This is a genomic window from Pseudoalteromonas sp. SWYJZ12 (assembly GCF_015864395.1).
In the GTDB taxonomy this organism is placed as follows: domain Bacteria; phylum Pseudomonadota; class Gammaproteobacteria; order Enterobacterales; family Alteromonadaceae; genus Pseudoalteromonas; species Pseudoalteromonas arctica.
In genome coordinates this window covers 57,672-115,342 of the sequence record NZ_JADYXH010000009.1, presented here as the reverse complement: position 1 = coordinate 115,342, position 57,671 = coordinate 57,672, and the positions used below count along the sequence as shown (strand labels likewise).

Here is a 57,671-nt window from a genome sequence, read left to right as displayed (position 1 = left end):
AAAGTAGGTACTTAATTTATTTTTAGCTTAAGTTAACCAATACAGTGCCTCTTATTTTAAAATCTCTTTTGCTTTTAAGTGCCTTAATATGTTTTAAATTAAGCGCAAATACCCCTTATTCAATACCCCGAAGTAACGTGGTTGAGCTCATTGAGCCCGTTAGCGAGCGGGCGTATCCTGTGTATATTCAGCTTCCTAAATCATACCAAAAGCAGCCTAATAAAACGTATCCAGTTATTTATGTAACCGATGCACCGTATACCTTTCCCATCGTTGCTGGGGCTACACGATTCCCTATGAATAGTGGCAAAATGCAACAGGCTATTATTGTAGCAATTGGCTATGAAAAAGGGTCCGCTGGCTCTAACAGCCGAATTAGAGATTACACGCCTACCTTTGCAAAAGATTGGAAAAAGCAAACAGGTAATGCCAAAGGGCATATTCAGTTTTTACAAAGTACAGTTTTCCCTTTTATTGAAAAAAACTATCGGGCCAGTAACTTACAAAGAACCTACATGGGGCATTCGTTAGGCGGTTTATTTGGCGCGACTATTTTATTAACGACACCCGATTTATTTAGCAATTATATTATTGGCAGCCCATCGGTTTGGTTTGATAACAATGCACTATTAGCGTTAAAAGTGAATAAGCCAAAATTGCCTATAAGGGTATATATATCAGTTGGATCTATGGAAACGCCAGCTTTCGGCGAAGGGCAAAATATGGTTGAAGGTGCTAAGCAGCTAACGCAAAAAATTAATGCGCTTAAAAGTGACAATATAGAATTAAAAAGTGTTGTTATTGACGGCGCTAATCATGCAACCGCATTTCCAACAACAGCAATCCAAGGCCTAGATTGGGTGCTGGCTGCAGAATAATGAAGTATGATTTTTATATCGGTTCGTACTAATATGTTGCTTTAGTAAAATTAATAAGGAAATTATATGTCGGTTGAATTATGGTCAGATGATAGGTTGAATCGAAAACAAGAAGGACAATGGCTTGTTCAGTTTTTAACGAGTAAATACGCAATATTAGAGGCTGAGCATAGTAAAAACTATGTATTAAATGTCAATGCAGAATGGGGCTTTGGTAAAACATATTTTATTAATAACCTCGCAGAAGAGCTAAAAGAAAAGAAGCATGTAGTTGTATGTTTTGATGCATGGAAAAATGATTTTTCTGAAAATGCTTTACTTAGTTTTATTGCTGAAATAAATGAAGAATTGACTAATCAAGGCTTACTTAGTGCGACCGATGGTAAATTAGCTGGTATTGCAAGATCAATGAAAAACGCAGCACTTCCTTTACTCGGTGGTTTTTTTACTAAACAGCTTTTTGGTATGTCTCTTCAAGGGGTTGAGGCTTTACTTGAAGATGAGCAAGAGAGTGAAGGGGCTTCTGTCAAGGGGGCTGAACAGTCTGGTTTGTCAAAAGATATTACTACTGTTGCTTCTTCAATCTCTACAAAGGCAGCTGAATTAGCACTAAAAGAGTATCAAACAACAAAAAATGCTATAGGCCATTTTAGGGAAAACCTAAGGCTATTAGTAGAAGGTTTAGAAGGTAGCGCTTCATTCAAAGCTCCTCTATTTATCTTGATTGATGAGTTAGATCGTTGCAAGCCTTCTTATAGTATCCAATTGTTAGAGACGATTAAGCATTTATTTAATGTCGAAGGCGTCTACTTTATTGTCGCTACTGCATCAGAGCAGCTAAGCCATTCGATTAATGCTGTCTACGGTGAAAAATTCGAATCTAAACGTTATTTAAATCGATTTTTTGATCAAGAATATTCACTTAAAAGCCCAGATAAAGAAAAGTACTGTAACTTTATTTGGTCAAAGTATTTGCCTAATGAAACTGTGTTCGTTCCGGTTTTCCAAGCGGATAATAAATCAGAAGATATAATAAATATTGGCATACTCAGTAAGGTTGCGGAGTATATGCGGGCTGGTTTAAGGGATATTGAACAAGCAGTTAAGCTTTTATATGCAATTCAATTAACACAAGAAAAGACTGATTATCTATTTTCATTACCTTTGTTTTATATCATTGTGTTAAAAATCAGACACCCCGAAATTTATCCGTATTTCAAAAATAAATGGGGGCCGAATATCTTCAATCAAACACACGGTAGTAAATTTGCTGAGTTTCAACAAGATAACTTTGATTTAGCGACTACTTACAAAGGTATAATCGATTATAAAATAAGTGAATCAGTAAAGCTGTTTTGTGATCCAAATACTAAACTTTATACTCCTGATTTAACTCCTCCTCAAGGACGAGGTGTACCTGTAAAAAGCTTAAAAGATCATATAGAAAAAGGACTTTATGATGCGAATAGAAATCGAGGGTTTAAGTTAATTAAAGATTTATCGAATTACATACATATAGTTGAGCAAGCGGGTCAGCTATCTTAAACAGCAGTCTATATGAGTAAAGGTTATCAGCTAGGTTATTCAGTTTTGTTTTTAACAAGCACAAAAAAAGCGACTACCCAATATGGTGTCGCTTTTTTAGTAAGTAGTATTAACTACTTATAAAAGGCTTCAACAGTGCCTTTTCTTGTAAGTAAAAGTGGTTGTCCGCGACGATCAAGGCCTTTTGGAGATGCAAACTTTATCCAACCTTCGCTGATGCAGTATTCTTCAACATCAAAACGCTCTTTGCCGTTGAACGTGATACCAATATCGTGTTCAAAAACTTCTTCCACATGATGTGGGCTGCGTGGATTAATAGAAAGGCGATCTGGTAAAGCAGGTTTTGCGGTAGTGTCGTTCATGGTCATATTCTATATTGAATGAAGTATGCGCTATTGTAGGCAATACAAAGCTTTCGCTCAAGAGAGATAGTAGTAAATGTGTTTAAAAATGTACTAATTAATAAGTTGTGTATACAAATGAGATTGCGCTTGGAAAATATTTACAGAGGAGGTTTTGAAGATATTTGACTAAATAATTATAAAGGTAAATATATTAATGGGTTATTTCTAACCCACTAAATTGTATAGCAATTAGATGCTAACAATATTCTCGGCTTGTGGGCCTTTTTGACCTTGAGTAACAGTAAACTGTACACGTTGGCCTTCAGCTAAAGTTTTGAAACCGTCGCCAGAGATTGCGCTGAAATGTGCGAAAACATCAGGACCAGATTCTTGCTCGATGAAACCAAAACCTTTTGCTTCGTTAAACCATTTTACTGAACCAGTAGTTGTAGTAGACATAATATGTATCCTAAAAAATTAATATAAGTGTGCCTGAAAAGAGGCGATTGAGCCGGAAAAAATAGTTAACTTGAGGATATCGCGTAGGATTATTACTAAAACAACTCGGTACTAACAAATAAAACAAAACTTCTTTCAAACTAGTATTCAAAATGGGTTATTACTAACCCATTAAATTGTGTAGCAATTAGATGCTAACAATGTTCTCAGCTTGTGGGCCTTTTTGACCTTGAGTAACAGTAAACTGTACACGTTGGCCTTCAGCTAAAGTTTTAAAACCGTCGCCAGAGATTGCGCTAAAATGTGCGAACACGTCTGCGCCAGATTCTTGCTCGATAAAACCAAAACCTTTTGCTTCGTTAAACCATTTTACTGAACCAGTAGTTGTAGTAGACATAATATGTATCCTAAAAAATTAATATAAGTGTGCCTGAAAAGAGGCGATTGAGCCGGAAAAAATAGTTAACTTGAGGATATCGCGTAGGATTATTACTAAAACAACGGGGTACTAACAAATAAAACAAAACTTCTTTCAAACTAGTATTCAAAATGGGTTATTGCTAACCCATTTTAACGAAAGCAATTAGATGCTAACGATGTTTTCAGCTTGTGGACCTTTTTGACCTTGAGTAACAGTAAACTGTACACGTTGGCCTTCAGCTAGAGTTTTGAAACCGTCGCCAGAGATTGCGCTGAAATGTGCGAAAACGTCAGGACCAGATTCTTGCTCGATGAAACCAAAACCTTTTGCTTCGTTGAAAAATTTAACTGTACCAGTTGTAGTATTAGACATAATAGTATCCTAAGAATTAATAAAAGTGCGCCTTAAATTAGGCAATTTAACAGGAAGAAAACATACATTTAACTGAGGATAACGCGAAGGATTATTACTAAAACAACGTGGTACTTACAAATAAATAGGGTTTTCTGTCAACCCGATGCCAAGCAGGATAACAGTAAATTGAGCTATATACCAAGCCCTATTGTAAATTTATTTTAGAGTAAGTGCTTTATTAGTTTGTTTGTTTTTTAACTAACCAGTCATGATTAAGGTGATCTTTTTTGCGTCTTAATTTGAGTTAATTTCAATTTAATCAATGCTTTATGTTTGTATTAGAACGCGGTTCTAGAGTAGGTAAAATGCAAGTTTTAAGTGGTTAAAACATGACCTAATTACCTACTGATTTTTTGATATATATCTTAAATAACTTGATTCATTAGCTCCAAATTACAAATCCAAGTATTAATAATGCAATCCAAAGTGTTTCAGCCACAATTAAAATAATGGGTTTCATACCTACTTCGGTAAGCTTTCCTAAATTAGTTTTCATTCCTATGGCTGAAATAGCCGCAATTAAAAAGAACTGCGAAAGTTCGTTAGCGGTTTCAAGTACTATTGTAGGAAGTGAAAAGCAGCTATTTATTATCATGAGTATTACAAAGCCAATTAAAAAGCCAGGTACTTTAGGTAATTCTCCGTGTTTTTCTTTGTTTGAGCGATTAATAACGACCATCATAATAAGTACAACAGGTAGTAGCATGGCAACACGTACAAGTTTAGTTAGAGTTGCTATATCGCCTGTCTCTGGTGATACCGAATAACCTGCACCCACTACCTGGGCTACATCATGTATTGTGCCACCTAAGAATACGCCTGCATTATGGGCGTCAAACTCAAGATAATTAACCACAATAGGGTAGAGGATCATAGCGAGGGTCGACATAGCTGTTACGCCAATAACGGTTAATAAGGTGTCGCGCTCTTTATGTTCGCTGTTTGGCATAATAGACGAGATAGCCAGCGCAGCAGACGCTCCACAAATAGCAACCGAGCCACCTGTTAGTGCACCAAAGCGTTTTTGTAAGCCAAATGCGCGCGCTAGCACTACACCTAAAATAATAGTGGTAAATATGGCGCCCGCTAACATAAGTGCTGTTTGCCAACCCAGTGTTACTAAATCTCCCAGCGCAATGCGTGTGCCTAGCAGTACTATACCTACACGCAAAATCGTGGTGCCAGTAAAATCGATACCTTTGGCGCAAGGGCTATCGCTTTGATACAAAAATGAGACTGCCATACCCAGTAACAAAGCAAACAACATGGCTGGCGCACCATAATGTTCGCTTAAAAATAAGGCGGCAAGGCCAGTCATTGCAGCAATGCTGGCACCTTGCCATAAAGGTGATATTTTACAGCTTAATTTACTACTTAAGCGCTGCATTACGCTTTAGCTGCGGTAAGTGCTACTAACACTTGGCGCTTACGTTCACCTGTAAAAGGGCGACGACCATGCATAGCCATTTCGTTATCAACTAAAGCAACGTCACCGTCTTGCCATGCAAGATCAAAGGTAAATACTTTAGAAAGCTCCACAATTTTATTAAGTCCAACTTTAGGAATCGCACTACCATCACCAAAGGTAATGGCAATTGATGGATTATCGCGTACACCTTTCCAGCCCATGTAAGCGGCAATCAGTTGGTTATAAAAAACCTGTACGTTGTTTTCAAGAGTTACTACAGCAGGCAGTACTGGTGTAACGGCTTTTAGTGAGCCGTCTTCAAGCCATTCCCACTGGTAACCAAGTTCGGTTAATTTATTATGTGCTTCGTCTTTGGTTTCTACACTTAGCGTACTTTTCCAGCTTCGGCCTTGGCCTGATGTTGCGTCGTCAGCGGCTGGCATATAGGTGGTATATTTTAGGCCTTTGTGTTCAAAGTCATGGGCAAGCTTGCTGTCGTATTCTTTTAATGCACTAAATAATTTATCTGATCGGCAAAGAGGTGTTGCACCGCCTTCTTCTGCGGCCGATTTACAAAAGAAGAATAATTTACTTGGCGAAATAGGCGTTTGCGCCATTTCGTGATGTAAGTATATTTCTACATCTTTTGGCGCTTCGTTAGCTGTAAATACACGTTCGGTAAAATTAATACGTACCGCGTTAGACAGTGACTCTTTATAAGTAAAATTGTCATAATCAAACCCGGCTGAAAAAGTATCAAATGTTTCGGCGCTATTTACAGGAAAGCCACGAAACAACACAGCACCTGAGCTGCGAAGTTTTGTAGCCAATTCACTTTTATTTGCGCGAATGAAAGCTACCGCTTCTTCAACGGTGCTGGCGTTATTGTTATTAACAACAATGCACGGAAAAACCGAATCATCGAATGTTAATTGAGTTGGCACTGAGGCGTAGTTAATTTCGGTAGCTGACATTGTATGTTCCTAATCGTAAATTGGGTGAAAACGGTTAAAGGCAGCTTCACAAAAGTGCCCAGGGTCGTTGAATCGGCGATTACTGTTAAGCGCAGAAATTTGCGCCATTTCTTGCTCTGTTAATTCAAAATCAAACAGTGCGATATTTTCTTTCATGCGTTCAAGTTTTGAGGTTTTAGGAATAATGGCAGTGCCGCGTTGCACGCCCCAGCGAAGAACTACTTGTGCTGGCGTTTTGCCATGATTGTGTGCGGCCGCTTTAACAACGCTTTGCTCAAGAACTGATTCAGTTTTATCAGCCATTTCTAGCTCAAGGTATGAAAGCGCACCCAGTGGTGAAAACGCAGTAACCGGAATATCGTACTGCTTTGCGAGTCTTACTAATCGCTCTTGCGTTAAATAAGGGTGCGACTCAATTTGCAACATAGCGGGTTTGATATTTGCGTAGGTCATTAAATCGTGAAGCAGTGCGCTTGAGTAATTACATACCCCAATGCGTTTTGCTTTGTTGTTGTGTACTTGTTCTTCCATTGCTTGCCACGTTAAATACAGAGGTACTTTTGCAAGCTCCATTTGTGGGTTTTGCGCCGTAGGGTCAACAAACCACTCTGGAGGATAGCGGGTTTCTATTGGCACAAATGTTTGCGCAATCGGAAAATGAATTAGGTATAAGTCTAGGTAATCTAGCTTTAAATCACTCAGTGTTTTATCAATCGCGAGGCCAACATGCTCTGGTGCATGAAAGGTATTCCACAGTTTTGATGTTACCCATAATTCTTCACGGGTACATAAGCCATCGTTTATTGCTTGGGCGATGCCATCGCCTACTTGTTCTTCGTTACCGTAGTCTGATGCGCAATCAAGATGGCGGTAACCTGCCTTAATGGCTTGGTATACCGTTTGTGCACAATCTTCTTGCGCGACTTTCCATAAACCGAACCCTACTGGAGGGATATTATTTAATGAACTCATTGGGAATTCCTGTTAAAAATGCATAATGACTTAGGTCTTGTATAAGACATAAGTTATTATACGAATCAAACAGTGTCAATACTGTGTTAACAGCAAAGCAGTAAATGGTTCAGTTAAAAAACCTACAGGCAGCAAAAAGGCAGCGTTTGCTGCCTTTAAAAAATATTTAATTATTATGCGCTAAAGTGGGTTTTTAGCACTAAACACGCTTTTAATTAATCAAGTTCAATTTGATAGTGGTAATGATCGCTACGGCATTTACTTTGGCGGTATTCAATACGTTTACCTTCGATTGATTCGGTAATGCGTGATACCAACAGCAGTGGATCGCCAGCTTTTATAGCAAGCATTTTGGCATCATCCATTGTAGCAAGTACGGCTTTAATACTGTCTTGGGTTTTGTGTACAGTTTGGTTAAATTTGGTCTGATAGTAATGGTACAATGTATGCGGAATATCACTACTTTGATGTATATCAGGAAAGTAGCTTTGTGGTAGGTATATAGTTTCGCTCATGCAAAATTCGTTATCAAGAATACGCCTACGAACAAGCTTGGTAACTTTGTCTTTTTTATTGAGTTGTAACGCTTCTATTACTTCAACTGGCGCTGCACAAAGCTCAACCGATAGCAGTTCAGCCTTTGGCAAATCGGCACCTTTACCGTCTGCTTGTAACGGAAAAAACCTAAATAAGGCATCTTGCGCAGTATGTTGCGATACAAACGTACCAACGCCTTGGCGACGAGTTACTATTTTATTGTCGGTTAATAAGTTTAGTGCTTTACGAACTGTACCTTGGCTTACGTTAAATTCTTCAGCAAGGCGAAATTCGCTTGGTAGTGCTTCGCCAGGTACCCAACGTCTTTCAACAATGAGCTGTTTAATATAATCAGCCACTTGTAAGTAAAGTGGTTGAAAAGCCAAGCTTGGGCCACTTAATTTGTGATCAAACATAGAGTTACTCATTATTATTTACCATTAAATTTAATCCACCTGTAGTTATAGCATAGGTGAAACCTTTTACGCATATTTGCGCTAGCTCAATTAAACGTGAACTACTGCTGTAATGTTTAATAGGCGCAAAATATACATTATGCCTAAAAACAAATCGTTACACTACAATAGCTCACCCTTAGGAAATTAAAAGTGCTCAGTATTTCTTTTGAACTCATTTTGCTTATGGCGCTGTGCCTAAGCCTTGCCACTGTAATGCAAACTCTTAGCGGGTTTGGCTTTGGGTTGCTGGTGGTTGCAAGCTTTACGTTACTTGATGTATTGCCACTCACGGCAACTACATTTTTAGTGAGTTTGCTGGGGTTAGTTAATTCAACAACCGTGGTCGTTAAAAACCGCAGTTCGGTAAAAGTACCCGAGCTAAAACTTATGTTGTATACCGGTATTCCGCTAATGCTGTTAGGTTTTGTACTACTTGAATATATGTCGTCACATTTAACACACTATTTAAACTTTGCTTTAGGTGTAAGCATTTTGCTTTGCTGCGCTTTAATGCTGATTGGCCGCGAGCGTACAAATAAACAAAGTCGTCCTCGTTCATTTTTAATAGCCGGTGGAGTAAGTGGGTTACTTGGTGGGTTGTTTTCAACCTCAGGGCCGCCGCTTGTGTTTCAATGTTATAAGCAAAGTTGGTCTATTGAAGCTATTCGCAGTACGTTATTAGCGGTATTTACTATTGGTGGACTAGTACGTGTAGGTATCGCTTTATTTGGTACTTTGCCTGGGCTCGACATTATGTTTTTAATTGCAGCGGCTATTCCTTTAGTGTTGCTAGTTACGCATTTTGCTCGTAAATTAACGCCCTACGTTGACGCTAAATGGGTACGTATTATAGCAATTGCATTGCTTGGCCTAAGTGGTATATCGCTGGTGGCAACATCGGCGCCGGGGATATTTTAAAAATCGCGATGTAAATAATTCATCTTGAGTTTATTTACGTTGACATGGGGATTACAATTATTTAACTTGTGTCTTATACAAGACTAATAATTGGTTAAGGAACTCCCATGAATGCATTTGAATTACGTGAGCCAGACTGGAACGCAATAGAGCCAGCACGCTTAACCGCACAGCCAAAGTTACAAGGTAATGTGCTGGTTTTGCCCACTCAGTTTGGTGATATTAGCGTAACGATTAGCCAGTTTGGCTTACGTTTAAATGCAGGCACCACGCATGACGAGCAATTTAAAATATTAACCACAACCCCATCAGAATACCCCCTCACACTTAGCAAAAACAATAATGATTACAGCGTAAGTGGTGGCGAATACCGCCTAGAATTTTACAGCGACCCTTTTCATTTCAAACTTTATAAAAACGATGAGCTAGTACAGCAATCAGCAACTGATGGTCACTTTGTACGCCAGCACCGTTTACCGCCACTAGCTAAAACCGATAACGGCTGGATATTAAGCCTAGAGCTTAACTACGACGAAGCCGTGTATGGTCTTGGCGAAAAATGGGGCAAGCTTGATAAACGCGGCCAACTTATTCGTTCATACAACCACGATGCGCTAGGTGTTAACGCCGAAAAGTCTTATAAAAATACCCCGTATGCATGGAGCCCAGAAGGCTGGAATTTATTTGTACATACACCCGCACCGGTAACTCATGGCGTAGGTTATGCACTTTGGTCGCAACGTGCATATGTATGTTTAGTTGAAGATGACGCGCTAGATGTATTTTTATATCAAGAACAAACACCTGCCCAAAGCATCAACCGTTACTGCGAGCTAACAGGTTTTGCACCGGTACCACCGCAGTGGAGCTTTGGTGTTATTTTATCAAAAGCGTATTACAAAGATGCTGACGAATTACTTAGTGTTGCCCGCGAAGTACGCGCTAAAAATATGCCGTGCGACGTAATTACTCTTGATGGCCGTGCATGGCAAGACACCGACACCCGCTTTGCATTTGAATGGGACCCAACACGCTACGCCGACCCAAAACCGGTGCTTGATGAATTAAAAGCGATGGATTTTAAAATTTGTGTGTGGGAATACCCGATGATCTCGGTAAATAACCCATTATTTGCTAAAGCGGCCGAAAACGGTTGGCTAATAAAAGACAAACGCACAGGCAAAGCGTATCAGTACGAGTGGGATTTAAGCCCATTTGGCGAAGTACTTACGCCACTGCCAGAATCGGGTATTTTAGATTTTACGCACCCTGATGCTTACGAATATTGGCTCGAATCGCATAAGCCTTTGTTTGAGCTTGGCGTAGATATGATAAAAGCGGATTTTGGCGAGCAGCTAGAAGACGACAATATGATATCTCACAGTGGTGATAGCGGTATTAGGCTACACAACGTTTACAGCATGTTGTACAACCGCTGCGTTTTTGAGGCCGCCGAAAAATACTGTAAAACTGGGCCATTTTTGTTTAGCCGTTCAGCATGGACGGGCAGTCAACGTTTTCCTGCACAGTGGGGCGGCGACCCGCAAGCCGATTGGCAGGGTTTAGCGGCAAGCATTCGTGGCAGTTTAGCGTGGGGTATGTCGGGTGGGCCATTTTTTGCAACTGACATTGGTGGTTTTTACAAAGACACCCGCGACGCAGAACTTTACGTGCGCTGGGCACAAGCGTCGGTATTTAGCGCACATATGCGCTTACACGGTATTGGTCCTCGCGAACCGTGGTCTTACACCGAGCAAGCAAGTGATGCGGTATTTGCAGCACTTAAATTACGCTACCAGTTAATTCCGTACTTACAAACATGTGCAGAGCAAGCGCAGCAAACAGGCTTGCCGATTCAGCGTGCCATGGTATTGGCATTTCCTGATGATGTACTGGCACATAGTTTTGATCAGCAATTTATGTGCGGTGAAAAATTACTGGTTGTGCCGTGTGTAGTACCAAACGGTAAAGTTAAGTTTTATTTACCGCAAGGCAATTGGATTCGCTTCCCCGATAAACAAGTTTACGAAGGGAGTAAGTACTACGAGCACACACTCGCACTTGAAGAAATGGCAGTATTTGTACGCGAAGGCGACAGCCTAATACTTGGCCCAGAGGTTCAACACACAGAACAAGACATGAGCCAATTAACAGCATGGCCTAAATAAAACTCGGCTTAATAAAAAACACACACAACACATATACAACACACAATAATAAAGATATTAGCTTACTTTTTACCGAGTAAAGTAAGCTAAAAGGGGCGCAAGATGGAAGGTATGAACATTACCATGACACTGCTATCGTGCTTGGCGTTTATGGCGCTGGTGGGATATATCTCGTACCAAAAAACCAAAGGGGAAGTTAACACCCAAGATGGCTACTTTTTAGCAGGTCGTGGGTTAACAGGTACATTTATAGCAGGGTCGATGATCCTCACTAACTTATCGGCCGAGCAACTAATTGGCCTTAATGGCTCAGCTTATGGTTACAACCTAAGCTCAATGGCGTGGGAAGTAACCGCAGGGATCTCAACCATTATTATGGCGTTGATCTTTTTGCCTCGTTATTTAGCGGGCGCGTTTTCTACCTTACCTGAATTTTTACGGGATCGTTTTGACGATACCGTACGACGCATGACGGTGATCTTATTTATGGTAGGGTATTGTTTTATAACGATCCCTTCTGTTTTGTACTCAGGATCAATTGCCGTACTTAGACTTTTTGATGTACCCACCTTATTAAATATGAGCTACCAAGCAAGCCTAATTGTGACCATTATTACAGTGGGTTCAGTTGGGGCTATTTATGCTGTATTTGGTGGTTTAAAGGCGGTTGCGGTATCAGATACCATTAACGGTGTTGGGTTATTAATTATTGGTATTTTAGTGCCAACACTGGGCTTAATTGCATTGGGTGATGGTAGTTTTTCAGAAGGATTAGGCACCCTAGTAAACACCGACACAGAAAAGCTCAATGCTATTGGTAGTAGCGATGATCCCGTGCCATTTGGCACTATTTTTACAGGGATGATCTTAGCTAATTTGTTTTATTGGGGCACTAATCAGTATGTGATCCAGCGTACATTGGGCGCTAAAAACTTAGTTGAAGGTCAAAAAGGGGTGTTGTTTTCAGGGTACTTTAAAGTGCTAGTACCGTTTATGATGATGATCCCAGGCGTTATTGCTTACCATCTTTATAAACACGAAAGCCTGCCAACTATCGATTTAGCTTACCCACATTTGGTAAAAGAAGTACTTCCACAGTATTTATCTGGCTTCTTTTTGGCCGTATTGCTAGGTGCTGTATTTAGCTCATTTAATTCATTGCTCAACAGCGCGGCGACCTTATTTTGCTTAGATGTTTATAAGCCAATAAAAAAAAATAAGGTAACAGACAGCCAACTTATAAAAGTAGCCAAAATTACCAGTATTGTTATTGCCATATTGTCGTTTATAACTGCGCCATTATTGATGTTTGCACCTGAAGGTTTATGGCACATTATTCGTGTGTTTACAGGTTTCTACAACATTCCGGTCATCACAATTGTATTGGTTGGTTTGTTTACTCGAAAAGTGCCTGCACTGGGCGCTAAAGTCGCGATTATATTCCATATTATTGCCTACACCTTGCTTAAATTTGTATGGGATGTAGACATTAACTTTATTCATATTTACGCCATTTTGTTCATAATTGAATTGGCAATAATGCTGGGTATTGGTTACTACAAACCACTTAAAACACCATGGCAATTTACACGCAAAGCTGAGGTAGACCTTAATCCTTGGAAATACGCATTACCTTGCGCAATTGTATTAGTAGGCTTGATTGTTAGCTTGTATATATTGTTTTCGCCGCTCGGATTAGTGGGTGGAACCAGTGTGTACTTTGTACCAAGTTTAGTTGCTGTTTGGTCTACTGTTTTAGTGCTTAGCTGGTGGAGTGTACGTCGTTGGCAGGTTCGTTACGAAAATAGCTTAGCGCGTATTGGTGCTAAAAACGCCGCATAACGTGCGGCTATATTCTATACACCAAACTTAAATCACATTTAATTCACATAATGTTTGCATTAGTAAGATAGTTTGTTTAAATTTAAAGCTCTTATATAAGATATAAGAGCTTTAAGGAAAGATCACACACACTGACACCGCTTTTTAGCAACTCACACAATTGCTAGCGCGGTACCACACAGCACACGCACAATATGGAGAATGACATGAGAGCTAAAAAGTCCGTCTTAAGCTTGGCAGTCACGTTAGCAATGACAACCGGTTTAGCGCTTAGCGCGCAGGTACATGCACAGCAAGAGCAAACCGAACAAGAACAACAAAAAACAGAAACAGCTAAAAACGATACATTTGAAAAAATAGTCGTTACTTCACAAAAAAGAACGCAAAGTTTAAACGAAGTACCTGTTGCGGTATCGGTACTTAATAGCGATCAAATTAATTCAGCTTTTGCTAATAACATGGAAGGCTTACAGTCACTTGTTCCTTCGGTTAGCTTTAGAAAAGGCACCACAACACGTAACTCAGCGCTAACAGTGCGCGGTATTGGTACTATTTCATTTAGTATTGCTGCCGAACCAAGTGTGGCAACTGTTGTTGATGGCGTGGTACTTGGCCGCTCGGGTCAAGCATTTGCCGATTTATACGACGTAGACCGCATTGAAGTATTACGCGGGCCACAAGGTACGTTATTTGGCAAAAACGCCTCAGCAGGTGTGGTAAATATTACCACTAAAGATCCGTCGTACGACACAACCGGCAGCGTAGAAACCTCGTTTTATCAAGATAACGAATACCGTTTTAAAGGTGTTATAAGCGGCGGTTTAACCGACGATTTAGCCGCTAGCTTAACAGTATTTAAAGGCAAGTTTGACGGTTACATTGATAACGTTTACAACAACGAAAAAGTAAACGGTTATGACCGCGAAGGTGCACGTGCTGTATTTAAATACGAGCCAGAGGACGACTTAAGCGTAAAATTTATAGCTGAGTTTTATAACGCAGATGACGACTGTTGTGCCGACTTAGAAGCCCTGCCAAGTGGTCGTAATCCTGATTCAAAAGCAGCGCCAAACAGTAACGGCATTGTGGATGGTGTAGCCGATATTGACCTAGACCAGCGCAAAGTTGACCATGACTACGAGTCGCGCACAATTGACGAACATAGCGCATTTTCGGTGCAAGTTGATAAAACAATTGGCGACTATACGTATACTTCAATTACTGCACAGCGTTCATGGGATAACACAGAATACCGCGAAGGCGACTTTACCTCTATTGCTGGCGACAGCAGTGAGCCGGTATTTGGCGCGCCGTTTCAGTTACATGATATTGGTGCACAGCAATGGGATCAGTTTTCACAAGAGTTTAGAGTTACATCAAACCTAGCTGGGCCATTTAATTATGTTGCCGGCTTATTTTATTGGAACATGGATTCACAACGTAACTTTACTCGCGATGCAAGTTGCCAAAATAATGGTGGCCAGCTTGATAGCGCAATGGCTTTTTACGCGCAAAATAACTTATCGGGCGCTGAGCTTGATACAGCACTTGCTGATTTAGAAGGTTACACACAAGGCCTAGGCGTTAGCTGTAACGCAAACGATATTGTATCGGCCACTGCTTTTATGAGTACAGAATTTAATAACTGGGCAGCCTTTGCCGATGGTACCTACGATTTATCTGAAGATTTACGCGTTTTATTTGGTATTCGTTACACCGACGATGAAGTGTCTTACACGCATCGCCGTGTAAGTAATGATGTATATGGCCGCACCGGTGTAGGCGTGCGCCCAGCAACACTTAATACAGATGATGAAGGCAAAGCCGAAGAAACCAACGTATCGGGTCGTCTAGGTATGCAATACGATTTAGGCGATGGCCAAATGGTATACGGTACTTACTCGCAAGGTTACAAAGGCCCAGGTTTTAATATTTATTATAACTTTAATCCAGATAACGACAGCCGCGAAATAGCACCTGAAGAGTCAGACGCTTATGAAATAGGCTACAAATACGCAAGCCGCGAATTTGTATTTAACATGGCTCTTTTCAGAACCGAAATTGAAGGCTTTCAAGCTAACAACTTTGACTGTTCAGACGGCACCTGTATTACCCGCTTAACCAATGCGGGCGATGTAAGTACACAAGGTGTTGAAGTTGACTTTATGTGGGCTGCAACAGAGTCGCTAACGCTTACCGGTGGTGTTGCTTACATTAAAGCCGAAATTGACGAGTTTAATTGTCCGGCAGAAGTAGCTGCGGGTTCGTGTACTGACCGCTCAGGTTTAGATGTACCATTTTCGCCAGATCTTAAATACTCACTAACGGCTGATTACTTTATTGAAACCGACCATGGTTTTAACGTACACATAAACAGCTCATACATTTACACCGATGAGCAATACTCAGACCTACCAGACAACGTAGGCGAATTTAATCCAGCTGCTTTATTACCAGATTACGGTATTTTAAATGCAAGTGTGGGTTTGTCGTTTAAAGATGACGCGTTTAGGGTATCGCTTATTGCTAAAAACTTAACCGACGAAAGCTACGTAACTACCTACAGTGGCGATAACTTCCGTTACCAAATACCGCGCGATGCAGAACGCTACTTTGGGGTATCGTTTAAAGCACGTTTTTAATATTTAAATAATTCCCTCAATAATTTCCCTTAAAAGCGCAACGTTTAACGCGTTGCGCTTTTTTTGTGACTTATTTTTGTAATAGTTTAGTCATCTTACTTTCATCAAAATTACCTTTATCAGTCACATCTGTTTTCTATAGTGCAGCGGTTGATCTTTTTTGTGTTTACACATTTCAAAAAATAACCACTAAACAATGGGAATTACGGATGAAAATTAAAAAAGTCGCTGCGGCAATCGCGCTAACATTTGCGTTTAGCGCAGTTAGCCATGCTGATGTACTACCGCAAAGCCAAAAAGACAGCAGCTGGTATAGCGCTGCGCAAACTAAACTAACAACAAAAACAGCACAAGCGCAGGCTACACAAGCCACTAAAGCTAAAAACGTTATTTTATTTGTGGGCGATGGCATGGGTATTTCTACACTTACCGCCGCGCGCATTTTACAAGGGCAGCGTAATAACCAATCTGGCGAAGAAGGTTATTTAAGCTTTGAAGAGTTCCCATACTCTGCACAAGTTAAAACGTATAACGTAGATGCTCAAACTCCCGACTCAGCAGGCACGATGACGGCTATTATTTCCGGTGTAAAAACCGATGTGGGCGTTATTGGTGTAGACGAAGATATTGAACGCGGCGTGTGTTCAACAGTGGCAGGTAACGAGCTAATTACCGCAACTGAATTGGCTGAAATTAAAGGGCTATCTACCGGTATTATTTCTACAGCACGCATTACTCATGCAACCCCTGCTGCCACATATGCTAAATCGGCTGACCGTAACTGGGAAGACGTATCAGATATGCCAGAAGATGCCGTAACGGGTGGCTGTGAAGACATTGCATCGCAACTGGTTAACTTTGAAAAAAACCTAGAAGCACGATTTGTAGGGACCGACGTAGACGGTCTTGATTTTGTAATGGGTGGCGGTCGTCGTCACTTTTTACCAAAAGACGAAACAGCTAACTCAATAGATGCAGTAAGTGCTATAGAAGGCGACCGCACTGACGAGCGCAACTTAGTAACTGAGTGGCAAACACAATACCCAGATGCCACATACGTAATGGATCAAACGGGCTTTGATGCAATAGCAGATGACGCCACTAAAGTATTTGGTTTATTTAACGAATCCCACATGCAGTACGAAGCTGACCGCGAAAATGACGTAGCGGGCGAGCCTTCACTTACCGATATGACCACTAAAGCAATTGAAGTGCTTGGTAAAAACGATAACGGATTTTTCTTAACGGTTGAGTCGGGTCGAATTGACCATGCGCACCACGCGGGTAATGCATACAATGCGCTTAACGACACCATTGAGTTTGCTAAAGCCGTACAAGCAGCGGTAGATAACACCAACCCAGAAGAAACCCTTATTTTAGTAACCGCCGATCACAGCCATGTATTTACTATTGCAGGCTACCCTAAGCGTGGTAATCCAATTTTAGGTCAAGTAGTTGCAGTAGGTGCAACAACACCAAGCCTAGCCGCCGACAATATGCCGTACACCACAGTAGGTTACGCAAATGGCTTAGGTTTTAGAAATCTAGGCGACGAGACTGATGCTGATGCAAGTTACACAAGTGCTGCTGTAGCAGGGCGTGTTGAGCTAAATGGCGTAGATACAACAACCCCAGGTTTTCACCAAGAAGCAACCGTACCAATGGGGTCAGAAACACACGCAGGTGAAGACATATCTTTGCATGCTAAAGGTCCTGGTGCTCAGCTAGCACAAGGCGTAATTGAACAAAACGTTGTATTTCATTTAATTAATCAAGCTCTTGAACTAACTCAGCAATAATGGCGGCTAACATGAACAAATTAACGGTACTTTCTTTGGCAGTAATGGTCGCGCTAGCAGGTTGCTCGAGTGACGATAACAAAAATGAAAACAATATTATCGCAGTAGATAACGCTATTGCAGTGGGCTCTGAGCCGTGTATTAATGGCGGTGTAGAGACGCAAGTAGGCGCAGATACCAATAATAACGACGTGCTAGATAGCGACGAAGTTAACTCAACTAATTTAATGTGTAATGCACCTGCAACGTCGTTAACAAGCGAGCAGTTAGCCTCGCTCACTAGTAATACGTGGTTTAGTGAAGCACAAACAAAATTAGGTGCTGCACAAACAGCCAGTAGTAACATTGTTACTGAATCAGGTAAGGCTAAAAACGTAATTTTATTTGTGGGCGATGGTATGGGTATTTCTACCATAACCGCAGCACGTATTTTAGCGGGTCAGTTAGAGGGCGAAATGGGTGAAGATCACCAGTTAAGCTTTGAAACTATGCCTTTTTCGGGCTTTGTAAAAACATACAACGTAGATGCGCAAACGCCAGATTCGGCAGGCACTATGACCGCAATGGCATCGGGTGTTAAAACCGACGCAGGCGTTATTGGTATTGATGAAGCGGTTGAACGTGGTAATTGTGCATCAGGCAAAGGGCACGAACTTGTTACCTCGTTAGAGCTTGCTGAAATTGCAGGTAAAGCAACAGGGATTATTTCTACAGCGCGTATTACTCACGCAACACCCGCTGCAACGTATGCTAAATCGGCAGAGCGTAACTGGGAAGATATCTCCGATATGCCAGAAAGTGCCGCAACGTGTGAAGACATTGCATCGCAACTGGTTAACTTTGAAGCCAACCTAGAAGCACGCTTTAGTGGTGTTGATGTAGACGGTATTGACGTAGTAATGGGCGGCGGTCGTCGTCACTTTTTACCAAAAGATGCCGCGTTTAATTCAGCCGATGCAGTAAGTGCTGTTGAAGGGGATCGTACAGATAACCGCGACTTAACCGCAGAGTGGAAAACGCAATATCCAAATGGCACGTACGTAATGGATCAAACCGGTTTTGATGCAATAAGTGACGACGCCACTAAAGTGTTTGGCTTATTTAACGAATCCCACATGCAGTACGAAGCTGACCGCGCAAACGATGTTGCAGGCGAACCTTCGCTTTCGCAAATGACCGAAAAAGCAATAAACGTACTTGATAACAACGAGCAAGGTTTTTTCTTAACGGTTGAGTCGGGTCGAATTGACCACGCGCATCATGCGGGTAACGCTTATAACGCGTTAAACGACACTATTGAGCTTGCCAAAGCCGTTAAAGTGGCGATGGAAAACACCAACCCAGAAGAAACATTAATAGTTGTAACTGCCGATCACAGCCATGTATTTACCATTGCCGGTTACCCTAAACGCGGTAACCCAATTTTAGGTAAAGTGGTTGCAGTGGGCGCTACTGAGCCAAGCTTAGCCGCCGACGATATGCCTTATACAACGGTTGGTTACACCAATGGTGGTGGCTTTAGAAACCTAGGTAGCGAGACTGATGCCGATGCAGGTTACGCCTTTGCACCAGTTACAGGGCGTGTTGATTTAACAGATGTTGATACAACCACACCTGGTTTTCATCAAGAAGCACTGGTACCAATGGGCTCAGAAACACATGCCGGTGAAGACGTAGGCGTTTATGCAATGGGACCAGGTGCACACTTGGTAACAGGCACAAACGAGCAAAGCTTTTTATTCCATGTAATGGACTTTGCAGCTGATTTTGTAAAAACTGCAGACGAAAAACTAGCGCAATAAATACCGGCTAGTTATAAATTTAGTTAAATATATCTAAATAAAAAACCCCGCCTACTTTGCGGGGTTTTTGTCATTAAACTGACATTTATAATCGTTATGTTATTGCCATAAACTTGAAATATAAATAAGAGATAGCTAAATGAAAAAAGCGTTATTAATAATTGCCACGCTTGTAAGTACAAGTAGCTTTGCCTCGCAGTGCGATATTGATGCCAAGCATTTAAAAGCCGATTATAAAATTACCAACAGCCATAAAGCACAGCAAAGTAATGAGTCACTTACCCTTTGGCGAAACGATCAGCAAGTAGCGCATCAACGCCAAGTAATTACCGAGCTTTGGCAACATTTAGCTAATAAGCAAATTCGCCCTATTCGTTATTTTAATGCCCAGCAACGCGGTATTGAATATCAGCCATCTGAGGTACGCGGCGTACAAAATTGGAGTGCTAAAAACCAGCTGGTGGATGCGCACTTAATAGAAAAAATGACGCTTTTAAACACCCAAGGCACAGGCTGCGATGAAGTAAAAAACTACGAACTTACTGAAGGTGACAACCAATTTAAACTCGCTTTATTTACGCAATCAAATTTGGTTAAAAGCTTTAGCGTAACCAATAAAAAAGCCCAAACGAACACCGTGCTTAGCCTTAATAATGTAAACAGTAATAAAGCAGAAATAACCGCGCAGTTTGCCAAATGGGATCGCTTTCAAACCACCGACTACGCCGACATTGGCGATAACGAAAACGACCCGTTTTTAGCTAAAATGATCAACCTTGGTTTTATAGAGCACAGCGCAACAGGATTTTATAACCAGCAGGGTGAAGCTATTGAAGGTGGACATCACCACTAGGTTTTAGATGTGTAGCTCATAGCTAAAAAATGACAAGGCTATGAGCTAAAAGTAGGTATTTAATAAGTTAGGTAATGGAAGCTACAACCATCAAAGTCCTATCATCAAGCTACTTTTCTCTTATTTCCCAAGCAGATCATCGTTTGTATAACATTTATAGTTGGTAAAAATTTATACTATTTGTTATTAATAGAAGTTCACACTATCGGGACGTTTTAGTGAAAATAAGGAAATGTCCTTTGGTAGAGCTGTTATATGCACAAGGAGTATTAGCATTGTTTAATAAATTAATTCCAATTTCACTAATCGTTTTATTATCAGCATGTGGTGCAACTCACCCACCCTCATACCAAAAAGACAGAGCACCCGAAAATAGAGATCAATATAGCGGTGCGGAAGGTATGACTCAGTATCAAAAAGACCAAAGTCACCTTATGAGTAAAGAATTATCTGATAAATGCAAAAAAGCTAAAATTGATCTGGTTATCGCAAAAACTAATGAAGACTCTAAAGAAATTCATAAACAAAATTCATTAATTAAGAGTACATGCGTATAACGGTTTTATTCCGAGTAGGGCAAAGTCATTCAAGAAAACTAAGTCTAACAAATAATAGGCGGCTACCTTGTAGCCGCCTATTATTTGGATCTTACCACTAAGAATTCAAACTCAACCGCCTAACACTACTCAAGATGAGCATCATCAGGCTTTTTAGGTTTACTCGCTACTTCTGTTAAGCCGTCTTCGCAATCGCCGCTGTCGCAGGTATTTAAATCGCTTTGTGCTTGTTTATCTTGTTGCAGTACTTGTTTTAAATCTTCCATGCGTTGGCGAACTGCTACGCCGTAGCTGGCGTCGTCTCCCCACAATGCAGCCAGTTGCAGTACTGCAGCGCGGTCGTGGTCTCTAAATAGCTTACCGGCGCGCTCTGCATCTTGTTTAGTGTTACCTAGTAACTCAAGTGCCTCTACGGCAAGGTTAATAGCTGAGTCGACTGTTTCGCGGTTAAACGCATCTACTTTTAAATTAAGTAACTGATACGCATGACGGCGGTCGATTGCGCGAGCAACTATTTTAAGCTGCGGGTAATTTTTATGCGCGAGCTTAATTATCTCAATGGTTTTATCGGGGTTATCGATTGCAATTACCAGCATTTGCGCAGTGTGCGCGCCTGCGGCTTCAAGGAGTTCTTGGCGTGCGGCATCGCCATAAAATACGGTATTGCCAAAACGGCGTAGTAATTCTATTTGGCTAGGGCTGTGATCAAGTACGGTAATTTCGTAGCCTTGCGCGTGCAGTAAACGCCCCATAATTTGGCCAAAACGTCCGTAGCCCGCAATAATTACGTGTTTAGCGGTGCTAATTTGCTCTGGCTTATCAAACTCAGGCAGAGCACTGCTGCTGCGTTTTTGTATTTGCTCATAAACCATAAGTAATAACGGCGCTATTAGCATTGATACCGCCACAACTAAGGTAACAAGGCTGGTTTGCTCGGGCGTTAAAATACTTAAGGTAGTGGTTACGCTTAAAAGTACAAAGGCAAACTCACCCCCTTGGGCAAGCGCTAAGGCAAATAATAACTGCTGTTTACTGTTAATTTTAAAGGTAACGGCAAGGGCAAATAAAATGCAGGCTTTAACTACAATAAGTAAAACCACTAAGCCTATAACGGTACTAAACTCGTTAAATAGCAGTTCAAAGTTAATTGATGCGCCAACAGTTATAAAAAACAATCCTAACAGTAAGCCTTTAAAGGGTTCTATATCGGCTTCTAATTCGTGTCTAAATTCGCTCTCGGCAAGTACAACGCCGGCTAAAAAAGTTCCCAAGGCAGGCGATAAACCAATACTTTGCATAACTAGCGCAATAGCGACCACTAAAAACAGTGCAAAAATAGTAAATATTTCACGCATGTGTGTTTGAGCAATGTATCTAAATAACGGCGCCGATACATATTTACCGCCGGCAATAATAGCGGCAATAACCGCAACCGATACACATACTTGTTGCCATACAGGCCAACTTGCAATAATCGAATCGCTGATTTCTTTTGTGCTAGTTTGCGGGGCAAATGCGAGCAGTGGCAATAGGGCTAAAATAGGAATAATTGCGATGTCTTGAAACAGCAATACCGAAAAAGCGTTTTGTCCGGCTTCTTGTTTTAGCCAGCCTTTTTCTTCAAGGCTTTGCAACACAATAGCCGTAGAGGAGAGCGCGAGCATTAAACCAATGGCGAGTGCGGTTTGCCAATGCATGGCAAAAAACCAATAACAAAATGCAAATATAGCCGCTGCCGATAACACAACCTGTAAGCCGCCAAGCCCTAAAATAGAGTGGCGTAATGTCCATAAACGCGAAGGTTGTAGTTCAAGGCCCACTAAAAACAGCATCATTACTACGCCAAATTCAGCGAAGTGCATTACATCGGTTTGATCGCCCACAACACCCAGCGCATAAGGGCCAATGAGTATGCCGGCAATTAAATAACCTAACACAGAGCCAAGTCCGACTCGTTTTGCAATAGGGACAGCTACAATGGCTGCTGCTAAGTAAATTAAAGCAATTTCTAACACGCGTTTATCCTAATAACATCAAGGCTTTTAGAATGGCTTAGCTGCTTATAAAATACAATGGATTATATGGCTCAAAGTTGCTTATTTATCAGTAGCTATAACACTAATAGTTATAACTACTGGGCTAAAAATAGCACTTTATGTTGAAGGGCTTGTTGGGGACTAAATATTACAAATACTTATAATTGCTGAGCTTGGTTGGCCTGAATCAGAATGGTAAATAGTAATGTTTGAGCTGATTGTATTTTCAACGCTTGTTTCAATTACTGTTACTTCAAATTCGGCTGATGCAGGTAGGTCGATATCCAATTCGCTATCGAGGTAAGTACTTCCGCTTTTTTGCAAAGTAAGTGGTTTGGTTTGATCAAAGCTAAATTGAAAGCTATCTGACGCTAAAAGTGTATCTACCATGTTAAAGCGTAGGTTAATGGTGTCGGGGCCTGAAAACTCAGCACACACAAATACCGAAACCTCAACAGCTTGTAAAACGGGCATGCTATTTTGGCCTATATCCACAGTAAAGTTGCTTTGCGTAATCGCTACAGAGTTGTATTCCCCAGCTGCAAGCCTTTGATCTGCTGTTGTTATCGTTATTTTTTCACCTTGCGCTAAATTAACCTCTTCATCAAAAAAGCCGTTTGTGTTGGTGCTGTACTGCTGTCCATTAATTGTTAGCTGTGCATTGCTTATAGCCGCTTTTTGCACATTAGTGAGTTGCCCTTTAATGCGACCGGTAAGTAGGGCAGAGCTGGTTACTGTAATTGAAAATTGCACACTTTTTGAAAAGCCATCAGCATCAGTTGCTATAAGGGTTAGCGTATAACTACCTGTCATATCGGCGATAAATTCGGTAATACTTTGGTTTGTATTGCTTAAGCTGGTGCTCGAGCCTGAAGGCGCTGATAGCGTCCAAGCGTAATCGAGAGAGGTTCCTTCTGGGTCGTAACTTTGGCTTACATCAAATTTAACTGCATTGCCCACTACATCGTAGCGTGATTGCTCCCCCGTGAAGCTAATTACTGGCAATGCGTTTTGTATTACATCAATTGTTAGGGTTTTTGTGTCAGAGAACTGCACGCCATCGTTAGTGCGTAACGAAATAACAACTTGCCCCTCTACTGATGCACTAAACGTTGGTTTTGATATTGTATTACTGCTAAGCGTTGCTTGGCTTTGCGACGAAATGATTTCCCATTGGTAGCTTAGTGGCTGGCCCTCTGGATCGTAACTAGTTGAGGCATCAAGTAAAACCTGTTCATCAACCGTTATGGAGGTTTCATAAGTTACCAAAGTAATAGGCTTTTTATTGCTACTGGCGTGCAGTACTGAGGTTGCTTGGTTTGAGCTTAATTGCCCATCAGACACTGTAAGCACCACAACGTAGTCGCCTTCTTTATCGGCAATAATAGAGGGCGTTGCTGATGTGTTGTTAGTGAGTTGCGATGCGCTATTTACAGGCTTGGCTTGTAACTGCCAGTTATAACTCAGCGTATCTCCGTCTGGGTCGCTACATTGTTGGCACTGCAAAGTGGTTGATTCGTTTAACGTAATATCACGTTCGGATTCAAGAGTTGCTATTGGGGCTTTATTGCTTGTGGTAACAGTTAAAGTAACTGATGCGGTATCGCTTTTGTTTTGTTGGTCGGTAACAGTGAGTGAAAGCGCGTAATCTCCAGCTGTTGACGCTGAAAACCCAGCGGTATGATTTTGCATGTTTGAAAGAGCTGGTGTGCTGCCCTGGGGTTTTGATGTAATTGCCCAGACATAACTAAGCGTATCGTTTTTATCGGGATCAGTACTTTGGTTACCATAAAGTGTAACAACTTCATTTGGGGCAATTGTTTTATTTTCTACGGTTATAACCGCTTGTGGCGATGAGTTAGAATTAAGTGATTCACTCTTTATGAGTACGACAGTGTTTGCTGTATCACCTTGTGAATTAGTAACGGTAAGCTCAATTTTAAACTCGCCTATTTCGTCGGCAACAAACTGGCTTTTTACTTGAGTCGCATTTTCAAGCGTTGCATTACTTGCTACAGGCTTGGTAATAAACTGCCATTTGTATTGATTAATGGCGCCGCTGGTTGTGCTACTTTGCGCGCCATTTAAAAGGACAACATCACCTTGCTTAACGGTTTGTGTGCTACCTGCGTTAGCAATTAGTTGGGTATTTGCAGTAACGGTGAATTGTTTTTGTGCCGGTGTGCTTGAAAGCTTGCCGTCACTCACGGTTAATACTAATTGGTACTCTTGTGCTTCAGATACTGAAAACTCAACGGTACTTTCATTATTAACCGTAATCGGTATTTCTACTTGTTCGTTTTTGCTGGTTAATTGCCATTGATAGGTGAGTGCATCGCCATCGGGGTCACTACTTTGTGCTGCGCTAAAAACGAGGGTGGTATTTACTTTAAATCCCGATTGCTCGGTGGTAATAACTGCAATAGGCTTTGTGTTAGTACTGACTGGTTTAGTTACTGTTTTGGAGTCTGAACCTCCAGAGCCACAAGCTACGAGGGTGAATAAAGCAGTAATTAAAATTAATAACTTCCATTTCATAATATTAATATCCTTTTAATAAGTTGAATATTAATATGTACCCAAATTAGCTATAAAGCAAAAAAATAAATCAAAATAGGTACTTTTTATATTATTTTAGGAAATAGTTAACGTGAAGCAGTGCTGCTTTTAAATAACTTATACTTTGAGAGGAGTGCTTTATGCCCAGATTGATAGGGCATAAAGTATATTAAATGGCAGTTGAATAACGCTTAAATAAAGTTAGTCAGCTACTTTTACTGAACCGCTAATATTATCGATACTTACATCGCCCGAGCCCGACTCAGTAATAGTCAGCCCTTTGGCATGGTTAACGCGAATATCACCCGAACCGTCTTCAATTGTTACGCTTGAACCAATATGCTCAATGACCATGTCGCCAGAGTTATCATCAACATTAACAGCACCGCTTATATGGCTTATCACTAAATCACCCGATCCATCTTCAACGTTTAGCGAACCGGTTATGTTGCTCACGTGCATTTCGCCAGAACCATCGTCAATAGTTGCATTGCCGCTTACGTTGTTTATATGAATACTGCCAGAGCCGTCGGTTAATTCTAAATTACCTGCGATGTTTTCAAGGGTTACTTCACCTGATCCATCGTCAACAGTTAGGTTTTTAGCACCGCTTATCGTTAAATCTCCTGAGCCGTCTTTTACATCAATATTGCTTTGCATAGCACTTATTAAAATGTCGCCAGAGCCATCATCAATATCTAAATTTAGATTACTTGGCACAGTAACCACTAAATTAATACTTGGAGATTGGCCACTGTAAAAGCTAATACCATTACGACTTTTATTTTGGGCAACAAGCTTTGCCTGTTTACCGTCTTGCTCGAGCGTTAGCTCGTATTCGTCTTCAATGTCGGCTGTGTAAATAGTGGCATCAACACTGATGCTGGTGGCCGTTTTTGAGCCTTTTATTTCAAGGCTACCTGCGCCGCTTAACACATTTAAATATTCTAAATTATTGCTTGGCAGTGATAGCTGTTTTGTTTGTTTTACTGAGGCAACGCTTGGCGATATATGAAATACACAGCCACTTAATAATAAAATGCCGCCAATAAGTGAAAGTGGTTTTGTAATGTTAGATACAGTTGATGAGCTCATGTTTAGTCCTTTGGTATTTATTGTTTGTATTTATATAAACAATATAGAGCAAAAATGAGGCCGAAATGTAAGCTGTTGTTTTGTATAGGGTGGTGGTTTTTTATGAAAGTTGAAATACTAATAAGTGGTTAAAATAACTAATTATTAATATAAAAGGATGCGTGATGCATCCTTTTATAATTGCTCTGCTTTTATTAGTAAACTAATTAAAAGCTGTAAGTAATATTACCGTATAAAAAGCGCCCGTCTAATCCGTAAGGTGCATACGGTGTGTACGGGAATATTTGGCCAAAGTCAGAATAACCAATGTTATCCACGGTTGCTTGTGGGTACTGATCGAATAAGTTGTTTGCGCCTATGGCAAATTTCCAATATTCGTCTGGACGGTATGCCACTTCTAGGTCGGTGATCCACTTAGGGTCTAAGTATTCATCGCGATCGGCTGTTGTTGATATATCAGCGACTTCACCATAACGTGTGGCACGAAGCGTAGTTTGCCATTCGTTAAAGTTCCACACTGCCGATAGGTTCCATTTGCTATCTGGTGTGCCTTCTTCAAAACGACCTACTTCACGACGCGCAAACACTACGTAGTCGTCACCTAGTGAGTTAAGCTCGCTTGGGTTGTCGTTTACGTGTGTTACTTCGGTGTCGTTAAAGTTAGCGGCTACGTTTAAACGTAAATCACCTAAGTTGTCTAAATCTAAGTTGTAAGTAGCAACTATATCTACACCTTGCGTGCGTGAGTCGATAGCGTTAGTAAAGTAACGTACGAGTTGCGTGTTTAATTCACCGGCATTTTGTAGTATTTCTACTACGGCATCGCCTTCTAGGTTTTCAGACAAAACAATACGGTCATCAATATCAATGCGATATGCATCAACCGTTAAGCTAAAGCTGCCTTGCGTGTAAATAAAGCCTGCTGTTACGTTTACTGACTCTTCAGCATCTAACGGCTGAGCACCTAGTGCTTGTGCTGCTGCAGAATCGGTAGGGAATAAACCAACCTCAAGTGGTTGGTTGTTTTCAAGTACGGTAGAGATTTGGCGGTACGAGCTTTGTGCTAATGATGGCGCACGGAAACCTGTGCTAATTGCACCACGTAGCGATAGGTTCTCGTTAATGCTGTAACGCGAAGCAAGCTTAGAGGTAAATGTGTCACCAAAGTCGCTGTAATCTTCATAACGGCCTGCTAAAACGACGTTCCAGTTTTCTGTTAAGTAAGTATCAAACTCAACAAATAAAGCGATGTTATGACGGCTTTCGTCAGTCGCACTTTCTGGTCCAAAGCCAGCGAGTACTTGCGCGCCACCGGCTGCAATTGGATTGCCGTCGCTATCAAGAGCAGTGATGTAAGACGCTTCTTCGCCTTCTTCTATTTTGTAGCTTTCGTGGCGGTATTCAGTACCTACGGTAAAAAATACGTCATCAGGTAAGCCTAAATCGAGAGTGGTATTGGCTGTTGCGTTTACTAAAAACTGATCGTAAACCAATGCACCGTTGTCAAATTCGGTTGGGCTGTCGGCACCTAGTGATGTGTTAATACTATTTACAACACCGAAACCAAAGTCGTTACGGCCGTAGTTGGTACTTACATCCCATGTCCAGTCGTTAGTTTCGCCTTGTAAGCCCAGTGCAAATGAGTAGTCTTGTACGTCAGTTTCAATTTGCGGCAAAAAGCCATCTGGGTATACTTCTAAAACATTACGCTTGTCTATTGCGCGGCGGTAAAAACCACCTGAATTACCTTCACGCTTTGAGTAGCTACCAAATGAATAAAGGTTTAAGCCGTTATCTAAATCGTAACCCATGTTGTAAAACAATGCGTAATCTTCAAGGTCGGCTTTACCAAAACGGTGGTTGTAACGATCGACAGTAAATTCGCGTGGGTCTAGGCTGCCGTCATCAAGTTTGGCGTATTGTGGACGCGGGTCAAAGCCTGAGCGTTGAGTTGAGTCGTTATCACGGTATTCAATTGATACGTTTACAAAGCCGTTATCAGATAACGCAAAACCAGAGTTTGCACTAACAGTGCGTGTTGCACCGTCGTTTACTTCTCTGTCGCCACCGGTATTAAAGGCTAAGTCGCCGTTTGCGTCTGCATAGGTGCTGTCTAGCTGAGATACACCAGCCATTTGAGTGTCGTATTTACCGTACGTTACGCTAACGCTACCGCCTTCTGAGGCATCTTTAAGTACAATGTTAATTACCCCAGCAATTGCATCAGAGCCGTACTGTGCGGCTGCACCGTCACGTAGTACTTCAACACGTTTAATTGCAGAGGTTGGAATCATGTTCAAATCAACAGCTGTAGAGCCTCGGCCAACAACGCCCGCTAAGTTTAATAGCGCACCAGCGTGGCGGCGCTTACCGTTTATAAGTACTAATGTGTGATCGGGTGCTAATCCACGTAAAACAGCTGGTTTTGCATGGTCAGTACCATCACCCATAGTGGCACTTGGGTAGTTAAAGCTAGGTACTTGGTTTGCTAGTATTTGGCTTATTTCTAGCTGACCCGTACTTTGCATATCACCGCTGGTAATAATGTCTACGGGTACCGTACTTTCGGCAATACTGCGTAAGCTTCTGCGAGTACCGGTAACCGAAATTACTTCGATATTCTTTTCTGCTTGATTATCTTGCTCTGCGGCAACGGCCATAGAGTAAGGAGTGCTAAGTGCAGTGGTAACGGCCAAGCTAAGTGCTAGTTTATTTGCAGATAAACGCTTAAAAGTCATTAATTGTTCCCCAAGAGCTGCTAGTCGAAAAGGAGCGCATCATATAGAAGCGACTACCCTAGTGCAAAGATAAAAACTATCTAAGATATTCTAAGTTGTTAACATATAAGGTCACTGTTTACGCGCGATATAGGCGTTTGGATCGTTGTAGTTGCAATCTTGTGTCGAATGGTTGCGAATTCAAGGGAATTTTAGATAAAAGTTAGTAAGACGTAAAAAGGCCAAGCAAATGCTTGGCCTTTCAATTTTTTAAATTTAGTGATTTAAATTATTCAGGGGCAACTTCAAGCGTTGTAAATAATGCATAACGTCCTGCATCTACGCCTTCTTCATTTACGGTAACCTTGTTAGAAGTTTCGATTAGGTATAGGCCTGCTTCTTTCCACGTAATTGTAAACATACCTTCTTTATCGGTCGTTACTTTTACTTCGCCACGGTCGTTACGGTAGCGTGTGTCGCCTTTTAAAATACTTACTTCAATGCCTTCACCAGCAGATTTACCATCTTGTAGTAATTGAAAACGTGCTTGCTCACCTACAAATAAATCGTTTGGATGCGTTGGACCGCTAAGCTCTAAGCCTAAACCTAACTGTGCAGGCTTTGAGGTGCCATTTCGGCTTACAAATGTATCTACTGTTGAAACAACCTTCGTTGTAGTTACATCTTTTGCATTGCTAGGTAACTCGGCGTCTGTTTTCTTACCAAATACGCGCTTGCGCTTACCTTCTTCGTTTTTATAGAAGGTCATGTACATTGGCTTTTGGGTCATTGCAATGTGGTAAGTACCTTGCTCTGTTAAGCTTACCGCAGCTGAGCTTTTACGTTTTAAGTAATAAGCACGGATGGTTTCAGATACTGGCTCACCATTAGGCGCAAGTGCCATTAATAATGTGTCGTCGTACTCGGCGCCTTTTTCTTTAGGTTTAAAGGCTTTGTCTGGTGCAAAAATTTCGTTTGAAATACTCGCGTCAATCATTACGTAATGCGCTTTATCGCCTGATAAAGATGTATGCGAAGGTAGTAACCAACGTCCGTGTGCACTTGCTGAAGTTGACACTAAAGCAGATAAGCTCAATGCGCCGATTAATGCAGTTTTTAATAAATTAATTTTCATTGTATTTCCTTAAATTCAAATAATTAAGTAGCAGCTACTTAGTGCTTACAGTGACGAAGCTTTGTGAAAACTCGTTTTTACCATCAATTGTAATTTTTCCCGACTTTGTTAAATCAAGCTCAACACGGGTGTAATCTCTGCCGCCTTCTTCGCGTACAACTTCAATATTTAGTAAGTATTTACCTGGTTTTACTGGGTTACCGTCTAAATCGTTACCTTGCCAATTTATAGTGTAAGTACCCGCGCGTTTTGTTGCGCCGCTAATGCCGTCAAAGTTGGCATCGCTTTTACCGGCTTTACGCCACCATTGGCGTAAGTCTTTAAACCATTCTGCTTTTTGTACCCAAAGTGCAAGCGTTGTAACGTGTTTGCGCTCTGGTGTTTCAAGCCAAACTGCAACGTATGGACGGTGATACGGTTGTACTTCTAAGTCGGGAAGCGTTAATTCAACCTCTAGCTGTGGTGTTTGCGCATGCGCCGTTGTTTGAAAAAACGCAGCTACGAGCAGTAATGCGGCGCTTATAAATAATTTAAATTTAACCATTAAGACACTCCTTTTATTTGTGGAACCCAACATAAATAAATAACCAGTGGAGTTGCGACTCCTAGTATGGTTATCCATATTCCTGCTAAGCGTTTTTTTCTATTTTGAAACAAAATAATCATGCCGGTGATGGCAAATAAAATCATTAGTACGGCAGATATATCAATCACCCAACTCCATACTTCACCGCTGTGGCGGCCTTTATGTAAGTCGCCAATGAGGCTTAAAAAGCCACCTGTTTGGTAATCAAGGTTTAACTCGCCAGTTGTAAAATCAAGCTCTGCGTAGGCAAACCCTGCAGGCAGTGGGTAGTCGAGCATGACAAGCGCGTCTTCTTTTTCCCACTCAATGCTTTTTACTTTTGTAAGTGCATATTGCTCGGCTAAGTAAGCTTCTATTTCTGGGTAAAGCGTTGGCAAGGTATTTAGCTGCTCATTTGCTTTGGTAACTAGCTCAGCTGGAATTACCGCCGTTACTTGACCGTTATTTTTATCGTTTTTAAGCCAATCAATATGGTTGAGCACTATGCCGCTAACGCAAAATAAAATAAGCAAAAAAAACAAAGCTGTAGAAATATAAATATGTAGAGCACGGCTTGTACTATACAAAGCCCGCTTATTAATAAACGACATAAAAACAGTAAATAAATTAAATTTACAACATGATAATGATTTGCATTAGCTATTACAAATTTACTTACTTATCTTTACATAAAAACTTTAAAACAAAGGTGGTATGCAGGTAAAAAATGAATATTTAATGCTTAGGGGGGCTGGAGGGTCTTAAAATAAGGTAAATCATTACCGATACTTCTATTACTGCAACGAGATAAATAACCCAAATAGGGGCGGCTGAATACAGTAAAAATATAAATCCAATTAACATGCCAATGACGGCGTAGCATTTGGCTTTAACAGGCACTACTTTATGAGCTTGCCACTGCTGCAGAGTTACACCGTAACGAGGGTGGTTTAACAGCCATTGTTCAAGCGCGGGTGATGAGCGAGTAAAGCAGGTGAGCGCTAAAATAAAAAATATAGTGGTAGGCATGACCGGTAACACAATGCCAATAATACCCAAGGCTACAAGTATTAAGCCAAGCGCTTTAAACCATAAGTTTTTATAACAAATAAACACTGCTTTTATATTCACTTAGGCTCTTTTTAGGCGTGTTATGGTATCTCTAATTGTAGGCTAAATAGCTATTAATTCGAAGCTTAAAATCAATAAAAAAGGGCAAACTAAGTTTGCCCTTTTAAAAATAAATGCGGTTAACAGTTTAGAAGTAGTAACCAATATTTATGTTGAAGCGACGTTCTGTATCGCCATCACCAATAATTGTTCCGCCAATAAATGGCTGGTTACGTGCTTGAATAAAGTCGAAGTAACTAAAGAAACCACCTGCAGCAACACTCATACCTGTTACGTTCATCCATGTATCTGCGCTGTCGTCAGACTTGTCATAAATAATGCCGTAATCGTTGTAAAATTGAATGTCGGTAACTGGGCCCCAATCAAGCGAGTAATTATAAGCAACGTTAAAGTTAGTCATAGTTGCTTCGCTAGATACGGTATCGTAATAATTATATGCGCCAACAACAAAGCGGTCGTTACTGTCGTCTAGGTCGTAGTCGTATTCACCGTGTTGAAATTGGATATTCCAGTTGTTAATTGTGCTATCAACATGAAGTGCCCATGCACCGTAGTTACCTGCACGGTCGTTACCGTCATGTAAGCCACCACTTAATAGTGATACACCCACATCGGTAGTTACGTTTTTGCTGTGCTCAATTTGATAAGTTGCACGCCCTGCAAAGGTATTGTATTCACCTATGCGAGAGCCTGGAGCATCGTATGTACCTTCCTCTGCTGAACGACTACCAATAATGTCGTAAGAGTAACGATGGTTAATATCTGTTGAACTTTCTACTCCGCCACGTTCGTCATTTTTGAAAAAGCCTAGGTCTAGTTTCCAGTTATCTTTAAGTTTACGTTTTACTACTACACCTAAGTCAAAATCGTCTTCTAGACCTACGTAATAATTAGTACTGAAAAAGTAGCTGTGTGAGTTGTATGGGCCATTACCAAAAGGCACGGGTGCAATACCTGCTTGTCCTTCCCAGCCATCTGCAAACTCGTAACCTAAGTAAGCATACTTAACAACGGTCATGTAATCGTAAAAACGTATTTCGCCGTTAAGTGAAATATCGTTAATCTCACCAGATACATTTATACGGAAAATATCAAAATCAAAATCGCCACCGCGATCTTGGGTATCTTCATCGTATGTGTTGGTGCTGTAATTAAAGCGTATTGCTCCACCAACTTTAATGCCTTCATCTTTTTTCTCAGGTTCAGCTGCGGCAACTTCAACTACTTTTTGATCAGATTTTTTACTGATGTTTGCAACTTGTTGTTCGTGCTGCTTATTAATTTGCTGTTGTTTTGTTTTTTCATCAGCTAACTTATTTTCAAGCAATTGCATTTGTTGCTTTAGCTGTTTAAGTTGGCTTTGTAGTGTGTCTAGATCATCAGACGCATAAGAAGTGCTTGTAACACCACCTAGGACTAGTGCTAGTGTTAATTTTGAGAGTTTAGTCATAATAGCCGCTCTGCTTGTGATTAAAAAATAAAAAATTCAAGACGTCAAAAAACGCCTTACGTTTAGAGTAAGTACAAAACTATGTATTTTTTTTATTGTTTATTCTTTAGGAGCTTGAGTAAGTGCACCAACTTCTAGAAGGGGCGATGCATCTAATTTATCTGCATCCATCATCGCGGCTACACGCTGCATTGATGAGAGTAAAAGGCTCTGTTCCCACTCAGCAAGCGCAGAAAACTTTTCAATAAAGTGTTCTTGCAATGGCTGAGGTGCTTTATCAAGTAACTCTTTTCCTTTCTCGGTGAGGTATAAGCTCACTCTGCGTTTATCCATTTGACTGCGTACGCGTGTTACTAAGTTTCTGCTTTCTATTCTGTCGAGAATATTGGTGACCGTTGCTGGGCTTAAATTTACATTTTGAGCAATACGGCTCGCCGTTATTCCATCGGTTTTTTTAACTTCTTGCATTATAAGCAATTGTGGGCCAGTTAAACCCGAAGTTTTATTTAGCTGCTTAGAATGTAAATCAATCGCGCGGATCACTTTACGTAAAGAAACCAATAACTCGTCATATTTTTGCATTTGCTTATCTCATCGATGGGGCGGTAGTTTGCCGTAATCGCGAAATGTTACACATCAAATAAATTGAATTCAAACAATATATTGCACATTAGGCCGCTTTTGTTGGTTTTTAATAGTTAGAGCAGTAACTAATGTAAAATTATATTGTTTAAATTATAGTAAATTTTCTTAGCATCTTGTGTGCATTAAGTTGCGCACAGTACGTATGTTGTGAATAATTGGCAAGTCTTATTGTATAGACTTTAGTATTATTCATTTACAGCTGTTAGTACAAAGTAATTGTTTGTGAGTTTACTGTATATGTATTAATCGGCAATGAACAAATTCAGCAATCAATATTTAATATCAATAGCGTATACTTTAAGCATGCATTATTGTTTCTGCACAAATATTAAAAATCTTTAGTATCAGTATTATAGGGGAAGGTATGAAATTATCGCTATCAGTTAGCATTGAGCAAAGCGAAACCGGTCTTGAGTTTATTAAAATAGCTAGCTCAAAGTGCGATGCAAAAATATTTTTGCAAGGAGGGCAAATTACCGAGTTTACCCCTAAAAATAACAAGCCACTTATATGGGTATCACAAGATGAAATCTATCAAGAAGGAGCAAGTATTCGAGGTGGTATTCCTATTTGTTGGCCGTGGTTTGGTACACACGCTAATGATGGCTGGCCTGCCCATGGTTTTGCGCGCACAAGCGTGTGGCAAGCTGATGAAGTACACGAATCTGATGAGCAAATTACAGTTAGTTTAAAGCTACCCATGAAGCTTGTTAATACAACGTATTGGCCACATCAGTCAGCATTAAAAGTTGAGTTTGTATTAAGCGATAAATTACAGGTTCGCTTAACGACCACTAACTTAGGGAGTGCGCCATTTAGCTTTACTCAAGCGCTGCATACCTATTTTCCTACATCAGACATTACAAATACCCATGTAGATGGTTTACAAGGCGCGCAATATATTGAGTTTAGTGAAGGGCCATTTGTACAAAATGATGTTGTAAGCTTCAATCGCGAAACCGACATGGTTTATACACAAGCAAATACAATGCAAACTATTAAAACGCCAGAAGGTGTTATTAATGTGAGCCGCGAAAACTCAAGTTCGTGTGTACTGTGGAACCCATGGATAGAAAAATCAAAACGCTTATCTAACTTTGCTGATGATGAATATAAAACAATGCTCTGCTTAGAGGCTGCTAATGTACTGACAGATAAAGTAACGCTTGAGCCAAAACAAAGCCACACCTTAATAACCACCATTAGTTGGTAAGCTAGTCATAATTAAAAGCAGGAATAGGGACAAATAGTGTTTAACAATCAACAAATAATGGGTTTACCAAAGCATAGTGATATTAGCTTTAAGCCATTGGCTGATAGAGCCTTATTACATACACAGCTTAGCTCGCTTCTGTTTTATATACCGCTAATTGGAGCGCTTATTGCTGTTTGTTATTTTAATGAAGCCTTTGCTAATAATGCACAAACGTATTTGCTAATTGGTATGCCAATTTTGGTGGCCGTATCTATGGCGTACAACATAATAAGTGTGAGGTTACGAGGTTTTGCAGTGCGAAATCATGACATTGCTTTTAAAAAAGGCGTTATTTGGCAACAAGTGACGGTATTACCTTTAGCGCGTGTACAGCATATGGAAATACACCAAGGGCCAATAGAGCGAAAACTTAGCCTTGCGAGTATTAAATTATTTAGCGCTGGCGGTGTAAGTGCCGATTTACAAATTAGTGGGCTAACCCATGATGATTGTAAAAATATGCGCCAATTTGTACAAAACTACCGCCAAGACGACGCAACTACTCAGGCAGCTTTAGTCGATGAGTAATACAACTATCGAAGATAAAGCGAGCCCTATTTACTGGCAGAAAGTATCGCCCTGGGCGCTTTTATACTTTGTTGTGCACTTTAGTGTGCGCTTTGTAAAAGATGGCCTTTTAAACTTACTACCTATGCTTGTCGTGTTTGTTACTCAAGTAGAAAATAAGTTGTTTTGGGCGCAGGTTGCAGGTGGGATTGCGCTAATTTCGTTGCTTATTTACTCATTTTTATATTATTTAAATTTTAAGTTTTGTATTAGTAGCGACAACGAAATATTGCTTAACAAAGGTGTATTTAAAAAAGAGCGACTTACGCTTAAATTTGGCCGTGTGCAAAACGTTAATATTGCCGAGCCATTTTATTTTACCCCCGTAAACTTAGTTAATTGTATTTTTGATGCAGCTGGCAGTGTGTCGCAAGAAGTTGTTTTACCTGGCGTCACTAAAGATTACGCACAGCAAATGCGTAAACAAATATTTGATTTTAAAGCGCAGCAACAGCAAGAAATACAAAATACTGAACAAAGCGAAACAGACATTATCGAAAACAGCCTAAGTATTAGCAATAAAGAAATAGCTAAATTTGGTTTAATGTCGAATATGGCTATTTTAGCAATCGCTGCTTTTGCCCCTTTTATAAACTTGATTATCGATTTTTTAGAGAAGCAAATTATTGCGAAAGTAGAAGGCTTTTACCAACAAGAGCTTGGTATGCTGGCCAGTGCTGCTACCTTTGCGATGATCACCTTAATTGTTTTGTTAGTTTTGGTGGCTGTAATGCTATCGGTGACTATGTCGCTTATTCGTTTTTATAACTTTGAGCTTTATTTTAAAGGTCAAAAATTTAAACGTATTGCTGGCTTGTTAGAGCGCCATCAGCTTTCAATGAGCATGGATAAAGTGCAATCTATTGTTATTAAGCAAAACCTAATGGGGCGATTACTAAAGCGATTTACCGTTGAGTGCTTGCAAGCAAGTAGCGGCGGAATAGCAGCCGGTGTTGCGGCTAAAAAAAATAAACAAACCTTAGTATTACCTGTATTAAATAGCGAACAAGTTGATAGTGTATGCCAATGGATTTACCCGTGGTTTAATAGTAAAAAACTCGCTTTTAAGCGCGCAGAGCGAGCGCTTTTGTATAAAAATTTAGGCTTTTATTCACTGTTACCCAGTGTATTAGTGTTTGGCTTTTGTTTTATTGCTGATATTAATACTTTGATTAGCCTTGGTGTTTTGGTGGTGTTTTCTGGCTTGGTAACTTTGTCGTATCAGCGTTATGGTTATTACATGCATGAGGATAATGGCCGATTTTATATGGTTGTACGCAAAGGTATGATTGGCGTTCATTACCGTGTTTTTGAGCTTTATAAAGCGCAAAGTGCACGCAGTATAAGTACATACTTAATGAGAAAATCAGGCTTAAAAAGCCTGTATATACAACTTGCTTCAGGCTTTGCATTTATGCCCTACATAAAGCAGCAAGATGCTGACTTTATTATTGATTTTACAATTAAGCAGATTGAGTCAGATACTCGCAGCTGGATGTAAACTCCCCTAGTAAAACATGTGTAAATACACATTTGCACATGCTTTATTACACTTTCTTACTGCCCATGAAAGACATTTAATAATACCCTAGATGGTATTAAGGAATTCTTTTAGGGACGCTCATGAAAAAAACACTTATCGCATCAGCTTTATTACTAGCAGCACCAAGCTTTGCAGCCGATTGGCAAACTATTCATACCGAACACTTTAATATTCACTACAGTATTGAGCATGCTGATTTTGCTAAGTCAACTGCAACAGAGCTTGAAATAGTACGCACCAAAGTGCTTGAGCAGCAAAACAGAGCACTTGATAAAACAGTTGATGTAGTGGTGTTTGACCCCCTAAATGCAGCAAATGGCTTTGCGCTACCTACCTCAAGTAACCCTGTAATGGCACTTTTTACAACCCCACCACAATCCGACACAGTTATATCAAACAGCGCTGGCTGGCAGCAGTTGCTTGTGTTGCATGAATATATTCACTTAGTGCACTTAGCACAGCCTACACGCAATCACTGGCAGCAGAAAGTACGTGGTATATGGGATTTATACGACTTAACCTACAGTGATACGCCGCGCTGGGTAGCCGAAGGTTATGCCACATTGATTGAGTCTAAAATGACGGGTCGTGGACGTTTGTTTGATAACTACTCAGAGTCAATACTGCGAGAATTTGCTCAACAGGGCGCACTGCCAACCTATGGGCAGTTAAATGGCGAGCAGGGCTTTATGGGAGGCTCAATGGCGTATTTAATGGGTAGTCGCTTTTTAAATTGGTTAGAGAAAAACTATTCAGAACAAACACTCGATAGTGTTTGGACGCGAATGCAAGGCGTAAAAACGCGGAATTTTGATGAGGCATTTAGCGGTGTGTTTGGGCAAAGTGCAGCCAAGCTATATCGCCGATTTATAGCTGAATATACCTATAAAGCAATGCAAATAGAGCAAGGGGAGCCGTTACTTAATAGTGAACTTTGGCTTGAGCTTAACTTATATGCAAGTAACCCAGTACTTTCAAAAGATGGTAGTAAAATTGCGATTGTTGAGCGAGATAAAGAGAGTAATACCAAGCTTATAATTTATAGCTCGGATGACAACATTAAAGCGCAAGAAGAGTTTACTAAAGCGCAAAAAGAGCTACTCGAAAACGATGCACAAGATATTCCCGATACAGCGCCCAGTGTGTTTAAGCGCGAACAAAAACAAGTGCTTAATCAAATTAACCGAGCTGGTATTGCAAACCCTCAATGGGTAAATAACACAACGTTATATTTTAATGCGTACAGCAATGAAGAGTCGGGTATTTATAACAAAGTGTCTGACATATTTAGCTATAACACTGACACTGGAAATATTACACAACTTACCGAACTTGCTGGTATACGACGATTTAGCGTAACCAGTAACGGCGAAACCTTGTATGGCGAGCAAATAAGAGATGGCTACTCTGAATTAGTAAAGGTTGATCTCAATACGCAAACCATCACACCATTATTTACAAAAAGCCTTGAGACAACTTACGATTACCCAATACTCAGTCCTGATGAAACTAAATTAGCTTATTTATCAACGTCATTAAATGAAAATTGGCAATTGTATATACAAGGTATAAACGGCGAACAACAGCTGTCAGTACCTATGCCAAACGGGTATCAATATTTAAGTCAGCCAAGCTTTAGCCATAATGGCGAGTCACTTTATTTTGTTGCAGGTTTAAATAGCGCCACCGATATTTATAACTACAACATAGAGAGTAAAACACTCACCAAGTTAACCCAAGGGCAAGAGGCCGTTGCCCACCCAATTGAAATGGCTGATGGCTCGTTACTCTATTTTTCGATAACTGCAGATGGGCCAAATGTAAAAACACTGCCAAAAGCTATAAAAAGCACTGTAGTTACTGAGTTTGCAGCTAACAAAAAAGCACCGCTGCTAATAGTAAACGAACATACACTTCCAAAAGCTAAAATATATAAGCACGAGACTACAGAGCAAACAAATTACAACGTGCTCGACCAGCACGCTACTTTCGCGATTGGCTCTCAATATTATTCGGCTTCTACCAGTTTGTTAGATTTAAGCATTAAAAGTAGCGACTTATTAAAGCAGCTCGACTTACAAGCGGGTTATAGCACTGATTTACACGATGGGGCATTGCACGGTGGTTATGTGCAGGCAAAATATAATGCGCTTGATGTAAAACTGAAACTTGCACTGTTTGACTACAATTTAGATACATCGCGCCAGTCTCAGCAAAGTCTAAGTGCAGACATGGATGCCCGTGGTGGTTTTGCCGCAATAAGTTACCCCGTTAAATTTGGGCAGTTAAGTTTAATGCCAGAGCTTGCCTACAATTACACTGATTATAAGCAAAGCCATAAAAGTTGGACGCGTTTAGGTATTGCTCAAAATTGGCAATATGATCGTCAAGACTTTGCTATAGGCCAAAGTATTTATGCGAGTTGGTACGATGGCAGTAGCAAAAGTAATAATTGGCAAGGTTATGATTTAGCCGCCAAAATTTTTGGTAAAGCGTTTGGTATTCCTCTTTATGCAAACTTTGATCAAAAGCAACGTGACGACAGCAGCCTTGCATTAGGTGGCTTTAGCTCAAATCTTATTAATCAGCAGCAAAATAGTGAATATGTACTTTCATCTGAGCTGCCTTTTTACAGTGCAACTGCAAAGCGCTATCAAGGCTACGGTGGCGGCTTTAGCTTTAAAGAAGGCATGCCGTGGCTTTATTATAAGCAACATCAACTCGACGACACCGTATACGCACAAAGCTACGGCTTAAAATACCAAGGTGACTTTAGTTTTGGAATGGGGCCAGCAGGTGTAAACGATTTAACGTTTAATATGGGACTGTCGCGAGTAGAAGGCGACAGTTTTGAAGATGAAATGCGAGCGTGGCTGAGCTTTTATTATTCGTTATAAATATTAATTGGCTAAGTTACTTATCCATCTGCAAGGATAGTAACTTAGCTTGATATACATCGAGTTTTTGATTATCACGTTCTAGTTCAATTGCTTTCTCAAGTAAGGTTTGTGTTTGTTTAATATTACCTTGTTGATAGCGAACTTTTGCGAGTTCCAAGTATAGCTCAGCAATGTAAGGCGCTTTAGTAATCGCTTGTTCAAGGTGTGCTTTAGCCTGATGAGCGTGGCCAGCTTGTAAGTTGTTTTTAGCGATCACTAGTAATTCGTATGGGTCTTTTTCTTTATTAACTAATTGTGAGGTGAGCTCTTTAACAAGCTCTTTGTCGCCTAACTTTTTAGCTAAAAGCTGATAGTTGCTGATTAAATTAATGCTTATTTCGTTATTACTAAGTGCTGCTTGATAGATGTTTTTAGCGCTTTGTAAATCACCAGCTCGGCGATGTAAAATGCCAGCTATATTAAATAATTCAGGATCATTGGGGGTGTATTTGTTTGCTTGTAAAATAAGTGAGTAAGCAATATCCAGCTGTTTGTCTGCTAGCGCTGTTGCAGCTAAATTACTGTAAAACTTAGAAACTAAATCGTTATAGTCTGCGCTGCTTGAATAAAAACTGCGACGGGTAGGGAAGTAATCAATTAAGGTGCCCGCTCTGAAAAATTCAACAATATTATCATCTTTTTTCTCTACTTTTGGGGCGTATACTCTTGTTCTAAAGTGGCTTGCTACATAAACAACATTATTTTCTTTTGCGTATATGGGCTTACTTGTAACTTCTTGAAAGCTTGTTTCTAACCCAAGAGCTTGTGCATAGCTTTGTGTTAAAACAGCTAAGCTAATACAGTTGCCTTGCGAAAGTTTTAAGGCTTGGGCTGAAGTAAGTGTATCGCCGTGGTATTTAAAGTTAGCTAAGTTGCTTTCGAGGTAGTTGTAAATTATGCGGTCATCACGGATTTCAGACTGTTTTTGTTTTTCGGCATAAGCTAAAAATTTTTCTTTTTCAGCATTTGGCAGCTCGAAAATACTGTACTCAGAAGGAGTGTCGAGTTTATTAAACAAAGAATGGTTTAATAGTTGTTCAAGCCCTACTTGTTGTTCTACTTGCTGAACCTTGGTTGTGTTACATCCAACTAAATATAAAAAAGTAATACAGACTGCTATTTTATAAAACATCATAAACCCACTCCATTGTTAAATTTTACATTACAATGTGGTGGGTTTTTAATCAAGCACTTGCTGTGCTGCGTTTACTTGAGCGATTTTTTTGTGATTGTTTTTTACGTTTACGGCGGGTAAACCACAAGTAAAAACCAGTACCTGCTAGCCACACTGGGCTTAAACCAATAACACACCACAGTATTTTACTTATTAGCCCTGCAAAGTAGCCAAAATGAAGTTTTCTAAAACTATCAATTACCTGCCAGCCAACGCCTACTTCGCGAATATCCCAGTTAGCTATGTGCTCGCCTGTTAGCTTGTTATAGCTAACCGTATTGGCATACTCACTAGCAAGTGGGTTGGCGGTATCGACTTCGCCGAATAAGGTAATGTTTTCGTCAGGCTCGAGTGGCATAACTAAGAACGTACCGTTAAAAGTGGGGATTTGCTTTTTACTGTCATCAAGTATGCGTTGAAACGAAATATCGCTACTGTGTAGGTTTTTGGTTAGTACAAAGTGCTCTTCCTCTGCGTGTTCAATAACTTCGTGATACCACACCGCCCAGTTAAAGTAGCCACCTGTGATAGCTAAAATAATAATGATGGGAGATCCTATAACCCCCGTCATTTTATGAATGTCGCTAAGTACAATTTGCAGTGTTGCACGCCAGCGCACACTAAATAGACGCTGCCAAAATTTACGATAAATAATAAGCCCAGTAATACCTAATACCAATAAAAACAGAGCAAAAAAGAAGCCTAGTACAGTGCCTGTTTGCCCTGGCAGGTTTTTAAAGTCGTTCAGTAAAAAAGTGTAATGTAGTTCTAAAAACCAATCGGTAAAATAATGGCTGGTACCAACAGGTTCAGACAAAATGTCACCCGTATACTGGTTTAAATGAAACTTATACCATTGCTCTGTGCCGCGTTTGACTAAGTAAACCCGATCAGCTGTATCATCGTTAAATATTTCCCAACTACCTACTACATATTCAGGGTAAGCATGCTCTGTTTTGGCAATTAACGTGTCGATTGGCATGCGCTCTGGCAGTGCATTTACAACAAAGTGGCTGCTTGGCATAAGTAAGCCATCTATTTCACTTTTAAAAACTAATACGCTCCCTGTAATACTAATAACAATCAATGGAATGATAGCTATTAGAGCGATCCAGCTGTGAATTTTAAAAAGAGTTTTTCTCATAGGTAGTTTTATATACAGCAGCTAATGACTTGCGCATGATAACAACTATCATTTTTATTTAATAGTTTGGCGGTGAGGCTTTCTATTAAACCGGTAAACCGTGAACTTAATTCTACGGTTTTTGTATACCTAGCTTGCCAGTACCTAAAACAAGAATGTCTTATTTAGTTGAGTTAAATTTACGCGGCTCTACAATGCCGCGCTCATAGTAAAAGCCTTTTAAAACAAATGTTTATTAAATGTTTTTATTTCCGTGTTTAATTAACATTTATATAACGATCGAGGTTGCTTTGGCGCATTATTTGCCTATATTGTCTTCATTTATTCTGGTTTTTAGTTTTTTACCATTACTAAACAAAATTCGAAAAAATCGTAGTGTTTCAGGTTTATCACTATTGATGATGACGTTTGGGTTAGCACAAAGCCTTTATTTTATAACCTACAATATTTATTTTGAGCGTTTTTATATTGCGTTACCATTTATTGTAACCGGTGCGTTAAGCGGACTTATTTTGTATTTTTTTGCACGTTATAACGCAGCTAAACGAGAACGGGTACAGTTGTTTACTATGCTAGGTTTTTCGTTACTGCCTTTTTCACTACTTTTGAATTCAAGCCTCGATACTGCAACGGTATTAAGCGCTTTAACGTATGTTGGCCTTGTGATGAGTTCGGTACGTGTTATGCCACAAACTTATAAAACATTGCGTACGGGTAATGTAAGTAATTTAAGCGCGCGCTACTTTAGCTTGCAGTTTATTGCTGGTATTTGCGGCTTAGTTGTTGAGCTTACAACAGCGGCTCCAAGCACGGCGCACCTACTTATGTTTATTATGCTGCTGCTTACCAATGCTGTGCAATTTGGTTGTATGCAATATTATAGAATGCGGCCTGTAATGGCTTAAAAACAAGCTACTTAAGTTCCTATTTAGCCTAATTTATGGCAAATTACTTTATCTAATAAAAGGATAAAGTATGAATTGGAATCAGTTTGGCTATATTTGCCGTGTTAATAGCTCTAAAACACTAAGTACAGAGCAAAAAGATGAGCTGAGTACACCGCCCCATTTAAATATGCATGCCAATAGCGGGTCGCATAGTAAATTAGCGCATAATCTGGCGACGCAAATTGCATCTCAAGATGAGGCAACATCGCAAAAGCAAGCTACGTATTATCAATGTTTACCGGAATTAGTTAACGAATTTAAGTTTGAGCACAAGGGCTGGCTTAGTTACTTAACCATTGTATTTGTTATTTATGTTTTATCCTCTTTGTTGTATCAGTCTTTTGTTGTGCCTACTTTTGTAGAGATATATAGCAAGCATACAGTTTCTTTAAATCATGTATTTGATGATTATTTTACGTACTGGTATGTACCAATTATTTTACTCGTTTTATTGCTGAGTGTTATTTTTACCGTTATTTTAAAGCTAAAAAATGTAAGTGCTCTCACAGAGCTAAAGCCTTTTTCGGGTTTATTTAAATTTCTTATTCCTCGTCAATTAATTAATGAGCATAACTCTTTAATTACCACGCTATTATTTCCAAGTAATCATAAAGAAGGTGTTAAAGCTTCTACACCCCAAACCGAGCACTTAGCTCAATGCGAGCTGCTAGGTTTAGAAACCCAAGAAGAATTTAAAGCGCTACTAAAGCTGCAGCTAAAGTTACTTAATACACATATTAAAAGCTTTATAAGTAAGCTCGTTATTGTTTATGGTTTGGTTATTGTTGTGTCTATTTGCTTATTTGTGAAAGCGGCTTATCAACCACTATTTATGCTAGGAGAAGTGCTATGAGAACAAAAGGATTTACGTTAATAGAGTTGATGGTGGTGGTGTCCATTATTGGTATTTTAGCTGCGGTTGCGCTACCTCAATACAGTAAGTATATACAACGAGCAGAACTTGTTGACCCGCTTGCAATGGCTGCTGCCATTAGAGAAGACGTTACGGTTTATTATCTTGAAAACAGGCGTTTTCCAGCAAGTAATGAACAAGCAGGTGTACCTGCAAGTAAATTTTTGATTGGTAATCGGGTAACGGGTATTACAGTTGATAATGGTGCTATTCATATTAGTTTGGGTAATAAAGCTTCACAGCTTTTGCAAAATACAGTTTTAACATTCAGACCCGCAGTTGTAACGGGAAGCCCTACAAGCCCGATTGCGTGGTTATGTGGGTTTGACGAACCGGTAACTGGCATGCAAGCGGTTGGCGAAAATAAAACAACAGTACCAAAAGAAATTTTACCTTCAGCGTGTATATAAAATAGTTTAGGGGATTAAAGTGCAATTAGCTATTCATCAAATTGATGCGTTTACGAATGAGTTATTTAAAGGTAATTATGCGGCAGTGATCCCACTAGAATCGTGGTTAAGTGACGATTTAATGCTAAAGATTGGCGCTGAGAATAACGTATCTGAAACTGCTTTTACCTGCCTGCAAGACGATGGAAGTTTTGTTATTCGCTGGTTTTCGCCGTTAATGGAAATCGATTTTTGTGGTCACGCCACACTTGCGGCTGCCTATGTTTTAAGTGAAGAGCATAACATATCGCAAATTCGCTTTATTGCTGATGCGGTGGGCGAGCTAATCGTTAATAAAAACGCTGATGGCAGCTTTGCAATGACCTTTCCAAAACAAGCACCGGTTGAAGTGCAAAATGTGCCGCAGCAACTGCTTGATGGCCTGTCTATACAACCGAGTAAAGTGCTTAAAAATCGACAAGCCTACTTTGTTATTTATGAAAACGCCGATCAAATACTTGAATTAAAAACTAGCTCAGAGCTTTTAAAAACGCTTTATCCACTTGATGTAGTGGCCACTGCTGCAAGTGCTGAATATGATTTTATATCTCGTTATTTTTGGCCTGCAAGCGGTGGCGACGAAGATTATGTAACAGGCTCTATTCATACTGGTTTGGCACCTTACTGGGCGCAGCAATTGGGTAAAACTACGTTAACTGCTTATCAGGCTTCAAGCAGAGGCGGGTATTTACTATGTGAAGTGGGTGATACAACCGTCACCTTAACGGGGCATGCTGTAAGGTATTTAAAAGGCACTATTTATATTTAATTAGGAGCTTTATATTTGACAAGGAACAAGGTTTAATTATTCATTTCAAAATCATACCAACTGCTTGTTTTTTATTATTATACTAGTCGTTTTCTTAAGCTACTTCCTTTATTTTATCTATTAATATACGCACTTGTAACAGTTGCTTACAAATGTCACCTTAATGTTTCATATGGCTCTGGTATTATGACGTTAATAGAATTTTGAGGATAATAGGATATGCAAACAAATTCACTTAGATGGGTTTTTCCATTTGTAGCGCTAGTTGTTGGTGTTGTTGGCTTTATGGGAATAAATGCCATTGCACAAGAGCCAGAAAAAAAAGAAGTAATTGATACTCGTCCAACAGTGCAAGTTGAGCCAGTGGCTGCAAACGATCATCAAGTTATTATTAATAGCTACGGTGAAGTAAAGCCTCTTGAAAGTACACAGCTTTCGGCGCAGGTGTCGGGTGAAGTGTTAAGTTGGCATCCTAATTTTGTAGCCGGCGGCATCGTTGCTCGCGGTGAAACGTTATTCACTATCGAAAAAGACAACTACGAAGCAGCAGTACTTGTTGCAGAGGCAGAAATTGCTCGTGCCCAAGCAGGCTTAATTGAAGAACAGGCCCAAGCTCAAGTAGCCGCAGATGAAGCAAAGCGTTTTCCAAGTAAAGCGCGTACCGACTTATTTTTACGTAAGCCTCAAGTGTTAAGTGCACAGGCATCTGTAAAGTCGGCGCAAGCTGCATTAAAACGTGCACAACGTGACTTAGATAATTGTGAAGTAACAGCCCCTTATGATGCATTGGTTATTAGCCGAAATGTAGGTGTTGGTCAGTTTGTCACTATGGGTTCGCAAGTTGCTGAGCTCAATAATATTGAAACTGCTGAAGTGATTATTCCTATCGCAGGGTTCGATAGCGTTTTTTTGCCAGAGCGTATTAAAGGTATTACCGCAACGATTATTCAAAAAGGCCTAAACAGCTTTACCCGAGAAGGTGTAATTGACCGCGACCTAGGGATTGTTGATAACGCTACGCGTATGAGCAGTTTAGTAGTGCGTATAGAAGACCCATACGGTCTTAAAAACATACAACCAGCCATTAAGTTTGGTAGCTACGTACAGGTAAATTTTGCAGGTGCAATGCTTAATAATATTTACCGTTTACCGCAAGCTTTGGTTAACAACCAAACTGTGTGGGTAGTAAACGAAAATCAAGAACTAGAGCCACGTAAGGTAACGGTTATTCGTGAAGAGGGTGAGTATTTTTATATTAGCAGCGGTTTAAATGCCGATGATAAACTCGTTATTACTTTACCTGAATACCCGCAAAAAGGAATGCAGGTTAAAATTGCAGGTGTAGCTGCAAAACTTGAAAGCTCAGAAACGAGCACTTCAAACACGCAACAGCTGTAGGGTGTAATAGTTATGAGCGAGTCAATACAACAAAAACAAACAGGGCTAATTGCCTACTTTGCTAATAATTCAGTAGCCGCTAATTTAATGATGTTTTTTATCATTATTATGGGGGCTATAAGTTACTTTACGATTCAGCGTCAAATGTTTCCTAATGTAGAGATTAACTACATTAATATTGAGGCTAATTACCCAGGTGCCTCTCCTCAGGAAATAGAAGAAAGTATTCTTATAAAAGTTGAAGAGTCACTTAAAGATATAACCGAAATTAAAAAAGGCGTGTATCGCGCATTTAGAAATGGCGGTACAGCCAGTCTGGAAATAAACACCGATGCAAAACTTACCGATGTGCTTGATAAAGTAAAGTTGCGTGTTGATGGTATTGCGACTTTTCCGGCGGGTATGGAACCGGTCACCATAAGTCAGGTTGAGTTTAGGCAAGACGTAATAGGTATGACGCTCGTTGCTGACTTACCACTTACAGAGCTTAAGCCTATAGCAAACCAAATAGAAGATGAGTTACTACAGTTATCTAACGTGTCGTTAGTGGTAAACGATGTTCCTCTTGATGAAATAGCAATTGAAATAGAGCCCGATACGCTGCGCCAATATAATCTAACCCTTAGTGATGTGATGAATGCGGTACGCCGTTACTCAGCTAACTTTTCGGCGGGGCAGCTAAAAACAGACGCCGGTGTTATTTCTGTTCGCGTCGAGAATCAGTTTTACTCGGGTGAAGAGTTTAGACAAATTCCGGTAAAAATTGGCGAGTATGGCGCTAAAGTTTTACTGCAAGATATTGCAGTTATTAAAGATCAATTTACCGAAGGTGAGCGCTACTTTAAGTTTAATGGCGAAAACGCGGTGTATTTATCGGTAAAAGCAACGCAAGAGCAAAACATGATTCCCGTTGCTGATTCGGTTAAAGCGTTTATTGATCAAAAAAATAAGCAGCTACCGCCAGGTATTCGATTAGAGCCATTAATGGATATGACCTACTACCTAAATGCTCGCCTTGATATGATGAAAGCTAACCTGTTTCAAGGTGCCATTTTGGTGGCAATTATGTTGTCGTTATTCTTGCGTTTTAAACTAGCGCTTTGGGTAATGATTGGCTTACCTGTTTGTTTTTTAGGGGCCATGATGATGATGCCACTATTTGGCATTAGCATTAATATTATTTCGTTATTCGCTTTTATAATGGTGCTCGGCATAGTGGTGGATGATGCCATAGTGATAGGGGAAGCTGCCTACACCGAAGTTGAAAAAAGCGGCGGTGGTGTAGAAAATGTTGTGCGTGGCGCTAACCGAGTCGCGACCCCTGCAACCTTTGGTGTATTAACAACAATTGCTGTATTTGCACCATTCACAATGTCGAGCGGGCCAGAAAGTGCCTTCTTTTATGGTATAGCCGTTGTAGTAATGCTGTGTTTAGTATTTAGTTTGATTGAATCAAAGCTGATACTGCCAGCTCACATTGCTCATACGCACTTTTCGCCGATTAAAAAGGGTGGTTGGCGCGATCGCTTCAATACACGCTTTTTTGGTTTCGTAAATGGCCCATACAAACGTTTTATTGCTAAGTGTGTTGATTGGCGCTGGACTGTTTTGTTTGCTTTTATTGCAATGTTTATAATCAGTATTGCACTTATTACGTCTAATAAAGTACGTACAGTTCCAACTCCTAAAGTGCCGCACGACTTTCCACAAATTCAAGTAGAAATGAACGACAACGTTTCTGACTTACAAACCATTGCTGCTATTCGTGAAATAGAAGCTATGGTACTTAGAGTCGATGAAGAGACTGAACGTGAATTTGGTCAAAAAATTATTCGTGATGTATTGGTATTTAATCAAGGCAGAACCGAGTCGCAGTTACTAGCTCCATTAGTTGACGAAGATTCACGTCCATACAATGCATTTGAGCTTTCTCGACGGTGGCGTGAGGCTATGCCGACTATTGCTGGTATTAAGTCGTTAACTATTCAAGACGATGTTGGCGGCGGCGGTGGTAATGGCGGCGGCGAGTTTGGCTATTTACTGTATGGCTCAGACATAGATACTTTAAATCAAGCGGGTCGTCGTTTTATTCAATTACTTCAACAGCAAAAAGGGTTGTTTGATATTAGCTCAACCATAGATCCTGCGAGCAAAGAAGTGCAAATGAGCCTTAAACCTGTTGCTTACGATTTAGGCTTAGATTTAGCCGGTATTGCAAATCAAGTGGGTGCTAGTTTTTATGGTGGCGAGGCACAGCGTGTAATCCGAAACGGCGAAGAAGTACGCGTAATGGTACGTTACCCTAAGCTGACTCGTGAGGCATTTTCATCGCTTAAGCACACCGTTGTTACTACCCCACAGGGGCGAGAAGTACTTCTTGGTGATGTAGTAGAGCTAACAGAAACGCCAGGTATTAGCTATATACGCCGCGAAGGTGGTTACCGTACCGTGTATGTTTATGGCAATATTGATGAAGAGCAAATTGAGCCAGGCGAAGTGGTTAAGCAAGTAAAAGAAAATCTACTGCCACAGCTAATAGAAGAATTCCCAAGTGTTAAATCAGAGCTTGGTGGCGCAATAGAAGAGCAGCAAGCTCAAGCTAATGAGCAAATAATGTTTTTTATTGGCGGAATGATTTTAGTATACATACTGCTAGCTGTGCCGCTTAAAAGCTATTCACAACCGCTTATTGTAATGTCGGTTATTCCGTTTAGTTTAACCGGGGCTATTTGGGGTCATTATTGGTTTGATTTAGATATGAGCTTAATGTCGGGCTTTGGCTTAATTGCCGCAGCAGGGGTTGTGATTAATGACTCACTTGTAATGACCGATTATGTAAACCAAGTTCGCCGCGAAGGTGTTAGCGTTAAAAATGCAGTAATAGAAGCCGGTTGTGCCCGCTTTAGAGCAATACTATTAACGTCTATAACAACCTTTGCTGGTGTATTACCTATTATGTTTGAAACAAGCCTGCAGGCTAAGTTTGTAATACCTATGGCAGTAGCACTTGGCTTTGCTGTTATGTTTGCAACGTTAATAACGCTTATATTAGTGCCATGCCTATATATTATTTTAGGTGATATTGGTGCTGTGTTTAAGCGCCCGTTTAAAAGCCGAGCTGTGAAAGTCTCGTAGATAAAAAACATAAAAAAAGCACTGACCGTTATTAACGCTCAGTGCTTTTTTATTATCTATTTATTGTTGTTAAACTGGCTACAACAATAATTAATCTTTAAATTGCTTATGGCAATCTTTACAGCCTTTAGCCCATGCGCCAAAAGCTTTACCAATTACGGCTTTATCGCCCGATTGAGCAGCTAACGCTAGCTTATCTGCATTTGCTGCAAAAGCATTCGCTTTTTCAACAAAGGTTGCATTTTCGGCCCAAACAGCAGCAAGTGCAGCTGTATCGCCTTTATCTGTCCCTTCGTAAAATGCTTCCCATGGCATTTTTGATAAAGCAGCGGCATTGTTAGCACGCTTTTGAAATTGCTCTGCATCAAAAGGTACTTTGCCTTTAAGCATTGCACCCATGTCGCTAATTTGAACTGAGATCATCGAAAACGCAGCTTGGCGGTATTCAATCGCGTCACTTGGTTCTTTAAATGCAGAATTTGCCGATACGCTAAATGCACATGTAGCTAATGCTACACCTGCTAATATTTTTTTTAATTTCATAGTTTGCCCCTGTTGAGTATTATTCCTAATTTAATATCTTGTATGCAACGTCATTTTTATTCAAGCGAATACGACGGATTTAATGAAAAGTTAATCATTAATGCCTATATCGGCAAATATCATGCCTCGTCGCATGCTGCGCGTTGCTAAAAATACTTCACCTAATAACGAAATAAATGCACAAATGAGTAACGCCATGGCAGCTACAAAACAACAAGCAATGGTCACGCTTAAGTTAATTGATTGAATGTGCGACAAGAATAAAAACATAACCACAGCACATACAAGTAAGGCACTTAATACACTTAAACTAAAAGCAATATGTATACATCGAGATCTTTTTAATAAAGCGCGGAGTTCTGTTGCTAGCGACTTATTAAAATCGTCATCTGTATTTATTTTTAATCTTCGCTCCAATAAGCGCGCTCTGTCGGTAATTCGTGCTAAGCGATTAGATAAAACACCTAAAGTTGCTGCTATACCTGTGATTAAAAATACGGGAGCAACGGCCGTTTGAATTACTTTTGCCATAGTTAAAATGTTAATTACTTCGCTATTCATTACTACCCTTAATCAGTTGAGCTTAAAAGTGATTTATATATCTACAGAGTACCTGATGTAGGCTTATTAAGAAAAGAGGAATTACGTTGATTTACTTTACATAGCTTCACAAACTAAATCACAACATAGGTTATTTTTAGGTATATTTAATTACTTAATAAAAAATAAAAATACAACAAGGACTTTGACTGATGAAACGTACTCCATTCGCACTCGCAGCACTATCGCTCGCTATTTTAAGTGGCTGTAATCAAGCCCCTGAAGAAACCAAAAAAAGTAATACACAAGTTAAAGCGGTTCAAGTAGCCCAAGCTGTAGCCCCTGTTGCTAAAAAAGTGCCACATGAAATGACTATTCATGGTGACACACGTATAGATAATTACTATTGGCTGCGTGATGATGAACGTAAAGCACCTGAGGTAATTAACTACTTAGAAGCTGAAAATACATACACTGATGCAATGCTTGCACATACTAAAGCGCTGCAAAGTGAGTTGTTTGAAGAGCTAAAAGGGCGTATTCAAAAAGACGATGATTCAGTCCCAGTAAAAAACGGTGATTATTTTTACTCAACACAAACACGTGGCGATAACGAGTACACTACTTACTTACGCAGCAGCGATTTTGCAGGTACCGATCAGCAAGTTATTTTAGATGTAAATGAGCTTGCTAAAGGCCATGATTATTATGCAGTAAGTGGTTTAGATGTAAGCCCTAATGGCAATTTAATGGCTTATGGCGAAGATACTGTTAGCCGTCGTATTTATAGCGTAAAAATAAAAGATTTAACTACCGGTAAATTACTCGAAGACACACTTGAAGGCACCAACGGTGGCATTGTGTGGGCAAACGATAATAAAACGGTTTACTACATTAAAAAAGATTTACAAACTCTACTAGGTTACCAAGTGTATCGTCATACATTAGGTACATCGCAAGCTGATGATGAGCTAATTTACGAAGAAACTGATACCAGTTACTACATGGGTATGAGTAAAAGCAAAGATGAGTCAGAGATTTATATTTGGCACAGCAGCACGGCTGCATCAGGCGTATCTGTATTAAGTGCTGATGATACTAAGGCAATGCCTAAACGCTTAATTGAGCGCGAAGCAGGGCTTGAATATGATATTTCGAAGCTAGGGAATACTTACTACATTGTAACTAACTTAAATGCTGTAAATTTTCAGCTGATGAAAGTTGATATTGATAAAGCAGGCGACAAGGCTAATTGGCAAAGTGTGATCCCTGCGCGCGATGATATTAAACTCGAAGGCATTGATTTATTTAATAACTACTTAGTTTACCAAGAACGTGAAATGGGCCAATCAAAGTTGATTGCGCGTGATTTAAAAACAGGTAAAGAGTTACCACTGAGCTTTAACGATAGCGCTTATACAATTGGTACTTATGGCAATAACGATATAGATAGCAGCACGTTACGTGTTTACTACACAAGCATGACCACTCCAAGCTCATCGTACGATGTAGATTTAGCGACTGGCGATAAAACGCTTCTTAAGCAACAGGTTGTGTTAGGTGATTTTGATGCTGACAATTACGCGTCAGAGCGTATTTTTGTAACAGCACGTGATGGCATAAAAGTACCGGTAAGCTTAGTTTACCGTAAAGATGCGTTTAAAAAAGATGGCACTAACCCGCTACTGCAATATGGTTACGGTTCTTATGGCGCTACCATGGATCCAACGTTCTCAAGCTCACGTTTGAGCTTGTTAGACCGTGGCTTTGTATTTGCAATTGCCCATGTACGTGGATCGCAAATGCTAGGTCGTCCTTGGTACGAAGACGGTAAGCTACTCACTAAAAAGAATACATTTAACGACTTTGTTGACGTAACTAAAGCACTGGTTTCTCAAAAGTATGGTGCAAAAGATGAAATATTTGCGTTAGGTGGCAGTGCTGGTGGCTTATTAATGGGCGCAGTAGCAAACCAAGCGCCTGAGCTTTATAAAGGCATGGTTGCTGCGGTACCGTTTGTAGATGTAGTAACAACGATGCTTGATGCGAGTATTCCGCTTACAACAAATGAATACGGCGAATGGGGTAATCCGAACGAAAAAGCGTATTACGATTACATGCTGTCTTACTCGCCATACGACCAAGTATCTAAGCAAGCATATCCTAATATGTTAGTAACGACTGGCTTGCACGATTCACAAGTTCAATACTTTGAACCTGCAAAATGGGTTGCTAAGCTGCGTGACTATAAAACTGATGACAATAAGTTACTGTTTAAAATAGATATGGAAGCAGGGCACGGTGGTGCATCGGGTCGCTTTAAGCGCTTAGAAGATACCGCGCTAAACTATGCATTTATGCTTGATTTAGCGGGTATTAAAAAGTAATTAATTTATATATTTAAAATAAACAAAAATGTAAGGTGCTTTTTAAGAAAGCACCTTTTTTTGTGGCAAGTTAAAGCTAAACATAGTGCCTTTACCAATTTCACTTTGTACGTAAATTTCGCTATCCATCAGTTTTAATAACCCTCTGCAAATAGCCAATCCTAAACCACCTTGCTGGCGCCCTTCTTTATTAGAATTACTTGCTTGGTAGTGCGGATCAAAAATAGCATTCAGCTCATCTTCTTTTATGCCTACGCCCGTGTCTGATACATGCACAAATAGTTGATTATCGTCACTGCGTTTTACATGTACTGCAATGCTGCCGCCACGAGGGGTATGCCTAATTGCGTTATCAATTAAGTTGCTTAACACGCGCTCTAATTTAGCTATATCGGCAACCACAGGAAAATCACAAATCGCAGGTTCTACCGACAAACTAATGCCTTTTTTGTCAACGGCTAAACTAAATTTTGCCATGCAATCGTAAATGAGTTCACCTAAATTAAAGGTTTCTTTATTTATACTTATTTCGCCATTTTCTAAGTGAGCAAGCTCAAATATTTGCTCTATGAGTAGCTTTAATTGCCCACAATTATTAAGCGATACCTGCAAGTATTCTTGCTGCTCTTGTTTACTTAGCTGCTCGCCCGACTGATTTAATACTTCTAAAAACCCCTGCAGTGAAGCAAGTGGTGTACGTAGGTCGTGCGATAGATGAGTTAGCAACTCTTTGCGTTGTTTATCGCCTTGTTCAAGCGCTTTAAACTGCTCATTAATACGCGTTAGCATGGCTTGAATACTTCGCCCTAAACTATGCACTTCGTTACTTTTTTGCGTTGAATAGTTACTTAGCTTGGTGTCGGTAAGGCTGTAGTTAGCGGCTTCAATATTACTAACATCGCGTGCTAAGCGCTGAATTGGGTTGGTAAAAAAACGTAGTAAAATTAGCATCGCAATAAATAAAAATGCGAGTGCAGAGCCAAGCCATAAAGCAGCTAGCCATAACTTATCATTATTTTTTACAGTGCTTAGTGAGGTATCGTAAGCCTCACCACCAATAATTACATATAAATAACCTTGTAGCTTATCTTGATTAAATACTGGCGCGGCTGAAAATATTTTTTGTTGCTCTTTATTACGAGGATTATCACCATAAATAGGTGCAGCGCTTGGGTCGTTAATCAGCCTTTTTAAAGGCGTTAAACTAATATGCGTGCGTTTAACTTTACCCGGCTTTGCTGAGTAAGTAAGAATTTTTCCGGTTTCGTCTACAAAATAAAATTCAAACGCAGGACCTAATAACATTAAGGTATGGAAGAGGTTTTCAAGCGCTTTATAGTCGTAAACCCCTTCTTTTATTAGTGGGTTATCTTGTACTAAATGTTCCGCTAACGCTAAGTGCAGATTTTGTTCGGCGTGGTGTTTTGAAGTCAGTTCTAATTGCTTGCTCCAGCCGTAAACTAGGGCGCAAATAAAACAAAAAATCACGACTAGCGATATAGCTAATTTTTGATACAAAGATAATTTCATAATAGGTGTCTTAATTGAGTTGGCTAGGGTTTAGTTTGTAACCAACACCCCAAACTGTTTCGATGATAGGCGCTTGTTGGTGTTCTTCTAGCTTGGCACGTAAGCGGTTTATATGTGAATTAACCGTATGCTCGTACCCACTGTGTTGGTAACCCCATACTTTATCGAGTAACTGCTGGCGGCTAAAAACATGATTAGGATGGCGTGCAAAGTAAACGAGTAAATCAAATTCGGTGGCGGTAAGGTTAAGGGCTTGCTTGCCTAAATACACTTGGTGCGAACTAAATTCTATATTGAGTGAGCCTACATTTAGTGTTTGTTCGCTATCAACGGGGGAGTTGTCGTTATTTTGGCTAGCGAGTAGTTGTGCTCTGTGGCGTAATTGGGTTTTTACTCTGGCTTGTAATTCGCGTGCAAAAAAGGGTTTACAAATATAATCGTCGGCGCCCATTTCAAGGCCAATAACTCTGTCCATATCGCTACTAAGCGCGGTGAGTAAAATAACGGAGGTAGTAGGGTAATGCTCTTTTATTTTTCGGCATAAGCTCAAACCATCCATTTGGGGTAAGTTTATATCGAGTAAAATAAGTCCGTAGGGATGCTTAGCTATTTTTTTTAAGGCAAGTTCTGCGCTTACAACATGATCAACATGTAAGTTAAGCGACGTTAGCTGCGTGGTAATTAACTTACCTATTTCTCTGTCATCTTCTACTACTAATATTTTTTCGTGACGCATGTATTACCTCGTAAAAAGGGGGGCATCCATGCTCCCTTACTTCCCCATTACAAGCTGGAACGTTACTGCGTGCGCGTAATTACTATTTTCGATACTGGGTTATCAAACTTATGTTCAACACCAAGTGCTGATGTAGATAATCCATCTTGATTTGAAACAATGCCTGGATGCATCGTTATTATATCGGCTGTATCGTCACGTATTTCGTTAAACCCTTCACCGCTAGCGGCAGGACCTGGCACAGTTTCAGCTGTTTCTGTATTTGCTTCCGTACCCGCATCATAAGCTGTCGTAGTGCGTGATAACGAGCCGCCAACTTCTAATGTTGATACATCTAAAGAACTAAGACCGGTAAAAGCATCATTTGTATTCCCAAGCATGGCAGCAAATGACAAATTAAGCGTTTCTTGCTCTTCAACAGTAATGATTACTGTGGTGGTTTCACCAGGGCCAATAGCGCCTTCAGCTGAAACTGCAGCAAGTGCACTTTCGTAGCTGAGGTATTCTTCATTTGCACCGCTTTCTGCAAGCATTTCTAAACCAACAGAAGCTGTTGTGCCGAATGACCAAGGTGCTTCATTTTCAAAAGCAATGACAGAGAGTGGTGACAAAGGCTGTCCTGCAGTTAAGTTACTAAAAGTAACAGTAAACTCACTGATCACAGGTTCTACAACAATTGGCTCAACAACGACCGGCTCTTCAATCACTGGGTCGTTATCATTATCGCTACACGCTGCTAGTGTGGTTGCAAGTGCAAGCACTAGTAGACTTTTTTTAAGGTTGTTAGCAGATGACATAATCATGCTCCTACTTAACTGTAACGGTTAATTGCGCTACTGGGTTTAACCATCTGTGTACTGTATTACTTAAATCGCTATTACCCGCTTCTAAATCGTCATCACCTAAGCTACCTGGGTGAATATGGATGCTTGTATTTGTATCACCACTTAATATACCTGTACCGCCAGTGCCAGCGTCGCCACCTGGAGCCGCAGGAATCCCCGGAGTACCTGGAGCGCCAGAGCCTTCAACTACAAGCTCATTGTTTTGTTCTGTGCCTGCATCGTAAGCATTTAAATTAATTGTGTAAGTACCCGCTTCTGTTGGGATTTTCCAGCTGTTTAAGCCTACAAAGCCATCATTAGTTGGTAGCATCATTGCAGTTAAAGATAGGTACTCGTTACCGTCAGTAGTTGTTAGTGTTGCCGTTGTAGATGCGGCTGGTGCAAGTAAACCTTCAGCTGGATTTGCAGCCATATCACTGCCCGCTGCAGCTGCTTGTGCAACTAGCTCTGCAATATTGCCGCCTTCAGCCATTGTTTGTAATGCTGTAGATGCCTCTGTTGCGACTTCAAATAGTGTGTCTTCGCTGTTGTGT

At 40.3% G+C, this 57,671-nt stretch carries 47 protein-coding genes (1 of these 47 only partly in view); 21 read left to right on the top strand and 26 right to left on the bottom strand.

Annotated elements, in window-relative coordinates:
* The first annotated feature begins 44 nt into the window (after nt 1–44).
* A complete protein-coding gene (locus I6F42_RS12175) occupies nt 45–878 on the top strand; it encodes an alpha/beta hydrolase (RefSeq protein ID WP_165736402.1) in 834 nt (277 codons plus the stop codon).
* Between the two features lie 66 nt (nt 879–944).
* Entirely contained in the window at nt 945–2,423 is a 1,479-nt protein-coding gene (locus I6F42_RS12170) for a P-loop NTPase fold protein (RefSeq protein ID WP_197152307.1), read from the top strand.
* Between the two features lie 113 nt (nt 2,424–2,536).
* Here I6F42_RS12170 and I6F42_RS12165 read toward each other — a convergent pair whose 3' ends face one another.
* The 8 genes from I6F42_RS12165 to I6F42_RS12130 form a co-directional block, all read right to left on the bottom strand.
* A complete protein-coding gene (locus I6F42_RS12165; protein WP_002963088.1) occupies nt 2,537–2,785 on the bottom strand; it encodes a DUF3297 family protein in 249 nt (82 codons plus the stop codon).
* Nucleotides 2,786–3,016: 231 nt separating this feature from the next.
* Nucleotides 3,017–3,226: a cold-shock protein gene (locus I6F42_RS12160; RefSeq protein WP_006792549.1), complete on the bottom strand. Its 210-nt coding sequence runs from the start codon at nt 3,224–3,226 to the stop codon at nt 3,017–3,019.
* A 187-nt stretch (nt 3,227–3,413) separates the two neighbouring features.
* Nucleotides 3,414–3,623 carry a cold-shock protein gene (locus I6F42_RS12155; protein WP_010554515.1) on the bottom strand — a complete coding sequence of 70 codons (210 nt, stop codon included), beginning with the start codon at nt 3,621–3,623 and terminating at the stop codon, nt 3,414–3,416.
* A 186-nt stretch (nt 3,624–3,809) separates the two neighbouring features.
* Nucleotides 3,810–4,019, bottom strand: a complete 210-nt coding sequence (locus I6F42_RS12150) for a cold-shock protein (protein ID WP_006792548.1) — start codon at nt 4,017–4,019, stop codon at nt 3,810–3,812.
* A gap of 424 nt (nt 4,020–4,443) precedes the next feature.
* Nucleotides 4,444–5,448, bottom strand: a complete 1,005-nt coding sequence (locus tag I6F42_RS12145) for a YeiH family protein (protein WP_197118323.1) — start codon at nt 5,446–5,448, stop codon at nt 4,444–4,446.
* Complete coding sequence (locus tag I6F42_RS12140) at nt 5,448–6,443, bottom strand: TauD/TfdA family dioxygenase (protein WP_197152306.1); 996 nt, start codon at nt 6,441–6,443, stop codon at nt 5,448–5,450. The genes I6F42_RS12145 and I6F42_RS12140 overlap by 1 nt, the downstream gene beginning before the upstream one ends.
* Before the next feature lie 9 nt (nt 6,444–6,452).
* The gene (locus I6F42_RS12135; RefSeq protein ID WP_197152305.1) at nt 6,453–7,415 is read right to left on the bottom strand and encodes an aldo/keto reductase; all 963 of its coding nucleotides are present in this window, start codon (nt 7,413–7,415) and stop codon (nt 6,453–6,455) included.
* 215 nt (nt 7,416–7,630) lie between these two features.
* Nucleotides 7,631–8,380, bottom strand: coding sequence for a GntR family transcriptional regulator (locus I6F42_RS12130; protein ID WP_024589596.1), 750 nt, complete (start codon nt 8,378–8,380; stop codon nt 7,631–7,633).
* A 180-nt stretch (nt 8,381–8,560) separates the two neighbouring features.
* On the opposite strand from I6F42_RS12130, the gene I6F42_RS12125 reads away from it, so the two are divergent.
* From I6F42_RS12125 to I6F42_RS12090, 8 genes are all read left to right on the top strand, one after another.
* Complete coding sequence (locus I6F42_RS12125; protein WP_024589597.1) at nt 8,561–9,328, top strand: sulfite exporter TauE/SafE family protein; 768 nt, start codon at nt 8,561–8,563, stop codon at nt 9,326–9,328.
* A gap of 107 nt (nt 9,329–9,435) precedes the next feature.
* Complete coding sequence (locus tag I6F42_RS12120; protein WP_197152303.1) at nt 9,436–11,496, top strand: alpha-xylosidase; 2,061 nt, start codon at nt 9,436–9,438, stop codon at nt 11,494–11,496.
* 102 nt (nt 11,497–11,598) lie between these two features.
* Nucleotides 11,599–13,338 carry a solute:sodium symporter family transporter gene (locus tag I6F42_RS12115; protein ID WP_197152301.1) on the top strand — a complete coding sequence of 580 codons (1,740 nt, stop codon included), beginning with the start codon at nt 11,599–11,601 and terminating at the stop codon, nt 13,336–13,338.
* Nucleotides 13,339–13,544: 206 nt separating this feature from the next.
* Nucleotides 13,545–15,980 (top strand): TonB-dependent receptor, encoded by a 2,436-nt coding sequence (locus I6F42_RS12110; protein ID WP_101217640.1) that lies wholly within the window; start codon nt 13,545–13,547, stop codon nt 15,978–15,980.
* A 209-nt stretch (nt 15,981–16,189) separates the two neighbouring features.
* Nucleotides 16,190–17,779, top strand: a complete 1,590-nt coding sequence (locus I6F42_RS12105; RefSeq protein ID WP_197152299.1) for an alkaline phosphatase — start codon at nt 16,190–16,192, stop codon at nt 17,777–17,779.
* 11 nt (nt 17,780–17,790) lie between these two features.
* Nucleotides 17,791–19,581, top strand: coding sequence for an alkaline phosphatase (locus I6F42_RS12100; RefSeq protein ID WP_197152297.1), 1,791 nt, complete (start codon nt 17,791–17,793; stop codon nt 19,579–19,581).
* A gap of 139 nt (nt 19,582–19,720) precedes the next feature.
* Nucleotides 19,721–20,434, top strand: coding sequence for a hypothetical protein (locus tag I6F42_RS12095; protein ID WP_197152296.1), 714 nt, complete (start codon nt 19,721–19,723; stop codon nt 20,432–20,434).
* Between the two features lie 275 nt (nt 20,435–20,709).
* Nucleotides 20,710–20,991, top strand: coding sequence for a hypothetical protein (locus tag I6F42_RS12090; RefSeq protein ID WP_033026271.1), 282 nt, complete (start codon nt 20,710–20,712; stop codon nt 20,989–20,991).
* Nucleotides 20,992–21,116: 125 nt separating this feature from the next.
* Here I6F42_RS12090 and I6F42_RS12085 read toward each other — a convergent pair whose 3' ends face one another.
* From I6F42_RS12085 to I6F42_RS12040, 10 genes are all read right to left on the bottom strand, one after another.
* Nucleotides 21,117–23,006 (bottom strand): monovalent cation:proton antiporter-2 (CPA2) family protein, encoded by a 1,890-nt coding sequence (locus tag I6F42_RS12085; protein ID WP_010554522.1) that lies wholly within the window; start codon nt 23,004–23,006, stop codon nt 21,117–21,119.
* 162 nt (nt 23,007–23,168) lie between these two features.
* Nucleotides 23,169–25,565 (bottom strand): PKD domain-containing protein, encoded by a 2,397-nt coding sequence (locus I6F42_RS12080; protein ID WP_197152295.1) that lies wholly within the window; start codon nt 25,563–25,565, stop codon nt 23,169–23,171.
* Between the two features lie 222 nt (nt 25,566–25,787).
* Complete coding sequence (locus tag I6F42_RS12075) at nt 25,788–26,681, bottom strand: hypothetical protein (RefSeq protein ID WP_197152294.1); 894 nt, start codon at nt 26,679–26,681, stop codon at nt 25,788–25,790.
* 206 nt (nt 26,682–26,887) lie between these two features.
* Nucleotides 26,888–29,419 carry a TonB-dependent siderophore receptor gene (locus tag I6F42_RS12070; protein ID WP_197152293.1) on the bottom strand — a complete coding sequence of 844 codons (2,532 nt, stop codon included), beginning with the start codon at nt 29,417–29,419 and terminating at the stop codon, nt 26,888–26,890.
* Nucleotides 29,420–29,687: 268 nt separating this feature from the next.
* Nucleotides 29,688–30,533 (bottom strand): DUF4198 domain-containing protein, encoded by an 846-nt coding sequence (locus tag I6F42_RS12065; protein ID WP_010554526.1) that lies wholly within the window; start codon nt 30,531–30,533, stop codon nt 29,688–29,690.
* 34 nt (nt 30,534–30,567) lie between these two features.
* Entirely contained in the window at nt 30,568–31,077 is a 510-nt protein-coding gene (locus tag I6F42_RS12060) for a DUF2271 domain-containing protein (protein WP_010554527.1), read from the bottom strand.
* Nucleotides 31,077–31,709, bottom strand: a complete 633-nt coding sequence (locus tag I6F42_RS12055; protein ID WP_033012525.1) for a PepSY-associated TM helix domain-containing protein — start codon at nt 31,707–31,709, stop codon at nt 31,077–31,079. Before I6F42_RS12055 ends, I6F42_RS12060 begins: the two co-directional genes overlap by 1 nt.
* A gap of 124 nt (nt 31,710–31,833) precedes the next feature.
* Nucleotides 31,834–32,229 (bottom strand): YbaN family protein, encoded by a 396-nt coding sequence (locus tag I6F42_RS12050; RefSeq protein WP_010554529.1) that lies wholly within the window; start codon nt 32,227–32,229, stop codon nt 31,834–31,836.
* A 127-nt stretch (nt 32,230–32,356) separates the two neighbouring features.
* The gene (locus I6F42_RS12045; RefSeq protein ID WP_010554530.1) at nt 32,357–33,679 is read right to left on the bottom strand and encodes a hypothetical protein; all 1,323 of its coding nucleotides are present in this window, start codon (nt 33,677–33,679) and stop codon (nt 32,357–32,359) included.
* A gap of 99 nt (nt 33,680–33,778) precedes the next feature.
* Nucleotides 33,779–34,261: a MarR family winged helix-turn-helix transcriptional regulator gene (locus tag I6F42_RS12040; protein ID WP_010554531.1), complete on the bottom strand. Its 483-nt coding sequence runs from the start codon at nt 34,259–34,261 to the stop codon at nt 33,779–33,781.
* 427 nt (nt 34,262–34,688) lie between these two features.
* Between I6F42_RS12040 and I6F42_RS12035 the strand changes: the two genes are divergently transcribed.
* From I6F42_RS12035 to I6F42_RS12020, 4 genes are all read left to right on the top strand, one after another.
* Complete coding sequence (locus tag I6F42_RS12035; RefSeq protein ID WP_197152292.1) at nt 34,689–35,537, top strand: D-hexose-6-phosphate mutarotase; 849 nt, start codon at nt 34,689–34,691, stop codon at nt 35,535–35,537.
* A 36-nt stretch (nt 35,538–35,573) separates the two neighbouring features.
* Nucleotides 35,574–36,107 (top strand): PH domain-containing protein, encoded by a 534-nt coding sequence (locus I6F42_RS12030; RefSeq protein WP_010554533.1) that lies wholly within the window; start codon nt 35,574–35,576, stop codon nt 36,105–36,107.
* Nucleotides 36,100–37,647: a PH domain-containing protein gene (locus tag I6F42_RS12025; RefSeq protein ID WP_010554534.1), complete on the top strand. Its 1,548-nt coding sequence runs from the start codon at nt 36,100–36,102 to the stop codon at nt 37,645–37,647. Before I6F42_RS12030 ends, I6F42_RS12025 begins: the two co-directional genes overlap by 8 nt.
* 122 nt (nt 37,648–37,769) lie before the next feature.
* Nucleotides 37,770–40,586 carry a PD40 domain-containing protein gene (locus I6F42_RS12020; RefSeq protein ID WP_197152290.1) on the top strand — a complete coding sequence of 939 codons (2,817 nt, stop codon included), beginning with the start codon at nt 37,770–37,772 and terminating at the stop codon, nt 40,584–40,586.
* A gap of 16 nt (nt 40,587–40,602) precedes the next feature.
* Here the strand turns inward: I6F42_RS12020 and I6F42_RS12015 are convergent, their stop codons facing one another.
* On the bottom strand, nt 40,603–41,763 hold the full coding sequence (locus I6F42_RS12015) for a lipopolysaccharide assembly protein LapB (protein WP_010554535.1): 1,161 nt from the start codon (nt 41,761–41,763) through the stop codon (nt 40,603–40,605).
* A 49-nt stretch (nt 41,764–41,812) separates the two neighbouring features.
* Nucleotides 41,813–42,946, bottom strand: a complete 1,134-nt coding sequence (locus I6F42_RS12010; RefSeq protein WP_197152288.1) for a PepSY domain-containing protein — start codon at nt 42,944–42,946, stop codon at nt 41,813–41,815.
* Nucleotides 42,947–43,236: 290 nt separating this feature from the next.
* Between I6F42_RS12010 and I6F42_RS12005 the strand changes: the two genes are divergently transcribed.
* From I6F42_RS12005 to I6F42_RS11980, 6 genes are all read left to right on the top strand, one after another.
* A complete protein-coding gene (locus I6F42_RS12005; protein ID WP_033012533.1) occupies nt 43,237–43,851 on the top strand; it encodes a PQ-loop repeat-containing protein in 615 nt (204 codons plus the stop codon).
* 70 nt (nt 43,852–43,921) lie between these two features.
* A complete protein-coding gene (locus I6F42_RS12000; protein ID WP_010554537.1) occupies nt 43,922–44,746 on the top strand; it encodes a hypothetical protein in 825 nt (274 codons plus the stop codon).
* Nucleotides 44,743–45,216 carry a pilin gene (locus tag I6F42_RS11995; RefSeq protein ID WP_010554538.1) on the top strand — a complete coding sequence of 158 codons (474 nt, stop codon included), beginning with the start codon at nt 44,743–44,745 and terminating at the stop codon, nt 45,214–45,216. The genes I6F42_RS12000 and I6F42_RS11995 overlap by 4 nt, the downstream gene beginning before the upstream one ends.
* Before the next feature lie 19 nt (nt 45,217–45,235).
* The gene (locus I6F42_RS11990; RefSeq protein WP_010554539.1) at nt 45,236–46,024 is read left to right on the top strand and encodes a PhzF family phenazine biosynthesis protein; all 789 of its coding nucleotides are present in this window, start codon (nt 45,236–45,238) and stop codon (nt 46,022–46,024) included.
* 219 nt (nt 46,025–46,243) lie between these two features.
* Nucleotides 46,244–47,422 carry an efflux RND transporter periplasmic adaptor subunit gene (locus I6F42_RS11985; RefSeq protein ID WP_197152287.1) on the top strand — a complete coding sequence of 393 codons (1,179 nt, stop codon included), beginning with the start codon at nt 46,244–46,246 and terminating at the stop codon, nt 47,420–47,422.
* A 12-nt stretch (nt 47,423–47,434) separates the two neighbouring features.
* Entirely contained in the window at nt 47,435–50,557 is a 3,123-nt protein-coding gene (locus tag I6F42_RS11980; RefSeq protein ID WP_010554540.1) for an efflux RND transporter permease subunit, read from the top strand.
* A 90-nt stretch (nt 50,558–50,647) separates the two neighbouring features.
* Here the strand turns inward: I6F42_RS11980 and I6F42_RS11975 are convergent, their stop codons facing one another.
* Nucleotides 50,648–51,100: a cytochrome c gene (locus tag I6F42_RS11975; protein ID WP_010554541.1), complete on the bottom strand. Its 453-nt coding sequence runs from the start codon at nt 51,098–51,100 to the stop codon at nt 50,648–50,650.
* A gap of 90 nt (nt 51,101–51,190) precedes the next feature.
* The gene (locus I6F42_RS11970) at nt 51,191–51,661 is read right to left on the bottom strand and encodes a DUF2721 domain-containing protein (RefSeq protein WP_010554542.1); all 471 of its coding nucleotides are present in this window, start codon (nt 51,659–51,661) and stop codon (nt 51,191–51,193) included.
* 191 nt (nt 51,662–51,852) lie between these two features.
* Here I6F42_RS11970 and I6F42_RS11965 point away from each other — a divergent pair, with 191 nt between their 5' ends.
* On the top strand, nt 51,853–54,027 hold the full coding sequence (locus I6F42_RS11965) for a S9 family peptidase (RefSeq protein ID WP_010554543.1): 2,175 nt from the start codon (nt 51,853–51,855) through the stop codon (nt 54,025–54,027).
* A 42-nt stretch (nt 54,028–54,069) separates the two neighbouring features.
* Here I6F42_RS11965 and I6F42_RS11960 read toward each other — a convergent pair whose 3' ends face one another.
* From I6F42_RS11960 to I6F42_RS11945, 4 genes are all read right to left on the bottom strand, one after another.
* Nucleotides 54,070–55,557 carry a cell wall metabolism sensor histidine kinase WalK gene (locus I6F42_RS11960; protein WP_010554544.1) on the bottom strand — a complete coding sequence of 496 codons (1,488 nt, stop codon included), beginning with the start codon at nt 55,555–55,557 and terminating at the stop codon, nt 54,070–54,072.
* Nucleotides 55,558–55,567: 10 nt separating this feature from the next.
* Complete coding sequence (locus I6F42_RS11955; RefSeq protein ID WP_007580488.1) at nt 55,568–56,293, bottom strand: response regulator transcription factor; 726 nt, start codon at nt 56,291–56,293, stop codon at nt 55,568–55,570.
* A 62-nt stretch (nt 56,294–56,355) separates the two neighbouring features.
* A complete protein-coding gene (locus tag I6F42_RS11950; RefSeq protein ID WP_197152284.1) occupies nt 56,356–57,090 on the bottom strand; it encodes a spondin domain-containing protein in 735 nt (244 codons plus the stop codon).
* Between the two features lie 10 nt (nt 57,091–57,100).
* A protein-coding gene (locus tag I6F42_RS11945; RefSeq protein ID WP_101163826.1) for a spondin domain-containing protein crosses the window boundary here: on the bottom strand, nt 57,101–57,671 show its 3' portion. 131 nt of this gene lie beyond the right edge of the window; the window shows 571 of its 702 coding nt (coding positions 132–702); its start codon lies off the right edge, out of view — the gene reads right to left on this strand; the stop codon is at nt 57,101–57,103.

Coding starts and splice junctions, on each gene's coding strand:
- I6F42_RS12040 (WP_010554531.1), bottom strand. CDS start 34,261: ATGCAAAAATATGACGAGTTATTGGTTTCTTTACGTAAAGTGATCCGC.
- I6F42_RS12145 (WP_197118323.1), bottom strand. CDS start 5,448: ATGCAGCGCTTAAGTAGTAAATTAAGCTGTAAAATATCACCTTTATGG.
- I6F42_RS11960 (WP_010554544.1), bottom strand. CDS start 55,557: ATGAAATTATCTTTGTATCAAAAATTAGCTATATCGCTAGTCGTGATT.
- I6F42_RS11975 (WP_010554541.1), bottom strand. CDS start 51,100: ATGAAATTAAAAAAAATATTAGCAGGTGTAGCATTAGCTACATGTGCA.
- I6F42_RS12165 (WP_002963088.1), bottom strand. CDS start 2,785: ATGAACGACACTACCGCAAAACCTGCTTTACCAGATCGCCTTTCTATT.
- I6F42_RS12150 (WP_006792548.1), bottom strand. CDS start 4,019: ATGTCTAATACTACAACTGGTACAGTTAAATTTTTCAACGAAGCAAAA.
- I6F42_RS12035 (WP_197152292.1), top strand. CDS start 34,689: ATGAAATTATCGCTATCAGTTAGCATTGAGCAAAGCGAAACCGGTCTT.
- I6F42_RS12010 (WP_197152288.1), bottom strand. CDS start 42,946: ATGAGAAAAACTCTTTTTAAAATTCACAGCTGGATCGCTCTAATAGCT.
- I6F42_RS12160 (WP_006792549.1), bottom strand. CDS start 3,226: ATGTCTACTACAACTACTGGTTCAGTAAAATGGTTTAACGAAGCAAAA.
- I6F42_RS12115 (WP_197152301.1), top strand. CDS start 11,599: ATGGAAGGTATGAACATTACCATGACACTGCTATCGTGCTTGGCGTTT.
- I6F42_RS12020 (WP_197152290.1), top strand. CDS start 37,770: ATGAAAAAAACACTTATCGCATCAGCTTTATTACTAGCAGCACCAAGC.
- I6F42_RS12095 (WP_197152296.1), top strand. CDS start 19,721: ATGAAAAAAGCGTTATTAATAATTGCCACGCTTGTAAGTACAAGTAGC.
- I6F42_RS12070 (WP_197152293.1), bottom strand. CDS start 29,419: ATGACTTTTAAGCGTTTATCTGCAAATAAACTAGCACTTAGCTTGGCC.
- I6F42_RS12000 (WP_010554537.1), top strand. CDS start 43,922: ATGAATTGGAATCAGTTTGGCTATATTTGCCGTGTTAATAGCTCTAAA.
- I6F42_RS12015 (WP_010554535.1), bottom strand. CDS start 41,763: ATGATGTTTTATAAAATAGCAGTCTGTATTACTTTTTTATATTTAGTT.
- I6F42_RS12065 (WP_010554526.1), bottom strand. CDS start 30,533: ATGAAAATTAATTTATTAAAAACTGCATTAATCGGCGCATTGAGCTTA.
- I6F42_RS11985 (WP_197152287.1), top strand. CDS start 46,244: ATGCAAACAAATTCACTTAGATGGGTTTTTCCATTTGTAGCGCTAGTT.
- I6F42_RS12100 (WP_197152297.1), top strand. CDS start 17,791: ATGAACAAATTAACGGTACTTTCTTTGGCAGTAATGGTCGCGCTAGCA.
- I6F42_RS12055 (WP_033012525.1), bottom strand. CDS start 31,709: ATGTCGTTTATTAATAAGCGGGCTTTGTATAGTACAAGCCGTGCTCTA.
- I6F42_RS12120 (WP_197152303.1), top strand. CDS start 9,436: ATGAATGCATTTGAATTACGTGAGCCAGACTGGAACGCAATAGAGCCA.
- I6F42_RS12170 (WP_197152307.1), top strand. CDS start 945: ATGTCGGTTGAATTATGGTCAGATGATAGGTTGAATCGAAAACAAGAA.
- I6F42_RS12075 (WP_197152294.1), bottom strand. CDS start 26,681: ATGAGCTCATCAACTGTATCTAACATTACAAAACCACTTTCACTTATT.
- I6F42_RS11965 (WP_010554543.1), top strand. CDS start 51,853: ATGAAACGTACTCCATTCGCACTCGCAGCACTATCGCTCGCTATTTTA.
- I6F42_RS12155 (WP_010554515.1), bottom strand. CDS start 3,623: ATGTCTACTACAACTACTGGTTCAGTAAAATGGTTTAACGAAGCAAAA.
- I6F42_RS12045 (WP_010554530.1), bottom strand. CDS start 33,679: ATGACTAAACTCTCAAAATTAACACTAGCACTAGTCCTAGGTGGTGTT.
- I6F42_RS11995 (WP_010554538.1), top strand. CDS start 44,743: ATGAGAACAAAAGGATTTACGTTAATAGAGTTGATGGTGGTGGTGTCC.
- I6F42_RS12140 (WP_197152306.1), bottom strand. CDS start 6,443: ATGTCAGCTACCGAAATTAACTACGCCTCAGTGCCAACTCAATTAACA.
- I6F42_RS12105 (WP_197152299.1), top strand. CDS start 16,190: ATGAAAATTAAAAAAGTCGCTGCGGCAATCGCGCTAACATTTGCGTTT.
- I6F42_RS11980 (WP_010554540.1), top strand. CDS start 47,435: ATGAGCGAGTCAATACAACAAAAACAAACAGGGCTAATTGCCTACTTT.
- I6F42_RS12080 (WP_197152295.1), bottom strand. CDS start 25,565: ATGAAATGGAAGTTATTAATTTTAATTACTGCTTTATTCACCCTCGTA.
- I6F42_RS11950 (WP_197152284.1), bottom strand. CDS start 57,090: ATGTCATCTGCTAACAACCTTAAAAAAAGTCTACTAGTGCTTGCACTT.
- I6F42_RS11955 (WP_007580488.1), bottom strand. CDS start 56,293: ATGCGTCACGAAAAAATATTAGTAGTAGAAGATGACAGAGAAATAGGT.
- I6F42_RS12025 (WP_010554534.1), top strand. CDS start 36,100: ATGAGTAATACAACTATCGAAGATAAAGCGAGCCCTATTTACTGGCAG.
- I6F42_RS12060 (WP_010554527.1), bottom strand. CDS start 31,077: ATGGTTAAATTTAAATTATTTATAAGCGCCGCATTACTGCTCGTAGCT.
- I6F42_RS12130 (WP_024589596.1), bottom strand. CDS start 8,380: ATGAGTAACTCTATGTTTGATCACAAATTAAGTGGCCCAAGCTTGGCT.
- I6F42_RS12135 (WP_197152305.1), bottom strand. CDS start 7,415: ATGAGTTCATTAAATAATATCCCTCCAGTAGGGTTCGGTTTATGGAAA.
- I6F42_RS11970 (WP_010554542.1), bottom strand. CDS start 51,661: ATGAATAGCGAAGTAATTAACATTTTAACTATGGCAAAAGTAATTCAA.
- I6F42_RS12110 (WP_101217640.1), top strand. CDS start 13,545: ATGAGAGCTAAAAAGTCCGTCTTAAGCTTGGCAGTCACGTTAGCAATG.